General features: G+C 58.8%; 57 protein-coding genes (2 of these 57 cut by a window edge). 46 read left to right on the top strand and 11 right to left on the bottom strand.

Annotated elements, in window-relative coordinates; all coding sequences use genetic code 11:
* The 11 genes from JIF53_RS08365 to flhB all read left to right on the top strand — a co-directional run.
* Window positions 1-621: the 3' portion of a fused response regulator/phosphatase gene (locus JIF53_RS08365; protein ID WP_199452237.1), read on the top strand. Its footprint begins 1104 nt before the window's first position; the window shows 621 of its 1725 coding nt (coding positions 1105-1725); the start codon falls outside the window, past its left edge; its stop codon occupies window positions 619-621.
* Window positions 622-644: 23 nt separating this feature from the next.
* Entirely contained in the window at window positions 645-995 is a 351-nt protein-coding gene (locus tag JIF53_RS08360; protein WP_011785464.1) for an Hpt domain-containing protein, read from the top strand.
* 97 nt (window positions 996-1092) lie between these two features.
* Window positions 1093-2277, top strand: coding sequence for a flagellar hook-length control protein FliK (locus JIF53_RS08355; RefSeq protein ID WP_199452236.1), 1185 nt, complete (start codon window positions 1093-1095; stop codon window positions 2275-2277).
* A 181-nt stretch (window positions 2278-2458) separates the two neighbouring features.
* Window positions 2459-2959, top strand: a complete 501-nt coding sequence (locus JIF53_RS08350) for a flagellar basal body-associated FliL family protein (RefSeq protein WP_199452235.1) — start codon at window positions 2459-2461, stop codon at window positions 2957-2959.
* A gap of 41 nt (window positions 2960-3000) precedes the next feature.
* Complete coding sequence (gene fliM / locus JIF53_RS08345; protein WP_011785461.1) at window positions 3001-3999, top strand: flagellar motor switch protein FliM; 999 nt, start codon at window positions 3001-3003, stop codon at window positions 3997-3999.
* Window positions 3992-4492, top strand: coding sequence for a flagellar motor switch protein FliN (fliN, locus tag JIF53_RS08340; protein WP_023009861.1), 501 nt, complete (start codon window positions 3992-3994; stop codon window positions 4490-4492). The genes fliM and fliN overlap by 8 nt, the downstream gene beginning before the upstream one ends.
* Before the next feature lies 1 nt (window position 4493).
* On the top strand, window positions 4494-4943 hold the full coding sequence (gene fliO / locus JIF53_RS08335; RefSeq protein WP_199452234.1) for a flagellar biosynthetic protein FliO: 450 nt from the start codon (window positions 4494-4496) through the stop codon (window positions 4941-4943).
* 4 nt (window positions 4944-4947) lie between these two features.
* Window positions 4948-5709, top strand: coding sequence for a flagellar type III secretion system pore protein FliP (gene fliP, locus JIF53_RS08330; protein WP_011785458.1), 762 nt, complete (start codon window positions 4948-4950; stop codon window positions 5707-5709).
* An 8-nt stretch (window positions 5710-5717) separates the two neighbouring features.
* Window positions 5718-5987 (top strand): flagellar biosynthesis protein FliQ, encoded by a 270-nt coding sequence (gene fliQ, locus JIF53_RS08325; RefSeq protein ID WP_014421042.1) that lies wholly within the window; start codon window positions 5718-5720, stop codon window positions 5985-5987.
* A 4-nt stretch (window positions 5988-5991) separates the two neighbouring features.
* Window positions 5992-6777, top strand: a complete 786-nt coding sequence (gene fliR, locus JIF53_RS08320) for a flagellar biosynthetic protein FliR (protein ID WP_199452233.1) — start codon at window positions 5992-5994, stop codon at window positions 6775-6777.
* A gap of 2 nt (window positions 6778-6779) precedes the next feature.
* Complete coding sequence (flhB, locus tag JIF53_RS08315; RefSeq protein ID WP_011785455.1) at window positions 6780-7916, top strand: flagellar biosynthesis protein FlhB; 1137 nt, start codon at window positions 6780-6782, stop codon at window positions 7914-7916.
* Between the two features lie 53 nt (window positions 7917-7969).
* On the opposite strand, the gene JIF53_RS08310 is transcribed toward flhB, so the two are convergent.
* Both JIF53_RS08310 and upp read right to left on the bottom strand, forming a co-directional pair.
* Entirely contained in the window at window positions 7970-9226 is a 1257-nt protein-coding gene (locus JIF53_RS08310) for a uracil-xanthine permease family protein (RefSeq protein ID WP_011785454.1), read from the bottom strand.
* A 2-nt stretch (window positions 9227-9228) separates the two neighbouring features.
* On the bottom strand, window positions 9229-9867 hold the full coding sequence (upp, locus tag JIF53_RS08305) for a uracil phosphoribosyltransferase (RefSeq protein WP_011785453.1): 639 nt from the start codon (window positions 9865-9867) through the stop codon (window positions 9229-9231).
* Between the two features lie 223 nt (window positions 9868-10090).
* Between upp and flhA the strand changes: the two genes are divergently transcribed.
* From flhA to JIF53_RS08220, 17 genes are all read left to right on the top strand, one after another.
* Window positions 10091-12265, top strand: coding sequence for a flagellar biosynthesis protein FlhA (flhA, locus tag JIF53_RS08300; protein ID WP_036148968.1), 2175 nt, complete (start codon window positions 10091-10093; stop codon window positions 12263-12265).
* A 55-nt stretch (window positions 12266-12320) separates the two neighbouring features.
* A complete protein-coding gene (flhF, locus tag JIF53_RS08295) occupies window positions 12321-13634 on the top strand; it encodes a flagellar biosynthesis protein FlhF (RefSeq protein WP_153740452.1) in 1314 nt (437 codons plus the stop codon).
* 73 nt (window positions 13635-13707) lie between these two features.
* Window positions 13708-14520 carry a MinD/ParA family protein gene (locus JIF53_RS08290; RefSeq protein WP_011785450.1) on the top strand — a complete coding sequence of 271 codons (813 nt, stop codon included), beginning with the start codon at window positions 13708-13710 and terminating at the stop codon, window positions 14518-14520.
* A 32-nt stretch (window positions 14521-14552) separates the two neighbouring features.
* The gene (locus JIF53_RS08285; RefSeq protein WP_023010591.1) at window positions 14553-15296 is read left to right on the top strand and encodes an RNA polymerase sigma factor FliA; all 744 of its coding nucleotides are present in this window, start codon (window positions 14553-14555) and stop codon (window positions 15294-15296) included.
* 160 nt (window positions 15297-15456) lie between these two features.
* Window positions 15457-15840: a chemotaxis response regulator CheY gene (gene cheY / locus JIF53_RS08280; RefSeq protein WP_011785448.1), complete on the top strand. Its 384-nt coding sequence runs from the start codon at window positions 15457-15459 to the stop codon at window positions 15838-15840.
* Window positions 15841-15861: 21 nt separating this feature from the next.
* Window positions 15862-16647, top strand: coding sequence for a protein phosphatase CheZ (locus JIF53_RS08275; protein WP_011785447.1), 786 nt, complete (start codon window positions 15862-15864; stop codon window positions 16645-16647).
* Window positions 16648-16665: 18 nt separating this feature from the next.
* On the top strand, window positions 16666-18795 hold the full coding sequence (locus JIF53_RS08270) for a chemotaxis protein CheA (RefSeq protein WP_199452232.1): 2130 nt from the start codon (window positions 16666-16668) through the stop codon (window positions 18793-18795).
* Window positions 18796-18828: 33 nt separating this feature from the next.
* Window positions 18829-19974, top strand: a complete 1146-nt coding sequence (locus JIF53_RS08265; RefSeq protein ID WP_153740450.1) for a protein-glutamate methylesterase/protein-glutamine glutaminase — start codon at window positions 18829-18831, stop codon at window positions 19972-19974.
* Window positions 19974-20714 (top strand): flagellar motor protein, encoded by a 741-nt coding sequence (locus tag JIF53_RS08260; protein WP_011785444.1) that lies wholly within the window; start codon window positions 19974-19976, stop codon window positions 20712-20714. Before JIF53_RS08265 ends, JIF53_RS08260 begins: the two co-directional genes overlap by 1 nt.
* Window positions 20715-20733: 19 nt before the next feature.
* A complete protein-coding gene (gene motD / locus JIF53_RS08255) occupies window positions 20734-21516 on the top strand; it encodes a flagellar motor protein MotD (RefSeq protein ID WP_011785443.1) in 783 nt (260 codons plus the stop codon).
* 23 nt (window positions 21517-21539) lie between these two features.
* Entirely contained in the window at window positions 21540-21686 is a 147-nt protein-coding gene (locus tag JIF53_RS08250) for a hypothetical protein (protein ID WP_153740449.1), read from the top strand.
* Between the two features lie 21 nt (window positions 21687-21707).
* Complete coding sequence (locus tag JIF53_RS08245; protein WP_011785442.1) at window positions 21708-22505, top strand: ParA family protein; 798 nt, start codon at window positions 21708-21710, stop codon at window positions 22503-22505.
* A complete protein-coding gene (locus JIF53_RS08240) occupies window positions 22498-23280 on the top strand; it encodes a chemotaxis protein CheW (protein WP_199452231.1) in 783 nt (260 codons plus the stop codon). Before JIF53_RS08245 ends, JIF53_RS08240 begins: the two co-directional genes overlap by 8 nt.
* Before the next feature lie 129 nt (window positions 23281-23409).
* A complete protein-coding gene (locus JIF53_RS08235; RefSeq protein WP_011785440.1) occupies window positions 23410-23898 on the top strand; it encodes a chemotaxis protein CheW in 489 nt (162 codons plus the stop codon).
* A gap of 62 nt (window positions 23899-23960) precedes the next feature.
* The gene (locus tag JIF53_RS08230) at window positions 23961-24353 is read left to right on the top strand and encodes a DUF2802 domain-containing protein (RefSeq protein WP_199452230.1); all 393 of its coding nucleotides are present in this window, start codon (window positions 23961-23963) and stop codon (window positions 24351-24353) included.
* A gap of 26 nt (window positions 24354-24379) precedes the next feature.
* Window positions 24380-26659: an ATPase, T2SS/T4P/T4SS family gene (locus JIF53_RS08225; protein WP_199452229.1), complete on the top strand. Its 2280-nt coding sequence runs from the start codon at window positions 24380-24382 to the stop codon at window positions 26657-26659.
* Window positions 26656-27759, top strand: a complete 1104-nt coding sequence (locus tag JIF53_RS08220) for an ATP-binding protein (protein WP_023009873.1) — start codon at window positions 26656-26658, stop codon at window positions 27757-27759. Before JIF53_RS08225 ends, JIF53_RS08220 begins: the two co-directional genes overlap by 4 nt.
* Here the strand turns inward: JIF53_RS08220 and JIF53_RS08215 are convergent.
* Together JIF53_RS08215 and JIF53_RS08210 are read right to left on the bottom strand one after the other, a co-directional pair.
* On the bottom strand, window positions 27739-28059 hold the full coding sequence (locus tag JIF53_RS08215) for an EscU/YscU/HrcU family type III secretion system export apparatus switch protein (protein ID WP_011785436.1): 321 nt from the start codon (window positions 28057-28059) through the stop codon (window positions 27739-27741). The genes JIF53_RS08220 and JIF53_RS08215 overlap by 21 nt on opposite strands.
* A complete protein-coding gene (locus JIF53_RS08210) occupies window positions 28056-29420 on the bottom strand; it encodes a flagellar hook-length control protein FliK (protein ID WP_199452251.1) in 1365 nt (454 codons plus the stop codon). Before JIF53_RS08210 ends, JIF53_RS08215 begins: the two co-directional genes overlap by 4 nt.
* A 160-nt stretch (window positions 29421-29580) precedes the next feature.
* On the opposite strand from JIF53_RS08210, the gene ccmA reads away from it, so the two are divergent.
* Genes ccmA through ccmI form a run of 9 tightly spaced genes read left to right on the top strand, consistent with a single transcriptional unit; the run spans window position 29581 to window position 36822 of the window.
* The gene (gene ccmA / locus JIF53_RS08205; protein WP_199452228.1) at window positions 29581-30219 is read left to right on the top strand and encodes a cytochrome c biogenesis heme-transporting ATPase CcmA; all 639 of its coding nucleotides are present in this window, start codon (window positions 29581-29583) and stop codon (window positions 30217-30219) included.
* Window positions 30209-30934: a heme exporter protein CcmB gene (gene ccmB, locus JIF53_RS08200; RefSeq protein ID WP_011785433.1), complete on the top strand. Its 726-nt coding sequence runs from the start codon at window positions 30209-30211 to the stop codon at window positions 30932-30934. Before ccmA ends, ccmB begins: the two co-directional genes overlap by 11 nt.
* 58 nt (window positions 30935-30992) lie before the next feature.
* Window positions 30993-31736, top strand: coding sequence for a heme ABC transporter permease (locus JIF53_RS08195; RefSeq protein ID WP_022991601.1), 744 nt, complete (start codon window positions 30993-30995; stop codon window positions 31734-31736).
* Between the two features lie 3 nt (window positions 31737-31739).
* A complete protein-coding gene (gene ccmD / locus JIF53_RS08190; protein ID WP_023009877.1) occupies window positions 31740-31973 on the top strand; it encodes a heme exporter protein CcmD in 234 nt (77 codons plus the stop codon).
* A gap of 14 nt (window positions 31974-31987) precedes the next feature.
* Window positions 31988-32467, top strand: a complete 480-nt coding sequence (ccmE, locus tag JIF53_RS08185; RefSeq protein WP_014421059.1) for a cytochrome c maturation protein CcmE — start codon at window positions 31988-31990, stop codon at window positions 32465-32467.
* Window positions 32468-32501: 34 nt separating this feature from the next.
* Entirely contained in the window at window positions 32502-34499 is a 1998-nt protein-coding gene (locus JIF53_RS08180) for a heme lyase CcmF/NrfE family subunit (protein WP_199452227.1), read from the top strand.
* The gene (locus JIF53_RS08175) at window positions 34496-35032 is read left to right on the top strand and encodes a DsbE family thiol:disulfide interchange protein (protein WP_199452226.1); all 537 of its coding nucleotides are present in this window, start codon (window positions 34496-34498) and stop codon (window positions 35030-35032) included. The genes JIF53_RS08180 and JIF53_RS08175 overlap by 4 nt, the downstream gene beginning before the upstream one ends.
* Window positions 35032-35514 carry a cytochrome c-type biogenesis protein gene (locus JIF53_RS08170; RefSeq protein WP_014421062.1) on the top strand — a complete coding sequence of 161 codons (483 nt, stop codon included), beginning with the start codon at window positions 35032-35034 and terminating at the stop codon, window positions 35512-35514. The genes JIF53_RS08175 and JIF53_RS08170 overlap by 1 nt, the downstream gene beginning before the upstream one ends.
* A 33-nt stretch (window positions 35515-35547) precedes the next feature.
* The gene (gene ccmI / locus JIF53_RS08165) at window positions 35548-36822 is read left to right on the top strand and encodes a c-type cytochrome biogenesis protein CcmI (protein WP_199452225.1); all 1275 of its coding nucleotides are present in this window, start codon (window positions 35548-35550) and stop codon (window positions 36820-36822) included.
* Window positions 36823-36867: 45 nt separating this feature from the next.
* On the opposite strand, the gene JIF53_RS08160 is transcribed toward ccmI, so the two are convergent.
* Genes JIF53_RS08160 through JIF53_RS08135 form a run of 6 tightly spaced genes read right to left on the bottom strand, consistent with a single transcriptional unit; the run spans window position 36868 to window position 43847 of the window.
* Complete coding sequence (locus JIF53_RS08160) at window positions 36868-38616, bottom strand: BatD family protein (protein WP_199452224.1); 1749 nt, start codon at window positions 38614-38616, stop codon at window positions 36868-36870.
* Window positions 38610-40442, bottom strand: a complete 1833-nt coding sequence (locus tag JIF53_RS08155) for a VWA domain-containing protein (RefSeq protein WP_199452223.1) — start codon at window positions 40440-40442, stop codon at window positions 38610-38612. Before JIF53_RS08155 ends, JIF53_RS08160 begins: the two co-directional genes overlap by 7 nt.
* Window positions 40435-41454 carry a vWA domain-containing protein gene (locus tag JIF53_RS08150; protein WP_199452222.1) on the bottom strand — a complete coding sequence of 340 codons (1020 nt, stop codon included), beginning with the start codon at window positions 41452-41454 and terminating at the stop codon, window positions 40435-40437. Before JIF53_RS08150 ends, JIF53_RS08155 begins: the two co-directional genes overlap by 8 nt.
* The gene (locus JIF53_RS08145) at window positions 41451-41918 is read right to left on the bottom strand and encodes a DUF4381 domain-containing protein (RefSeq protein ID WP_199452221.1); all 468 of its coding nucleotides are present in this window, start codon (window positions 41916-41918) and stop codon (window positions 41451-41453) included. The genes JIF53_RS08150 and JIF53_RS08145 overlap by 4 nt, the downstream gene beginning before the upstream one ends.
* Window positions 41915-42853: a DUF58 domain-containing protein gene (locus tag JIF53_RS08140; protein ID WP_199452220.1), complete on the bottom strand. Its 939-nt coding sequence runs from the start codon at window positions 42851-42853 to the stop codon at window positions 41915-41917. Before JIF53_RS08140 ends, JIF53_RS08145 begins: the two co-directional genes overlap by 4 nt.
* Window positions 42854-42884: 31 nt before the next feature.
* Entirely contained in the window at window positions 42885-43847 is a 963-nt protein-coding gene (locus tag JIF53_RS08135; protein ID WP_199452219.1) for an AAA family ATPase, read from the bottom strand.
* A 143-nt stretch (window positions 43848-43990) separates the two neighbouring features.
* On the opposite strand from JIF53_RS08135, the gene JIF53_RS08130 reads away from it, so the two are divergent.
* The 5 genes from JIF53_RS08130 (at window position 43991) to JIF53_RS08110 (ending at window position 52441) form a co-directional block, all read left to right on the top strand.
* Window positions 43991-48871: an NAD-glutamate dehydrogenase gene (locus JIF53_RS08130; protein ID WP_199452218.1), complete on the top strand. Its 4881-nt coding sequence runs from the start codon at window positions 43991-43993 to the stop codon at window positions 48869-48871.
* A gap of 68 nt (window positions 48872-48939) precedes the next feature.
* On the top strand, window positions 48940-49617 hold the full coding sequence (gene can / locus JIF53_RS08125; RefSeq protein WP_011785417.1) for a carbonate dehydratase: 678 nt from the start codon (window positions 48940-48942) through the stop codon (window positions 49615-49617).
* Between the two features lie 126 nt (window positions 49618-49743).
* Window positions 49744-49917 carry a hypothetical protein gene (locus JIF53_RS08120; RefSeq protein ID WP_014421070.1) on the top strand — a complete coding sequence of 58 codons (174 nt, stop codon included), beginning with the start codon at window positions 49744-49746 and terminating at the stop codon, window positions 49915-49917.
* Between the two features lie 133 nt (window positions 49918-50050).
* Window positions 50051-51106, top strand: coding sequence for a class I SAM-dependent methyltransferase (locus JIF53_RS08115; RefSeq protein WP_031210457.1), 1056 nt, complete (start codon window positions 50051-50053; stop codon window positions 51104-51106).
* 195 nt (window positions 51107-51301) lie between these two features.
* Window positions 51302-52441: a class I SAM-dependent methyltransferase gene (locus JIF53_RS08110; protein ID WP_199452217.1), complete on the top strand. Its 1140-nt coding sequence runs from the start codon at window positions 51302-51304 to the stop codon at window positions 52439-52441.
* A gap of 3 nt (window positions 52442-52444) precedes the next feature.
* Here the strand turns inward: JIF53_RS08110 and JIF53_RS08105 are convergent, their stop codons facing one another.
* Window positions 52445-53062, bottom strand: a complete 618-nt coding sequence (locus JIF53_RS08105; protein WP_199452216.1) for a riboflavin synthase subunit alpha — start codon at window positions 53060-53062, stop codon at window positions 52445-52447.
* 157 nt (window positions 53063-53219) lie between these two features.
* Here JIF53_RS08105 and JIF53_RS08100 point away from each other — a divergent pair, with 157 nt between their 5' ends.
* The 4 genes in view from JIF53_RS08100 to JIF53_RS08085 are tightly spaced (at most 60 nt apart) and all read left to right on the top strand, a layout consistent with a single transcriptional unit that may run on beyond the window.
* On the top strand, window positions 53220-54113 hold the full coding sequence (locus JIF53_RS08100; protein WP_199452215.1) for a hypothetical protein: 894 nt from the start codon (window positions 53220-53222) through the stop codon (window positions 54111-54113).
* Between the two features lie 60 nt (window positions 54114-54173).
* Window positions 54174-54851: a TetR/AcrR family transcriptional regulator gene (locus JIF53_RS08095; protein WP_199452214.1), complete on the top strand. Its 678-nt coding sequence runs from the start codon at window positions 54174-54176 to the stop codon at window positions 54849-54851.
* Window positions 54852-54909: 58 nt separating this feature from the next.
* Window positions 54910-55410 carry a L,D-transpeptidase gene (locus JIF53_RS08090; RefSeq protein WP_199452213.1) on the top strand — a complete coding sequence of 167 codons (501 nt, stop codon included), beginning with the start codon at window positions 54910-54912 and terminating at the stop codon, window positions 55408-55410.
* 23 nt (window positions 55411-55433) lie between these two features.
* Window positions 55434-56192: the 5' portion of a mechanosensitive ion channel family protein gene (locus JIF53_RS08085; protein WP_199452212.1), read on the top strand. 483 nt of this gene lie beyond the right edge of the window; only the first 759 of its 1242 coding nucleotides appear in the window; its start codon is at window positions 55434-55436; the stop codon falls past the right edge of the window.

Here is a 56192-nt window from a genome sequence, read left to right as displayed (position 1 = left end):
GACCTGACGCTCTGCTGCCTGCAAATGGTCCGGGCCGAGGCGCCAGAAGCAATGCCCGACAAGATTCCTGAATCGGCGTTGACGGGCCCGGCGGACTGGCGCTGCGTCTATGAGCTGAGGGAACAGACACTGGCAGACTTCAACCCCCTGCCGCTTTTACTGCATATCTGTATGGAGGTGCCCGGACTGAGGAGCCGAAGCGGCGAGGTCTACACCCTGTTGTCGGAACTCTACAACAATGCTCTTGAGCACGGTGTTCTGGCCCTGTCCTCAGAGTGGAAAACGTCACCTGGCGGTTTCAGCCGCTATTACCAGGAGCGAACGCGCAGACTGGGGAACACCGATGGGCATTTCATACGGTTTTCTCTTGAGCATCAGCCCAGGGAGGGTGGAGGTACCCTTACCGTTGTCTGTGAAGACAGTGGTGATGGTTTTGATTTCACTGAATATTCTGACACAGTGATGCAACAGCAGGCGGCTTCAACCGGCCGATACGCGGGCCGGGGACTTGAGATCCTCCGGCGTATGACGCGAAATCTCAAGGTTCACGGCCGGGGCAATCGCGTGGAAATCGTCTATGATTGGTGGTTCCCCGACGCGGCCATAATCAGTGGCGCCTGAGTGCCGACAAACGAGGATAGCGAATGAACGACAAACCCCATCTTGACGTGGAGGCGCTGGCCGAACTGCAGGATGTGATGGAAGACGAGTTTGATGTCCTGATCCAGACCTACCTGGCAGACTCCCGTTCACGCATTGACGGCCTGAAAGAGGCGCTGGCAACGGCCGACCCGGAGCACTTCGCCAAGACCGCGCACAGCTTCAAGGGCAGTTGCATCAATATCGGTGCTCCCAGGCTCGGAGGCCTGTGTTTTGAGGCCGAGCAACTGGGCAAGGACGCCACTCTGGAACAGGCCCCTGCAGTGCTTGAACGGATTGAGGCCGAGTTTTCGGAGGTGGCTCGACGTTTGCAAAACTTTGGCCAGGAGGCCTGAACGTCACCCTGTGTGAAGGTTTGGCACCGCTTTTGCAGCTCTCAGGAAAACGCTCCGAACAGGGGCTACCTGAGATCTAAAGCGGCAAGAGGTTGCCATGCAACAGACCATACTTCCCCAGGCACCGGCGAAAACGAGTCAGCCAGAGGTCGGTGCAGCGAAATCGCAAGGCCGGAAGGACCCGGAGGCCGGTGACAGTCGTTTTGACGAGCTGTCCAGGGCCGAGCAGAAGCGGATGGATGCCAAGCGCGCCGAACGTCGGGATCAGGCTGATGCCGCGCAGGAACGCAAGGCAGCCGACCGGGCCGATGAGAAAGCCGAAGCCTCCGGTACCCGGCCAGAAAGAAATGATACGCCCACTGACCAAAAGCAGGTAGCGGACTCCGATTCAGCGGCCCGTCCTTCCTCGGCCAGTGACACCAGCAATACCGGCGATACTGAGGCAGACGATGCCCTGGTCGTTGCCGAACCGCTGATGCCCCTGACATTCGCCAATCTTCAGTCGCTGTATCCTGCAGCCGCCAACCAATCCGGTACGGGCGGACCTGAGAGCCTGGCATCAAATATGGCGCTCACAGGAACTCAGGCCAACCCCGGACTGATCAAGGGCCTGCCGGGGCAAACATCTGCCGGCGGAGGCAGCACCGCTCTGGCTCCGGGCATGCAGCTAACCGACCTGCTTGCCGGTGCGACAAGCGCTGAGAGCGCCCGTCCCGTTGATCCGACCAGTCTGCTCTCCAATCCCAGATTCCAGAGTGTAATGGATACCGCAGCGCAGCAGGCAGCACAGCCCGGAAAACTGGCTGCGGACGCCAACATTCCGCTCCGGGGCTACACTACCTCGGTGGATGTGCCGGTTGGACAGGCGGAGTGGGGCGACAAGGTCATGGGCAAGCTCAGTTGGCTGACCGCCCGCAATATGTCGGTTGCCGAAATACACCTCACGCCTCCGGATATGGGGCCAATGGAAGTCAAGGTTAAAGTCCACAACGATCAGGCCAGCGTCACCGTGCATGCGGCCAACCCGGTGGTGAGGGAGCAGCTCGAACAGCACTCCCACCGGCTCCGCGACATGCTGGGTGAACAGGGGTTGTCCCTGGGGCAGTTTGATGTCTCTGACCAGGGCGGTCAGCAGGCCGGTGGCGAGAGTGGTGAGGCCGGTGAGGGCGATGGTCGGTCTTCTGGTGGATCATCCCTGGCCAGCCACGATGCTGATGCAGAGTCGTTGAGCACCGGCCAGCTTGATCTGGGCTGGCGGGGTGAAGTGGACGTCTTTGCCTGAGTCCGGATGATTTCTGACCAATTCAGCCTGCTGTCTTCCGACTTCTTTGCCCATCCCCTCCGGCAACGCTAAACTGCGGTTCTGAATACAGGGGATGGGCTGTCTGGCCCGGCCTTTGCATCACATCAGCGAAAGGTTGTTCGGAGCTTTCCGGACGCCAAAAAAGTGACAAGCGAGTGTTATGGCCGAAAATACTGCGACCGAAGCGCCTGCCAAAAAAGGCAAGCTGAAACTGATCATCATGCTGGTGATCATCATTATCCTGGCGGTGGGCCTTTCCGTGGTCGGGACACTCTGGTTCCTGGGCGGAGGATTGCCCGGCGCAGATGACGCCGAAACCACGACTTCGGCAGAGCCCGCGTTTGTCGCCAGCAGTTATACCGAAATTGAGAAAGCCCTGGTGACCACCGTTCAGGCTCAGGGTCGACAGCGCTATGCCCAGGTCTATGTATCATTCGAAGCCAAAGATCCTGCTGCACTGGCCGCCGCTGACGTTCATATGCCGCTTATCCGCAGCCAACTGGTGATGGTGCTGGGCAGCAGCGACTTCTTGCAGTTGCAAACGCCGGAAGGTCGTCAGACGCTGGCCGACAGCATGCTGCAGACTGTGAATCAGGTGCTGGAGCAGGAAGGGGAGCCGGCAATCGACCGGGTATTGTTCCGGAATTTTGTGGTTCAGTAATCATACCGGGCGGATAACCAACATTAGGGGCAGGAACAGGTATGCAGGATTTACTGTCACAGGACGAGATCGATGCCCTCCTCCACGGGGTGGATGATGGTGACATCGATACCTATGAAGAGACCGATGATACCGGCGTAAAGAACTACGACCTCGCCAGCCAGGATCGGATCGTCCGTGGCCGCATGCCAACGCTCGAGATGATCAACGAGCGTTTTGCCCGCTATACCCGTATCAGTCTGTTTAACCTGCTGCGCCGCAATGCCGATGTCTCCACCGGCGGTGTCCAGATCATGAAATTCGGTGAGTACATCCATACCCTGTATGTGCCCACCAGCCTTAACCTGTGCAAGGTTCGCCCGTTACGCGGTACATCCCTGTTCGTGCTGGATGCCAAGCTGGTGTTCAAACTGGTGGACAACTTCTTCGGTGGTGAGGGTCGCCATGCCAAGATCGAGGGCCGGGAATTCACCCCTACCGAAACCCGCATTGTGCAAATGGTGCTGAATCAGGTCTTCCACGACATGAAAGAAGCCTGGCATGCGGTCTTGCAGGTGGAATTCGAATACCTCAGTTCGGAAGTCAACCCGGCCATGGCCAACATCGTCAGCCCGAGCGAAGTGGTGGTGGTCAGTACCTTCCATATTGAACTCGATGGGGGGGGCGGCGAACTTCATTTTGCACTGCCGTACTCGATGATTGAGCCAATCCGCGATGTGCTGGATGCGGGTGTGCAGAGTGATATTGATGATGTCGACGAACGCTGGGTAAACGCCTTGCAGGAGGACATCAAAGAGGTCAATGTGCCCATCAATACCACCGTCTGCCGGCGCCGCATCTCTTTGCGCGACATTGCCCGGATGAAAGCCGGCGATGTGATTCCGGTAGAAATTCCCGAGCACCTGACGGTGACCGCCAATGGTATTCCAATCTACAAGGCAACGCTGGGCACCCGCGACGGTAAGCTGGCGCTGAGGATTCACGACCGGGCCAAGTTGCCCAAGGTAAAGAAACAACTGAAGGTGGGACGCAATGGCTGACGACGACAAGAAAGACGAGCAGGAACTCAGCGAAGACGAAAAGCTGGCGGCCGAGTGGGAAGCGGCAATGGACGAGTCTGGCGATGCAGAGGGCTCCCGGGAAGACGAGTGGGCAGCGGCTATGGCTGAGGCTGAAGGTGGCGACGACCAACCTGAAGCGGAACACCAGGACGTGCGCACCGCTCCCATGGAGGAGTTTGGTGCGGATCAGGGCGCTGGTGGTGGCGAGTCTCCGGACATCGACGTGATCCTGGATATCCCCGTCACCATCTCCATGGAAGTGGGCAACACCCAGATTCCGATACGCAATCTGCTCCAGCTGAACCAGGGCTCGGTGATCGAACTGGATCGGCTGGCGGGCGAGCCACTGGATGTGCTGGTCAATGGCACCCTGATCGCCCACGGTGAGGTGGTCATGGTGAATGAGAAGTTCGGTATCCGGCTGACGGACGTTATCAGCCCGGGTGAGCGAATCAAACGGCTGCAGAAATAATATGGCAAGACTGATTGGCTGGTTGCTGCTTTGGGCACCGTTGCCGCTGTTGGCTGAGGAAGCGGCAAAGGCGGGAGATACCGCTGCCTCTGGCGGGCGTGCCCCGGATACTGTAGCGACGATACTGAGCCTGGGAGCGGGCCTGTTGGCGGTGGTGGCCATCATTTACGGTTGTGCCTGGCTGATCCGTCGGATGGGCGGCATGACCGGTATGAACAACAACGCTATCAAGGTGGTGTCTGTGCTGGCCATCGGTGCCAGGGAACGTATTGCGCTGGTGGAAGTGGGTCAGCAGCAGATTCTGCTTGGCATTACTCCCAGCACGATCAGGACCCTGCATGTATTTGACCAGCCGGTGGTGGATGCCGGCAATGCCGGCTCCAGTGACTTCGCCCGCAAGCTGCAGTCCATGATTGGCAAATCCTGGTCAGCGCCAGAGAGGAAAGACTAACGTCATGGTGGTGGCCATTCTCAAACGCGGTTTTCCCTGGCTTGCGCTGATTGCCGGCCTTTGTCTTCCCGCCCTGGCCCAGGCTGATCTGCCCGGCATTCCGGCATTTACGGTTGAGCCCGGCGAGAACGGCACCGAGGAGTACTCGGTAACCCTGCAGATCCTGGCGTTGATGACCGCGCTGACTTTCCTGCCGGCCATGCTGATGATGATGACCTCGTTTACCCGGATCATCGTGGTCTTTGCGATTCTTCGTCAGGCTCTGGGGCTACAGGCCACACCCTCCAACCAGATCTTGCTGGGGCTGGCGCTGTTTCTGAGCATTTTTATCATGAAGCCGGTGCTGGAAGAGGCGAACCGGGTGGGCCTGCAACCATACCTGCAGGAAGAGGTGACTTCACTGGAGGCGGTGGAACTGGCCAGCCAGCCGTTTCGGAAGTTTATGCTGGAACAGACTCGAGAAGATGACCTGGCGCTGTTCATGAGGATTGCCGATGTTCAGTATGAAACACCGCAGGACGTGTCTTTCTGGATTCTGATGCCAGCGTTTGTCACCAGTGAACTGAAGACGGCGTTCCAGATCGGGTTTATTCTGTTTATACCATTCCTGATCATCGACATGGTGGTGGCCAGTGTTCTGATGGCCATGGGTATGATGATGCTGTCACCCATTATCATCTCGCTGCCGTTTAAAATCATGCTGTTTGTGCTGGTGGATGGCTGGGCCCTGATCATGGGAACCCTGGCCGCCAGTTACGGGATCTAGGAGGTATCATGACTCCGGAAACGGTTATCGACATACTGCGAGAAGCGCTCTGGCTGATTGTTTTGCTGTCTGCCGTCATCATCGGGCCGGGGCTGGCAATTGGTCTTGTGGTCAGTACCTTCCAGGCTGCTACCCAAATCAACGAACAGACCCTCAGTTTCCTGCCTCGCCTCCTGATCACACTGATCGTGATCATTGCCGCCGGGCCCTGGATGCTGACCACCTTGCTGGACCACGCCAACGGGCTGATCTCCCGCATTCCCTATCTGATCGGCTGAGCCCATGCTGCCGGCGGAGTTCAGTGCAGATCTGATCGGCCAGTGGGTGGGGCAGCATATCTGGCCATTGTTCCGGCTGGCCAGTTTTCTCATGGTCATCCCTATTTTCGGTACTCAACTGGTGCCGGCGAGGGTGCGGCTGGGGCTGGCGCTACTGATGACGATCCTGATTGTGCCCATGATCCCTCCCGTTCCCCAGGTGGAAGCGCTTAGTGCCGACGCGGTCGTCATCACGCTGCAGCAGATCCTGATTGGTATCGGCCTGGGCTTCGCGCTGACCGCACTCTGGCAGTTGTTTGTGATCGCCGGGCAGATGATTGCCATGCAGATGGGCCTGGGCTTTGCCTCCATGGTAGACCCCGCCAATGGTGTTAACGTGCCAGTGCTGGCTCAGATCTACACCATCACCATTACTTTGCTGTTTCTGGTGATGAATGGCCATCTGGTGGCCTTCGAGGTGTTCATCGAGAGTTTCTATACCTTGCCTATTGGCCTGGAGGGGCTGGGGCAGGATGGTGTGTGGGCGCTGGCCCATCGCATTTCATGGATGTTTGCCTCTGCTATGTTGCTGGCATTGCCGGCCGTGACTGCGGTCCTGATTGTGAACATCTCTTTCGGTGTAATGACCCGTGCGGCGCCTCAGATGAACATCTTCGCCCTCGGCTTTCCGATTGGCCTGATTTTTGGGTTGTTTGCTATCTGGGTCTTACACGCCAATTTCCTGCCACACTTCGATCAGTCCACGCGGGAAACGTTTGATTTCATGCGCGCTCTGCAAGGGCAACCCTGACCATGGCCGAAGAGAACGACAACAGTCAGGAAAAAACCGAAGAGCCTACCCCCCGACGCCTGGAGAAGGCCAAGGAGGAAGGCCAGACGGCCCGTTCCAAGGAACTCGCCACCATGGCGGTATTGCTGGCCGGTGCTGGCGGGCTTCTGATTTTTGGTACGTCGCTTGGCGCATCTATTGAGTCCATCATGCGCGACTCCTTCGTAATCGAGCGCTCTGCGATTTTTGATACCCGGCATATGAGTGTTCAGCTGATACTGGCAGCCAAAGAGGCGGCCTGGGCACTGTCACCGATACTGGTGATGTTGCTGATTGCCGCCATTGCCGGCTCCATTGGCATCGGCGGTCTGCTGTTCAGTGCCAAGGCCATCGCACCGAAATTCAACCGGATGGATCCGATCAAGGGCCTGGGACGAATGTTCTCCATGCGCTCCCTTATCGAGCTGGTTAAGGCGATTGCCAAGGTGGGCCTGGTGATGGCGGTCGCCATCCTGATTCTGAACCTTCGCACCGAAGACTTGCTTGCGATTGCCGAAGAGCCGACCGTACCTGCCATGGAGCACGTGCTGTGGACGCTGGGCTGGAGCTTCTTCTTCCTGTCCTGCGCCACCATTGCCATTGCCGCCATCGATGTGCCTTTCCAGATCTACGATCACCAGAAAAAGCTCCGTATGACCAAGCAGGAGGTCAAGGACGAGTACAAGGACACCGAGGGCAAGCCGGAGGTCAAAGGCAAGATTCGCCAGCTCCAGCGGGAGATGGCCCAACGCCGGATGATGCAGGATGTTCCCAAGGCCGATGTGGTGATTACCAACCCGACCCACTATGCCGTGGCATTGAAGTACGATCAGAAAACCATGGGCGCGCCAGTGGTGGTGGCCAAGGGGGCAGACGAGGTGGCCTTCAAGATTATGGAAATTGCCAGGGAGAACAAGGTCGAGGTCCTGCGAACACCGCCACTGACACGGGCGGTGTATCACAATACCGATATTGGTGAAGAGATTCCGGACGGCCTGTACATGGCCATTGCTCAGGTGCTGGCCTACGTCTTCCAGCTGCGTCAGTTCCGCAAGGGCCGGGGGCCGAAGCCCGGCATGCCGGACTTCCCGATTCCGCCCGATATGCGGCGTGATATCTGAAGCCCTCTATTCCGGCGAACCGGAATAGAGGCAGGATATTGCTTTCCGCGGGGTCAGCTGGATTCGTGCTCGTGAATCCGCTTGCCCCAGGCTTCCCGTTCGCCCGGCAGGATCAGGTTAAGGATGATGGCAACCACTGCGCACAGGGCGATGCCTTCCAGTTGGCCCAGCGCCATGTTGCCGATACCAAAGACCAGGGTCACGCCTACGATCACCAGATTACGGGACTGGGACAGATCCACCTGATGTCGGATCAGGGTATTCAGGCCCACAACGGCGATTGAACCGAACAGCAGGCAGAGGATGCCGCCCATAACCGGTACCGGAATGGTCTGCAACGCGGCGCCGAACTTGCCGACAAACGCCAGAACAATGGCAACCACCGCCGCCCACCACATAACTTTCGGGTTGAAGTTCTTGGTCAGCATCACCGCACCGGTTACCTCGGAATACGTGGTGTTGGGAGGACCGCCAAGCAGCGAGGCAGCGCTGGTGGCCAGACCATCACCCAGCAGGGTACGGTGCAAGCCCGGTTTTTCCAGATAGTTCTTGCGGGTAACGTTACCGATGGCCAGAACGTCGCCGATGTGTTCAATGGCCGGTGCGATGGCGACCGGAATCATGAACAGGATAGCGCCCCAGCTGAACGCCGGTGCTACGAAGTTTGGCATTGCCAGCCACTCAGCCTGCTGGATCGGCGTTGTGTCAACAATGCCCATGATGGCAGAGAGAAGGTAACCCACGAGGACACCAAACATGATCGGGATCAGTCGGAAAATGCCCTTGGCCCAGACCGACATGATGATGGTCACGGCCAGAGAGATCATGGCAATCCATATGGCAGTGTTGTAGGGCACCAGCTGAGTCTGGCCGTCACCGGTTTTGCCCGTAGCCATAAACACTGCTACCGGAGCCAACCCCAGGCCGATGGTCATGATGACCGGTGCAATCACCACCGGAGGCAGCAGCCGGGTAATGAAGCCGGTGCCACGCAGGCGAATCGCCCCGGACAGAATGATATATAGAATGCCTGCGGCCATCAGGCCACCGAGGGTTTCTTCCAGGCCAAAGCGGCCTTTGGAGGCCAGCACGGGCGCGATGAACGCGAACGATGAAGCCAGGAAAATCGGGATCTGGCCACCGGTCACAATGTGAAAGATAAGAGTGCCCAGGCCGGCAGTGAACAGCGCGACGTTCGGGTCCAGGCCGGTAATCAGTGGCATCAGTACCAGGGCGCCAAAAGCCACCAGCAGCATCTGGGAACCGGCAATAGCCTGTTTCCAGACCGGATCGTTGTTATGGTCCTGCATGCTCAGACGTCCTTCTGCTTGGTGCCGAAGATCTTGTCGCCGGCATCACCCAGGCCCGGCAGAATGTAGCCTTTCTCGTTCAGGCGCTCATCCACCGATGCGGTGTAGATGGACACGTCCGGGTGTTTTTCCAGAACCTTTTCCACGCCCTCCGGCGCAGCCACCAGAACCAGAGCCCGGATTTCGGTGCTACCGGCCTTTTTGAGCAAATCGATGGTGGAAATCATTGAGCCGCCGGTAGCCAGCATCGGATCGATGATCAGGGCCATGCGCTGATCCAGCTCGCCTACCAGTTTTTCCAGGTAGGTTTCCGCTTCAAGGGTGTCTTCGTTGCGGATCTGGCCAACCACGCTCACCCGGGCCACCGGAATCAGGCTCAGGACACCGTCCAGCATGCCCAGACCGGCACGGAGGATGGGCACGATGGTTACCTTCTTGCCGTGGATCTGCTCCACGGAGACCGGGCCTGCCCAGCCCTCAATGGTTTTTTCCTGAAGATTGAAGTCTTTGGTGGCCTCGTAAGTCAGCAGCGCGCCAACTTCCTGTGCCAGCTCTCGGAAGTTTTTGGTACTGATGTCGGCGCGGCGCATGAGGCCGAGCTTGTGGCGGATCAGAGGGTGCTTCACTTCGTGGATCGGCATGGGGTCACCTGTGTGTTCGGGTTTCTGGCTTGAATCGGGATAGTGCAAATGGCGAAAGGATACCGTATCTGGGCCGCTGCGTCAGGCGTTGAACGGTGCTCAGACGTCAAATTTTGCAAGGGCTGGTACGGTTCTTGCGATACCACCCGGAAAGCGACCCCTGGTGTCAGATTTTCGACCCGGAAAATGCCCGCAGGCACATATACGTGGAGACAGACCCGGCATGGACAGAGCTCTAGTCCTTAACAACGTCAAATCCCTGACGCGGGGGAACCTCGGCATCCCCCTGATGCTGATGGGGCTGCTTGGCATGATGATTCTGCCCATGCCGGCGTTCCTGCTGGATGTGTTCTTCACCTTCAACATCACTCTGTCCATCGTCATTCTGCTGGTCTGCGTGTACGCCATGCGGCCGATGGAATTTGCCTCCTTCCCCACGGTATTGCTGGTGGCCACCCTGTTGCGCCTGGGCCTGAACGTGGCGTCCACCCGGATTGTATTGCTGAACGGCCATGAGGGCGGCGATGCTGCCGGTAAGGTCATCGAGTCCTTTGGTGAAGTCCTGATTGGGGGAAACTACGCTGTTGGTCTGGTGGTTTTCGCCATCCTTATGATCATCAACTTTCTGGTTGTCACCAAAGGTGCCGGCCGGGTGTCTGAGGTCAGTGCCCGCTTCACTCTGGATGCCATGCCTGGCAAGCAGATGGCGATTGATGCCGATCTGAATGCCGGGCTGATCAATCAGGACGAGGCCAAGCATCGCCGTTCGGAAATCGCCCAGGAAGCCGATTTTTACGGTTCCATGGACGGTGCCTCGAAGTTCGTGAAAGGCGATGCTGTTGCCGGTTTGCTGATTCTGGCCATCAACATCGTTGGTGGTGTGGCTATCGGCATGATGCAGCACGGGTTGGATTTTGGTCTGGCAATGGAGCGTTATGCTCTGCTGACCATCGGTGATGGTCTGGTGGCCCAGATTCCCTCGCTGTTGCTCTCCACGTCGGCCGCCATCATGGTTACCCGGGTAACGTCCAGCCAGGACATGGGTGGCCAGATCATTCAGCAGATGTTCAGCGCTCCCAAGGCGTTGGGTATTGCGGCGGGTATCCTTATTCTGCTGGGCCTGATTCCGGGCATGCCCCACATCGCGTTTCTCGGCCTTGGTTTGCTGGCCGCCGGCGCAGCCTGGTTTATCTGGAAGAAACAGCAGCAAACGGTTGAAGATGAAGGTGGCTTTGTTGGCCGTGGCGGCATGGCGGGTGGTGCGGCCCGGCAGGGTGCGGAAATTTCTCCGGATCGTCCGGGCGGCGAGGGGCAGGCACTGCCGGCGCCGGGGGAAACCCGCGAGCTCGGATGGGATGACGTGGCCACGGTGGACATTGTCGGGCTGGAAGTGGGCTACCGCCTGATTCCGCTGGTAGACAAATCCCAGGGTGGACAATTGCTCAGTCGGATCAAAGGGGTTCGTAAGAAGCTTTCGCAGGATCTGGGCTTCCTCATGCCCTCGGTGCACATTCGCGACAACCTGGATCTTATGCCGAACGTCTACCGGATTACCCTGATGGGCGTGACCATTGCCGAGGCCGAGATCCATCCGGAGCGGGAGCTGGCCATTGATCCGGGGCAGGTGTTTGGCAAAGTTGAAGGCATTGCCGGCAAGGACCCCGCCTTCGGCCTGGACGCCATCTGGATTGAGTCCGACAGGAAGGATCAGGCCCAGACCCTGGGTTACACCGTGGTGGATGCGAGTACCGTGGTGGCGACACATCTGAATCAGATCCTGCAGAAACACGCTCATGAACTGATTGGCCACGAAGAAGCCCAGAAGTGGCTGGACCAGTTGGAGAAGATTTCGCCCAAGCTGGCGGAGGAACTGGTGCCGACCACGATTTCCATCAGCATCCTGTTGAAAGTTTTGCAGAACCTGTTGAAAGAAGAAGTGCCGGTGCGGGATATGCGCTCCATTGCCGAGGCCATCGTGAACGTGCATCCAAAGAGTCAGGACCCGAAAGTACTGACCACGGTAGCCCGCCAGGCGCTGCGCCGGATGATTGTTCAGAGTATTTGTGGCAACGACGCCGAAATCCCTGTTATCACGTTGGATCCAGACCTGGAACAGTTATTGCTGAAGTCTGTTCAGCAGAGTCAACAATCCGGCGGTCAGGATGACATTGGTCTGGTGCTTGAGCCCAACATGGTGGAAAAGCTGCAACGATCCCTTCAGGACAGCGTGCAGCGCCAGGAAATGCTCGGCAAGCCCGCCATCCTGCTGGTTTCGGGGCCCTTGCGGCCAGTACTGGCGAAGTTTGCCAGCTACGGGGTAGAGCGTTTGCATGTGCTCTCTTACCAGGAAATCCCGGATAACAAACAGATCACGATAGTCGCTTCTGTGGGTCAATAAACCGACGGAGCATCGCGGGGAGCCAGAGTGCTTGCCGGTGGGAGGATGAAACAGCATGAAAGTAAAACGGTTTTTTGCGCAGTCCATGGCTGAGGCCCTGAAGCAGGTAAGCCACGAAATGGGGCCGGATGCCGTTATTCTGTCTAACCGCCGGGTTGATGGTGGTGTTGAGATCGTGACGGCACTCGACTACGACGAAAACATGGCGCGTCAGCGTCTTGGCGATAGGGCGGTTGAAGCCACCAACGGCTCCCGGCTGGCAGAGATGCAGGCCGAGCAGCATCGTCGGCTGGAAGATGAGCTGAACCGGTCCCGCAGTCGCATTCGTGAGGTTCGGGAAAAGCGCGCAGGAAGTGGCGCCTCAGGTGGCGCGGCGTCGTCCTTGTCTTTCGAGGCGGCCGATTTTCCGGCGTCACGTCCCAGTGATGTAACAGTGGCAAAGCCGTTTGCGGGTAGCGAATCCGGCGCCGGTGGCTATGCCGATGAACTGGCCAGTATGCGTGCCGAAATCAGCTCTCTGCGTGATCTGGTCAGTGGTAAGGCTGCAACTGCCACGCCGACCGGCAACAGCGCAGTTCAGCAACGATTGGCCGAGCGCCTGCAGGAGTTCGGTTTGGGCGCGGAGCTGGCCGGCTCTCTGTCCCGTCGGCACCGGGCCGGGCGTCTGGAGGACGGCTGGAAGCAGTCACTGAAAATGCTGGCGACCGGCGTTCGTACCGGTCGCGAAGACTGGCTTGATGCCGGCGGTATCTATGCCCTGGTCGGGCCAACCGGGTCTGGCAAAACCACCACCATTGGCAAGCTGGCGGCCCGCTACGTCCTTGAGCATGGTCCGGATTCGTTGGCCCTGGTGACCACCGACCGCTATCGTGTGGCCGCTCATGAGCAGCTCTTCGTGTTCGGCCGCATCCTGAATGTGCCCGTGCGTGTGGTGGATGAGAGCCATTCCCTGGATGACATTCTTGATGAGTTATCGGATCGACACCTGGTGCTGATTGACACTGCCGGCCTGACCAGTGCCGACCGCGGTTACCAGGAACAACTGGCGGAGTTGGCTCGCAGCGATCACAATATCCGTACACATCTGGTGGTCTCCGCCACCAGTCAGCCTCGTATCATGAAATCCGTGTGGCATTGCTATAAGATGGCAAACCTTGCAGGCTGCATCATGACCAAGATTGATGAGGCCCTGACCCTGGGCGAAGCGCTCGGGTTCGTTATGGAGACCAGCTTACCGGTGGCCTGGTACACCGATGGCCAGAAGATACCGGAAGATCTCCAGAGGGCGGAGGCCATTCCGTTAGTGCGCCTGGGCGTAGAACGGCTTAAGGCCGTGCAGAGCGCACAGACAGTCGCCGAAGGTGCCTGAGCCTCGTTGGCGACCAGAATAAAACACCGGCACGCGTGCCCGTACAAGAACGTAGTAAGAGACTGATAACAGTATGAGCAGACCACATCCGGTTCAGGTGATTGCGGTTTCCGGCGGCAAGGGCGGTGTCGGCAAGAGCAATGTTTCGGTCAATCTCGGTATCGCCCTGGCCCAGAAGGGGCGCCGGGTTGTCTTGCTGGACGCGGATCTCGGGCTCGCCAACATCGATGTGTTGCTCGGCATTACCGCCAATCGAAATCTTCAAGACGTACTCAGCGGCGATTGTGATCTGAAAGACGTGCTGGTGAATGGCCCTGGTGGTATCAAGATTGTACCGGCTTCCTCCGGCACCCAGCGTATGACCCAGCTCAGCGCCATGGAACATGCCGGCCTGATCAACGCTTTCAGTGAGCTGGGCGACCAGATTGACGTTCTGATTGTGGATACCGCCGCAGGTATTTCTGAATCGGTGGTCAGCTTCCTCAGGGCCTCGCAGGAACTTCTGCTGGTGGTCTGCGACGAACCTACTTCCATTACCGATGCGTACGCGTTGATCAAGCTGATGAACCGGGATTATGGCACCAACCGCTTCCGTATCCTGGCAAACCAGGTCCGCAATGAGCAGGAAGGCCGCCATCTGTTTGAAAAACTGACCCGGGTCACCGAGCGTTTTCTGGATGTGGCACTACAATATGTAGGTATCGTGCCTTACGACGAGGCCGTCAAGAAAGCCGTCCAAAGACAGAAAGCGGTATTGGATGCCTATCCGAGGGCGAAAGCCTCGCTGGCTATCCGGGCTCTGGCCGAAAAAGTGGACAGTTGGCCTTTGCCGTCCTCTCCCAGGGGGCATCTCGAATTCTTCGTGGAGCGGCTCGTCGAAGTCTGATCTGAATCCAGTCCTACAAGAAAACCGGATACATGACATTGGCGAAACATCTGGGAATTTACCATCAGGCCGGCGCCAGGAGCCCTTCAGCCCTGATTGAAGAGCATGCGCCGCTGGTCAAGAAAATCGCCCTTCATCTCATGGCCCGGCTGCCGCCATCAGTGCAGCTGGAAGACCTTATGCAGGCCGGTATGATTGGCCTGCTGGAGGCCGCGCAGCGCTATTCTTCCGGCAAAGGTGCCACCTTTGAAACCTACGCAGGGATTCGCATCCGCGGTGCCATGGTGGATGAGATCCGCAAGGGCGACTGGGTGCCCCGCTCAGTGCATCGCAACGCCCGGCGAATCGCCAGTGCTATCAAACAAGTGGAAGATCGTACCGGGCGCGAGGCCCAGGATGCCGAAGTAGCTGAAGAGCTTGGCATTGGTCTGGACGAGTATCATGCCTCACTTGCCGACGCGAACAGCGGTAGACTTTTTAGTCTTGATGAGCTCAATGAATCCGGCGAGCTGCCGATAGAAGAAGCAGAAGCGAGTGATAATCCGCTGGACGGTATTGCTTCAGGCGCTTTCCAGCGCAGTCTAGCAGACGCCATTGAGCAGTTGCCTGAGCGTGAAAAACTGGTATTGAGCCTGTATTACCAGGAGGAGCTCAACCTCAAGGAAATCGGTGCGGTGCTTGGGGTCAGTGAGAGCCGGGTAAGCCAGATTCACAGCCAGGCGGCGTTGAGACTTCGCAGCCGGTTGGCCGAGTGGCGGGATGGTGACAACGACTGATCGGCCAGGTGCTGTGTTTCGCTTTCAGCAAGCTGTGTAGCTTTTGGTAAACGATGCTTTACAACGTGCGCAAACACCACACAATAAGCGCTTAAGGTAGCAGCCTGCTAGACTTCCAAAAGGCTGAATGAATTCCGGGTGTTACTGACTGGAGGTCCCATTGGACAAGAACATGAAAATTCTCATTGTGGATGACTTCTCCACAATGCGACGCATCATCAAAAACCTGCTGCGAGATCTCGGCTTCACCAATACGGATGAAGCGGACGATGGCAACACCGCGTTGCCCATGCTCCGAAGCGGCAAGTATGACTTCCTGGTGACTGACTGGAACATGCCCGGCATGTCGGGCTTTGACCTTCTGAAGGCTGTCCGTGCTGATGAAAACCTGAAGAACCTGCCGGTTCTGATGGTAACGGCAGAGGCCAAGCGGGACCAGATCGTGGCTGCGGCTCAGGCCGGGGTGAACGGGTATGTGGTCAAGCCTTTCACGGCAGCCGTGCTGAAGGAAAAGATCGAGAAAATCTTCGAACGAATCCAGTAACCAGAGGTCGGATGGCTCGCCATGAGTGATACCAAACAGAACCATCAGGGCCTTGATCCGGAGGTGGCGGAGAAGCTTCAAAAACAGGCCTCCGACCTGGCCGAGAATGTAAACGCCGGGAATTATGCCAAGGCGATGACCCTGATCAATGAACTGAGCGAGGTTCGCGATCAGAGTCTGTATCGGGAAGTGGGGCGACTGACCCGCAGCCTCCATGAGGCAATCCGGAACTTCCAGATAGACCCGCGTAATGCCGAGCAGAAAGAAGTGCTGTCGAAGATGAGCGACGCTTCTGACCGTCTGGCCTATGTGGTTCAGATGACCAGCCAGGCAGCGAACCGCACCATGGATCTGGTTGAGGAAAGCATGCCGGTGGCTCACGCCATGCGGGATGAAGCGGTTGCCCTGCGGGATGAGTGGCAGCGTCTGCGCCGTCGTGAAATGGAGCCTGCGGAGTTTCGGGAGCTTTATGGTCGCATCGACAAGTTCTTCGCTGGCCTGACGACGGACTCCGACAGTCTGTACCAGAACCTGTCGGAAATCCTGCTGGCTCAGGACTTCCAGGATCTGACCGGCCAGGTTATCCAGAAGGTCACCGCGTTGGTGAAAGAGGTGGAAGACAACCTTCTGGGTCTGGTGGTGATGGCCAGCCACGTGGATCAGCTGACCGGCACGGTGCACCAGATTGAAGAAAAAGAAGAATCGGCCGAAAAAGGGGTAGGGCCCCAGATTAAGGCTGATGAGCGGGAAGATGTAGTTTCGGGGCAGGACGATGTGGACGATCTGCTGTCCAGTCTCGGATTCTGATAATAAAGAGGGTGACGCATGGCGTTAGATGCTGATGAAGAGATCCTGCAGGACTTCCTGGTAGAAGCCGGCGAGATACTCGAAAAGTTGTCGGAGCAGCTGGTGGATCTGGAGCAGCATCCCGATGACAGCGATCTGCTGAACGCCATTTTCCGTGGCTTCCATACCGTGAAAGGGGGCGCAGGCTTCCTTCAGCTGGAGGCACTGGTTAACTGCTGCCACTCTGCAGAGAACGTGTTCGATATTCTCCGGAATCACAAGCGCAAGGTCACTCCGGAACTGATGGACGTGGTTCTGGAGGCGCTGGACAACGTTAACGCCATGTTCGAAGAAGTTCGCAACCGGGAAGAGCCGACGCCCGCGCCGGACGAACTGATCGAAGCCCTGGACGCACTCGCCAAACCCGAGTCCGAGGATGCACCGGCGGCGGAAGCGCCAACCCCGGCACCGGAGCCGTCGTCTGCGGAGGTCGGGCAGCAAGGGGACCAGGGCGATATCACTGACGAAGAATTCGAGCAGTTGCTGGACGCGTTGGCGGATGAAAAATCCGACGGCCAGAAACCGGCCGGCAACGAGCAGGTGAGCACTCTGGCTGAATCCGCCGGCGGCTCAGACAGTGATGAGATTACCGACGACGAATTTGAGGCTCTGCTGGATCAACTTCACGGCAAGGGCCAGTTTGCCGGCGCGCCTGCGGAAGAGGAAACAGCCAAGGCAGAAACCAGCACCAGCGGTGGCTCAGAAAAATCAGCCGGCGACGCCGATCTGATTTCCGACGACGAATTCGAGAACCTGCTGGACGAACTGCATGGCAAGGGCGCCGGCCCAAGTGCCGGGTCTTCCGACAGCGAGCCCAAACCGGCGCCTGCTCCATCCGGCAAGGCCGAACCGGCCCCGGAACCAAAGAAAGCAGAAGCCAAAGCCGAGAGCAAGGCCGCTGCCAAGCCGGCCTCTGCGCCCGCGCCTGCCCGTGAGGCCGCACCCGCGGGAGAAACCACGGTTCGGGTAGATACCAAGCGCCTGGACGACATCATGAACATGGTGGGCGAACTGGTGCTGGTGCGGAACCGCCTGCAGCGTTTGGGTTCCGAAAGTGAAGACGAACACATGCACAAGGCGGTGGCCAACCTCGACGTAGTGACTACGGATCTTCAGGCTGCCGTCATGCAAACACGGATGCAGCCGATCAAGAAAGTTTTCGGCCGTTTCCCGAGGGTAGTGCGTGATCTGGCCCGGAGTCTGAAAAAAGAAGTGAACCTGGTGATGCACGGTGAGGAAACCGACCTGGATAAAAACCTGGTCGAGGCGCTGGCCGACCCACTTGTGCACCTGGTCCGAAACTCCGTGGATCATGGTGTCGAAGCGCCGGACGTAAGGGAGAAGGCCGGAAAACCCCGAGCCGGAACCGTGACCCTGTCGGCGGAGCAGGAAGGCGACCATATATTGTTGTCCATCGTCGACGACGGTGCGGGTATGGATCCCAATGTCCTGCGTCGCAAGGCGGTAGAAAAGGGCCTGTACGACCAGGATGCGGCAGACCGTCTAACCGATAACGAATGTTTCAATCTCATTTTTGCGGCCGGTTTCTCCACCAAAGACCAGATTTCCGATGTCTCCGGTCGGGGTGTCGGTATGGACGTGGTGAAAACCAAGATCGGCCAGCTCAATGGCCAGATCAATATCATGTCCGAACAGGGCAAGGGCACCAGCATTATCATCAAGGTGCCTCTGACTCTGGCCATTATGCCAACGCTGATGATCATGCTCGGTGACCAGTCTTTCGCGCTGCCGCTGGTGAATGTGGTGGAGATTTTCCACCTGGATCTGACCAAGACCAATATTGTCGACGGCAAAGAATGCATTGTGGTGCGGGACAAAGTGTTCCCGCTGTTTCACATCAAGCGCTGGCTGGTGCACGGGGCGGCAGGACAGGCCGAGCCGGAGAATGCGCACGTGGTGATTGTGGCCATGGGCACCAAGCAGGTCGGCTTCGTGGTTGACCAGTTGATTGGCCAGGAAGAGGTGGTGATCAAGCCTCTGGGCCGGGCCCTGCAGGGGACGCCGGGTATGGCCGGCGCCACCATCACCGGTGATGGCCGTATTGCCCTGATTATTGATGTGCCGAGCCTCCTGCAGCACTACGGCTGAGCAGGAATTTCCGGGATTGTGTAGGAGAAATGGATGACAGTTTCTGTCCTGGTCGTGGATGATTCGGGCTTTTTTCGCAAACGGCTGACGGAAATCCTGACGGCCTCGGGCCAGATTAAAGTGGTAGGCGCCGCCACCAACGGGCGGGAAGGTGTCGAGCTGGCAGAAAAACTGCGCCCCGATGTGATCACGATGGATTACGAGATGCCGGTGATGGACGGCATCTCTGCCGTTCGCGAGATCATGCGCAAGCATCCTACTCCGGTGTTGATGTTCTCGTCCCTGACTTACGAAGGTGCCCGCGTTACCCTGGATGCCCTGGAAGCCGGGGCGGTGGATTTCCTGCCCAAGAATTTCGAGGAAATTGCCCGGGATACCAGTCAGCTTCAGAAAATTCTCATCCAGCGCATTCTGGATGTGGCCGGTAGCCGGCCCGGTGCCCGATCGGCGCCTGCGGCCCCTAGGCCCTCAGCGCCGGCACCGGAACCCGGCCGGGAGCCTGCCGAGCGTTCTGGTTCGCGTCTGACCCGCCCGGCCACGCCGGAACCCCGTAAAGAACCTTCGGCCTCTGAACCAGTTCGTAGACCCGCCAGAAAAACCGGGACCAGGCATTACAGCGTGGTGGCCATCGGCACCTCCACCGGTGGCCCTGTCGCGCTGCAAAAGGTGCTCACGGCGTTACCGGCCTCGTTTCCGGCGCCCATTGTGCTGGTTCAGCATATGCCGGCCAGTTTTACCCCGGCCTTTGCCGAGCGGCTCAACAAGTTGTGTCGCATTGAGGTTCGTCAGGCCGAGGACGGCGACGTGCTTCGTCCGGGGCTGGCCCTGCTGGCGCCCGGTGGCAAGCAGATGATGATTGAAAGTCGCGGCGGGCAGGCGAAAGTGCGGATTCTTCCGGGCGATGACCGCTTGAATTACAAACCCTGTGTGGATGTTACCTTCGGCTCTCTGGCCAGGAGCTTCCCAGGCAAAACCCTGGGTCTGATCCTCACTGGTATGGGTTCCGACGGGAAGGAAGGCTGCAGGATGATGAAGCAGTCCGGTTCCGTGATCTGGTCCCAGGACGAGAAATCCTCCGTCATCTATGGCATGCCGATGGCTGTGGCCAAAGCCGGACTGAGCGACGAAATTCTGGCGCTGGAAGATATTGGCGCGCGGCTGGTTGAAGGTGTGAGCTGATGGATATTCTGAGCCTGCTCGGAATCATCCTGGCGTTCGTGGCCATCCTGGGTGGCAATCTGCTGGAAGGTGGTGCTGTCAGTTCACTGTTTAACGGCCCGGCCGGGTTGATCGTGGTGGGCGGCACTCTGGCGGCAACCATCCTACAAACCTCCTGGCCGATGCTCAAACGTGCCTTCGGTCAGGTTCGCTGGGTGTTTATTCCGCCCTACATTTCGCTGGAAGATGGCATTGGCAAGGTCATCGACTGGAGCGTCAAGGCCCGCAAACAGGGCCTGCTGGGCCTGGAAGGGCTTGCGGAGAGAGAGCCCGAGCCGTTCGCCCGGAAAGGGCTGCAGTTGCTGGTTGATGGTGCCGAGCCCGAGTCCATTCGCAGTATCATGGAAGTGGACCTGGAAACCCGGGAGCAGCGCGATCTGGAGTCGGCCAGGGTCTATGAGGCCATGGGTGGGTATTCCCCCACGATCGGTATTATTGGCGCGGTGATGGGCCTGATTCAGGTCATGACCAATCTGGAAGATCCCCAATCACTGGGTGGCGGCATCGCCACGGCCTTTGTGGCGACCATCTACGGCGTTGCCCTGGCCAACCTGTTGTTCTTTCCGGTGGCCAATAAATTGCGGGGCATCATCAAGGAACGCACCCGTTATGAGGACATGATGATCGATGGCATTATCGCCATTGCCGAGGGCGAAAACCCGAAATCCATCGAATTGAGACTGCGGGGCTTCCTGCAGTAATTCCGGGCCAGGGCTTCCTATGCGCCGTCGCAGACCACCCCAGGATGATCTCCACAACAAGGAACGCTGGCTGATTTCCTATGCGGATTTCATCACGCTTCTGTTTGCCTTTTTCGTGGTGATGTACTCGGTATCCTCGGTGAATGAGGGCAAGTACAAGGTGCTGTCGGAAACCTTCACCGGTGTCTTTAACGCCCCCCAGCGCTCATTGCAACCGGTCACCGTGGGCGGCCAGCCGGTCCGGGCGCCGCAACAACAGCATGAAGATGTTATTCCGCCGCCGGTTACCGAGGCGCCCCGTAATCCGGAACTGGATGCCGAGGGTCGCACCGAGGCTTTGCGAACCATGGCCAACCAGCTTGCCATGGAATTCGACGAACTGATCAATCAGGGGGTGGTGAGTCTGGAAACCAGCAGCGAGTGGATTGAACTCAATCTGCCGAACAGCATGCTCTTTGGCAGTGGTGATGCTGAGCCCCATTACGACTCTTTTGAAGTCATCGAAAAGATCGCCAGTGTACTGCGCAACCGCGACAATGCGGTCAAGGTGGAAGGCTTTACCGATAACCAACCCATTCGTACCAGCCGCTTTCCGTCCAACTGGGAACTCTCGACCGCCCGTGCAGCGGCTGTCGCCCGGATGTTGATGATGGAGGGCATCGAGCCAGAGCGCCTGGCAGCGGTGGGTTATGGTCAATACCAGCCCGTGGCCCGCAACGATACCGAGGAGGGGCGGCGGCGTAACCGCCGGGTGGTTCTGCTGATCTCCCGGGATGCCAGCATCCGGGGGGCGGTGCGCTGATCACCTGCCGGTGGCAGATGCGTATGGCTGAGCTGGCACACTTCCTGTATTACCTGTTGTTCATCGTCCGAATCGGCAAGGGGTTGCCGCAAAACCATCGATTCGGCTTTCAAGTTACCCGTATCCTTGCCGATAAGTTGAACATAGGCCGGCGCATGACGCCAGGCTGAGCCGTTACCGGAGAACAAAACGTGCGTATCTGGGCTGTAGCCAATCAAAAAGGTGGAGTGGGGAAGACAACCTCTGTGGTCGCTCTGGGCGGACTGCTGGCCCAACGTGGCAAGCGTGTGCTGGTGGTTGATCTGGATCCGCACGGGTCGCTGACCAGCTGGTTTGGTTATGACCCGGATACTATTGCCCACAGCGTGTTTGACCTGTTTCAGCATCAGGGCAAGGTCCCTGAAGGCCTGCCGGCGCAACTGATCACCGATACCGGTTGCCCCGGGCTGTCGCTGCTGCCTGCCAGTACTGCACTGGCCACCCTGGAGCGTCGGATGATTGGCGTTGAGGGTATGGGGCTGATTGTCTCCCGTGCCCTGGCCCAGTTGTGGGATGATTTTGACTACGTGATTCTCGACAACACGCCGTCGCTGGGTGTGCTCATGGTGAATGCACTGGCCGCTGCCCAGTACCTGGTGATTCCGGTACAGACCGAGTTTCTGGCCATCAAGGGCCTGGAACGAATGCTGCACACCCTGCAAATGATCATGCGCTCCCAGAAGAACGAATTACCGTACATGATTGTTCCCACACTCTATGATCGCCGGACCCAGGCTTCGGTCAAGAGCCTTAATCTGTTGCGCAAGACCTATCAGGATACCCTCTGGCGGTTCGCCGTACCGGTTGATACCAAATTCAGGGATGCCAGCCAGGCTGGGGTTATTCCCTCGCAACTGGATGCGGAAACCCACGGTGTCCGGGCCTATGATCATCTATTGGACGACCTCCTGAAGCGAACCGGTTCCGTGAAGGAGCGTCAGCATGGCTGACAGAAAAATGACGCAACTGGCTGCGCCGGAAGCAGCCATTGCCAGTTATCTGGATGAGTTGCTGCACACCGCCACCAGCACTGCGTTGCAGGAAGAGCAGGTACAGCCTGAGCCTGAGCCGTTAGAGGCGCATCCGGAACCGGAGCCGGAGCCGCCGAAACCGGTAAAAACCGAAGCAAAGCCTGTCACCAGAGCCCGTCCTCGCCCGATCATTCAGGCACCTGTTGTGGAACAGAAAGCGCCGGAACCGGTTCAGACGGAGGCGCCGGTAACGGCCCCGGGCAACGATGGCGAGGTGCCGCCGGCGCGCCCGGACTGGTCGGAAGAGCCGTTTGAGTGCCTGATTTTTACGGTGGCAGGGTTGCAGCTGGCGGTGCCACTGGTTCTGTTGGGCGCCATCCATCGTATTGAAGAAGAGATCCGGCCAATTCCTGGCAGTCCCCGGTGGTACATGGGGATACGGCCTGATCGGGACCACAACCTGCGGGTTGTGGACACCGCCGAGTGGATTATGGCTGGCCGGGTACCGGCTGGTGCCCGGGACAATTATCGGTTTGTGATCCGGCTGGATGACAGTGAGTGGGGGCTGGCCTGTGACGATGTGGCCCAGTCTTTCACGCTGCGGCCGGATGAAGTGCGCTGGCGCACAGCGCGCAGCAAGCGCCCCTGGCTGGCGGGAACCGTGGTTGACCACATGTGTGCGTTGATCGATGTGCGCACCATGGCGCATCTGCTGGTGCGGGCAGAGCGTGAACACCATCTGGATCTGAGTTAAACAGGTCCGTTACTCAATGAAACCGTGTGAGGCTGGCACGGTTTGTGCCCTTAACTATAGTATTGGGCACTGATGATGAATTTTTGACGATCAGGTTGCCCGCCGGGCAGCCGAGAAGGAGAGAGTGCTATGGCATCCCCGAGCGGACAGCAAAATCAGGCCCAGGACGATCAGGTACTGCAGTACGTGACTTTCCGCCTGGATGACGAAACCTATGGCATCAACGTGATGCAGATCCAGGAAGTGCTGCGTTACACGGAAATCGCGCCGGTTCCCGGAGCCCCGGATTATGTGCTGGGGATCATTAACCTGCGGGGTAACGTGGTTACGGTCATCGATACCCGTCGCCGGTTCGGGTTGGCGGACGCGGAAGTGACCGATGCCACCCGGATTGTGGTCATGGAGTCGTCCAGCCAGGTGATGGGCATTCTGGTGGATTCTGTGGCAGAGGTGGTCTATCTCAAGGCCAGTGAAATTGAAACTGCACCGAACGTGGGGAACGAGGAAAGTGCCAAGTTCATCCAGGGCGTGTGCAACAAGAACGGCGAGCTGATCATTCTCGTCGAATTCGACAAGATGCTGTCAGACCACGAGTGGGCTGAAATCGCGTCGCTGTAACCGGCTTTTCACAGCGCAGTGATGGACGTCTCCCGGGGTCACCAACAACGGAGACGTCCATTATGAGTTTCACCATTCCCTCCTGGCTCCCCTGGGGCCTGACCGCTGCAGCCATCACTCTGGTTCTGGTTCAGGGTGTTATCCATGGCCGGCGTATCCGGGCCTTACAGGCTTCTGTCAAGCAGCGTTGCGATACCCTTGGCCGTGAACTGCATGCCACTACCAGTGGCAGCCTCGGCGTGGGGCAGCGCCTGGTAGCCTGTGAGCGGCAGATTCATGAGCTCAAGAACACTCTGGAAGAAATGCGGCAGAATGATCCGTTGCGAATTTCCTACGACGAAGCCGCGCGACTGGTTGATCTTGGCGCGGATATCGACGATCTTATGAATACTTGCGGAATTTCCCGTCCGGAGGCCGAACTGGTATCTGCCCTGAAGCGGCGACATGCGGCCTGATCCGGCGTTTTATCGGATGCTGCTGAATGAAGAAGCTCTATCAGAGGGCCGTTGAGGCCCTCGCTGTTGTTTCCCGCCCTGATTTTGTTTCTGGTGCCGATCTCGTCCCCTCCATCACCGGCCACTCAATACCCAGAGAAGAAACGGTTCGCCACCTGCTGAGCCTGATGCCAGAGATCGAGCCTGACCAGGTCGTCATGCACGTTGGGGGCGGCTCAGGTTATGTGACCGCCGTGCTGGCGGATCTGGCTCACCGGGTGGTTTATGTTGACCGCAACCCGGCACTGGTGGAAAAAGCCCGCGAGCGCTTTTTCAAGCACGGCGTCCATAATGTGGATGTCGTTGAGGCCTCGGCAGATACCGGGCTGGAACTGGACGCGCCCTGTGACCTGATTCTGTGTACGACCTTCATCCAGGATCCCAAGGCGCTTCTGCCGAACCTGCGCGAGGGCGGGAACCTGGTGTGCCTGGAGGGTCGGGCGGGGCCGGTGCCCAGTGTCGCCATGTTCCAGCGCAGGGGCGACAAGCTGGAGCGGGTCAGAACCCTGGGCTGGGTGGATTTCAACCGTAACTCTGAACAGATTCTGATTGATCTTGGCGTGGTCTCCGAAGCGGCACTGGCGGATGCCCGCACCGAGGCGGCGACCAAAAACGAACGGGTACTGGATGTCCTGCGTCGCCGGTTGAATCTGGAAGAGATTGATCTCTACCGGTCTCTTGCCCAGCAGCGGGGCATGACGTTTACCGATGGTGATGACGTACTCAGTCATCTGAGTACGGACCTGTTCCGGCGTTTTTCCCGAACCTTTCTGGATCTCTCCCGCGTGATCCCGGTGTCGGAAGAGGACAGCACGTTGACCGTGGTCACCGACGACCCGGATGCACGTACCGATCAGATGGAACGGCTGACACCCAAGCATCGAATTGTCTGTCTGCTGGTGACACCGACGGACTTCCGGCGGATCTGGTCGGCGCTGGATCTGACTGTCAAAGGCAGCCGCTTTGTGGCGGAGCATGGCGTGTCGGTGGGCAGCACCGAAAAACCGGATACATCGGGCAAGGATCTGCTCGGCAAGGACAGCAACAAACACATCAGCCCGTATCTGGTGTCTGTGTATGAGGCTATTCTGCTGGATGCCGTCAGCGAGAAGGCCAGCGATATTCATATCGAACAGTATGAGAACCGGGTGCGCATTCGCTTGCGGGTGGATGGCGATCTGCACGATTTACCGCAATACCAGTTGTCTGCCCGGGAAATTCGCGGCGTTATCAACGTCATCAAGCTCCGGGCGGAGTTGAATATCGCTGAGCACCGGTTGCCCCAGGGTGGGCGTTCCAGGCTGCAGCTCGGAGACACTTCCTACGATTTGCGGATCCAGACCCAGCCCTCACTGCACGGTGAGAATGCGATTATCCGTCTGTTGCCGCAAACCGGTCGGGCAATGACCATCGCTGAGTTGGGGATGTCATCGGCCATTGGTTCCCGTTATCAGCGCCTGCTGGATAACCCGGCGGGTCTGGTGCTGGTGGTCGGGCCGACCGGGTCTGGTAAATCCACCACACTCTATGCGGGCCTGCAGACCCTGGCTGATGATGGTCGCCGTAAGGTGATTACCGTGGAGGATCCCATCGAGTACTCCATCGACAACATCCAGCAAACCCGCGTACGTTCTGAAATCGGATTCAGTTTTGCCGATGCCATGCGGGCGTTTGTTCGGGAAGACCCGGATGTCATCCTTGTCGGTGAAATCCGGGATCAGGAGACCGCGCTGGAAGCCATTCGCGCCTCTCAGACCGGTCACGTGGTGCTCTCCACGCTGCACTGTAATGACGCCGTGGATTCCCTGCAGAGACTTTACGACCTGGGCGTTCATCCCAACTCCATCGCCGGCGAATTGTTGGCAGTGATTGCGCAACGGTTGGCGAAGCGAATCTGCAAGCATTGCCGCAAGCCGGCCAGGCCCGATCCCGCCATTATGGCGGAGGTTTTCCCGGACGGTGCGCCGGCGGATTTCCGGTGTTTTGAAGGGGAGGGTTGCGACAAGTGTAACGGCCGGGGGACCCAGGGTCGGGTTGCGATTGTGGAGTACATGGAGGTGGACTCGGATATCCGTAATGCCATCTCCAGTCAGCCTCCCATCGGGGAGCTACGATGGCGAGCGCTGGATGCCGGCCTTGTGACCATGCGGGATAGTGCCCTGGATCATGTCATTGAGGGCATCATTCCGCTGGCTGAGTTGCCCCGCATTCTGCCCAGGGAGCGCATGGCTCCGGAAGTTCGTGGTGGTCGCAGGAGTATCGGATGAAAAATACCAGATCCAACAACAAGGCAGCCCAGCGCGAGCCGGCAGAGGTAACCTATCGCGAGGAACTGGACAAACTGATGTCCATGGATCCGGGCCCGATGCCTCCTGGCTGGCTGATGTCGCCCCGGGGCGTCGAGAAGTTTCTGCTGGGCGATGAAAAACTGGGTATAGAGCGTAAGTTTGTCGCCGACCGGGCTATGGTGGTCCGGATCATCATTTCCCTGTGTACGTCCCGGGGGTGCTTGCTGGTCGGGGAGCCGGGTACGGCCAAATCCTGGCTGTCGGAGCTGCTCGCTGCGGCGATTTCGGGTAATTCCACGCTGACCTTGCAGGGCGGCGCCATCAGCCAGGTCAGCCAGTTGCTCTATAGCTGGAACGAAGCTCTGCTTCGTACCGAGGGCCCCAGCCGAAAGGCGCTGGTGCCAACCCCGCTGTTGCGGGGCATGATGGAGGGGCAGCTGGTCCGGTTTGAAGAAATCGCCCGCTGCCCGCAGGCGCTGCAGGATGCCATGCTGTCTGTACTTTCCGACAGGGTCGTGGTGATCCCGGAATTGCCGGGGGAAGACGGCGTTATTCTGGCACGGGAAGGCTTTAACCTGGTGGCCACCTCAAACAGTGTTGATGAGGGTGTTCACAGCATGAGTGCGGCCCTGAAACGACGGATGGACTTTGAGGAAATCCGGCCGATACGGCACCTGAACGATGAGATCGATGTGGTTCTTCGGGAAGTGGCCAGAGCCAACCGGCGTGCCGGAATCGATGTGGCGCTGGAGCAGTCGGTGGTGGAAGTGCTGGTGACCATCTTCCACGAATTGCGTAACGGGCAGACTCTGGACGGGCGAAGCACCGACCGGCTGGCAGGGGCGGCCCTGTCCACCGCCGAGGCGGTATCCGTGGCCCACGCCGCCAGCCTGAATGCGTGGTATTACGGTGGCGGCGCCATGACCGTTGAACACATGATGCACCACGTTATAGGCTCGGCCCTGAAGGATCAGCCGGAGGACCGCCGACGCCTGAAGCATTACTTCGATACCACTGTGGCGCCACGCAAAGGTGAGCATTGGCAACAGGCCTGGGCGTTACGTTCCCTGATCCACTGACGGGTTATCTTCTTCTGGCCGGGCATCTCCGGGTGTCCGGCCCCGGATGTGGAAAGCAAACGCCAGAATCTCCGCGATCACCCGGTACAACTCTTCCGGAATCTCTTCATTCAGCGACAGACGCGCCAGAATGCCGGCAAGCTCGGCATTCTCGTACAACGGAACATTGTTGTCGCGGGCAATCCGGATGATTTCCTCGGCCAGTTCCCACGTGCCGGTTGCCGAGATAACCGGTGCCCGTTCACCGTCGTACTTGAGGGCAACAGCGGCCGGGATATTGTTCTGTGCGTTTTCGGTCATGCCTTGGTATCCACCAGTCGGTGCTCCAGCCGGGTTTGCATCTGCTGAGGGCTGCCCCTGCGACAATCCAGGTCAGCAACTTCCAGCCCGAGGTCGTTCAGGCTCTGGCGCAGCAGCGGCAGCTCGCGATGCACGGTTCTCAGGGTGGTCTGGTTTTCAGCCCAGACCATAGCGCTCACGGACGGCGGCCGGAAGGTGACATCGAAATGCAGCGGGCCCGCATCGTCCAGATCCATAGACAGGGACAATCGCCACTCACTGGCGCTGGTCCGTTCCGGTCGTTTGTTGCCGTCTTTCTCCCGTGAGTACTGTTCCAGTCGCAATTGTGCCGTTCGGGGTTCCTGTTGCGGCGTTAACCATGGCAGTTCAATCAGCAGAGTGTTCACGGGCACGCCAGGTTCGCCGCCGGCCCTGGCATTCAAGGTCTGGCTGTGCAACTGGTTTACCGTAATCCGGTTCAACATGCCTGCAAGCAGTCGCAGGGTCTGCCCGACCGTGGCAGGTTCCCCGGTGTTCTTAGAGGCCGCGGGCGCTGGTGCCCTGGGAAACTGTAATGGGGCCTGTAGCAAATCCTGGCTGGCCAGGGGGGTCAGCCGGTTGAATTGCTCCGGCCCCTGGTTCTGGCTGGTGAGCAAAGCCGACACCACCTTTGCGAGTACCAGTTTAAGATCCGGTTGGCTGGCGGCGGAAGGGCCGGTCTGTAGCAATCGAGCCTCGGAAAACAGGCCGCTTTCAGACAACCACTGCCGCACCTGAGTGGCCATGGATTCGGTCTTGCCGGCGCCTGGCGCCAGGGCGTCAGCCTTGGGTAACTGGTTGATCAGCTTTTGCAAGGCCTGCTGTGCGGGCACTGGCAGAGGCTGTGCGCTGGTGGTAGATGGCAATTGCCCGGGTGGGGGTGGCAGTTTCAGGCCCTGGCTCATGGCACTGAACAGTTGTGTCAGGCCAGCCTGAAGGCTCTGTTGCCAGGGTAGTCGCTGGGCCAGGGCCCGGGCAACGGCACTCTCCTGGCCCGGCGCCAGCTTGCCTATCAGCTGCAATTCGTTACCGGCCCGCATGACCTTGATCAGATCGCCCACGGACAGATCCGGTGGCTGGTTGCCGGCAGCGACTTTCAGGGATTGTCCGCGCAGTTCCAGCAACAGCTCATGGCCCCCGCCTTTCTGCCTCAGGATCTCAGCCACTTTGGCCAACGCTGTCTCCCGATCAGCCAGCTGTAACTGGGCCAGTTGTTGTCTGGCCGAAAGCGCAGCCCCGGGCGCCGTGCTGGTGCCGGGAGTAACCGCGGCCGGACTCCGGGGGGGCTGGTCCGGCGCGGGCTGTTTCGGGGGTAAGGGTGGTGGTCCGCCGTTCAGTTTCATTGGTGTCGATTTGATGTCGGGCAAGAGTAATATGCTGGCGCTTTCGTTATAATACGCCGCGCTGGCAGTGAATGCCCTGATTTCATGTTGGCACCCGTGTGTCCTTCATTACATGCACCTGATGCCTGCTGCGCATCCATCGCTCTGAAACGGAGCCCTGATGTCCGAGCCGTTACTACAGGCGATAGATCTTGAGTGTGAACGGGACGAGCGCCTGTTGTTCCAGAATCTGTCCTTTTCCATACTGCCCGGTACGGTTACCCGTGTCGAGGGCCCCAACGGTACCGGTAAGACAACATTGCTGCGAATCCTTGCTGGCCTGAACGACGCCTGGTCGGGTCAATTGCTGTGGTGCGGCGAGCCCAGGGCCCGGCAACGCGAGTCTTTTCTTCGAAACACCCTTTACATTGGCCATCGGCCCGGCATCAAACCATTGCTTACCCCGGTCGAGAACCTGAAAGCGCTGATGGCCGGTCGTCGGGAGGTGAGCGACGAGGTGCTGGTTCAGGCACTGGCAGGTACCGGGCTGACAGGATTTGAAAACGTACCATGCCGGAATCTGTCTGCCGGGCAGCAACGCCGTGTGGCATTGGCCAGGTTGCTGATTGCCGACGAGCCACTCTGGCTGTTGGACGAAGTCTTTACTGCGATTGATGCAGACGGTGTCCGAGCGATTGAGTCGCTGCTACAGCAACGTGCCGAGGAAGGGGGGGCGGTGCTGGTGACGACCCACCATGAACTCCAGTTGCCAGGTATGAAACGCATCACCCTGGGTGCCGGAGGTGTACATGAATGCTGATCGGCGGCCGGCACTGAAGCCGGTGTCTGAATCGGTTGGCCCGATAGCCGCCATGGCGGCAGTTTTTGCCCGGGACGTCCGGGTGGCTTTCCGGCAGCGGCAGGATCTGCTGAACCCGTTGCTGTTTTTCATCATGGTAGTAACCCTTTTTCCCCTGGGAGTCAGCCCGGAAGTGGCATTTCTGAAACAGTCCGGAGCCGGTATCCTTTGGGTAGCGGCTTTGCTGTCGGTGTTGCTGTCGCTGGACCATCTGTTTCGTCACGATTTTGACGATGGGACCCTGGAGCAGCTGGTACTGCAGCCTCAGCCTCTGTTCCTGCTGGTGCTGGCCAAAACAGCCGCACACTGGGTGTTGACGGGCCTGCCACTGGTGCTGTTAGCGCCGGTTTTAGGCGTTATGGTGCACCTGGACGGGAACTCTATTGCAATTCTGTGTCTAACGCTCCTGATCGGCACCCCGGTACTGAGCATGATCGGAGCTATTGGCGCAGCTTTGACCCTGGGATTGCGCTCGGCAGGCGTGCTCTTGTCACTGCTGATCATTCCGCTGTACATTCCCGTGCTGATTTTTGGTACCGGCACGGTAGCGGCGGCAGCTGAAGGCGCGCCGGTTGGCGGATACCTGGCTCTGATGGGCGCGTTTCTGGTTCTGGCGGTAACCCTGTCGCCTTTCGCCTCGGCAGCGGCCCTGAGAATCAGTCTTTCGAACAGCTGATCGGTTCTTTGGGGCCGGCAACCAACCAAACGATAACAGTGAAGATGGTGACCAACTGATGTGGCAATTCTTTCACAAACTGGGTTCTCCCAAATGGTTCTTCGGGATTGCAACCCGGTTTATGCCGTGGTTGCTGGCGATCGGTATCATTCTGCTCCTTGCCGGCCTGGTCTGGGGGCTGGCGTTTGCTCCCAAAGACTATCTGCAGGGCAACAGCTATCGCATCATTTTTATCCACGTTCCCACTGCCTTTCTCGCCCAATCCATTTACATCATGATGGCGTCCGCCGCCATCGTTACGTTGGTCTGGCGCATGAAACTGGCGGATGTCTTCGTGAAAGCCGTGGCGCCGGTTGGCCTGGTTTTTACCTTCCTATCGCTATTCACCGGCGCCGTCTGGGGTAAGCCTACCTGGGGGACCTGGTGGGTGTGGGACGCCCGGCTGACTTCCATGCTTATTCTGCTTTTCCTCTATGGCGGTGCTATCGCCCTCGATCGGGCCATCAATGACGAAAAATCCGCTGCCAGGGCGGTAGCGGTGCTGGTGCTGGTGGGGGTGGTAAATATCCCGATTATCAAATACTCCGTGGAGTGGTGGAATACACTGCACCAGCCGGCCACGTTCAAACTCACCGAAAAGCCCTCTATGCCCGTTGAGATGTGGGTTCCGCTGCTGCTTTCGGTGCTCGGTTTATACCTGTTGTTTGGCTGGCTGGCGTGTCTGCGCATGAAAACCGAAATTGTCATGCGGGAGCAAAAAACCCGCTGGGTGAGAGAGCTGGTGATGGCGGGGAGAGGCTGACCGATGGCGTTTGATTCTTTTTCAGCATTTATCGCAATGGAAGGCCATGGTCCCTATGTCTGGGCCTGTTATGCCGTGTTCGCCGTTCTGCTGGTGGGCCTGATGATCTGGTCGTCCCGGCATCATCAGGCGGTTATGGCCAGCTGCAAACGCCGTTACCAGCAGCAGGATAGCAGCACCAGTGCCCGGCCAAAACAGGCCGCTACGTTCGCCCGTGTCGAAGTTTCCCAGGAATAAACAGCAGGTAATCCATGCATCCGATCCGAAAAAAACGACTGACCATTGTGCTCTTTCTGGTGGCCGGTATTGCCATTGCGGTAGGCCTGACCACCTATGCCCTCCGACAGAATATCAACCTGTTTTACGATCCTACGGAAATTGCTGCGGGTAACGCGCCGGTTGATGTCCGGATCCGGGCCGGTGGCATGGTTGAAGAGGGCAGTGTGGCAAGGGATACCGACAGCCTGAAGGTGAACTTCCGGGTGACCGACTATGCCGCGTCGGTGCCGGTACAGTACGAGGGCATACTGCCTGATCTGTTCGCCGAGGGGCAGGGCGTGGTTGCCATGGGGCGGCTGAATGAACAGGGCGTGTTCGTGGCCGATCAGGTTCTGGCCAAACACGATGAGAACTATATGCCACCGGAAGTGGCCGAGGCGCTGGAGCGCTCTTCCAAGGGGCAGCACAAGTCTGCTGATGTGGAAAAAGCCGCGGAAACCACGGCGTACTGAGCGCCCAATTCATTTCTGACGTTGGAGAAACCCGATGTATCCGGAACTCGGACAGCTTGCACTGATTCTCTCGTTGCTGCTGGCAGTACTTCTCTCCGTGGTGCCGCTTGCGGGCGCTCTGACCGGGCGTGACAGCCTGCAGGCATTTGCCCGGCCACTGGCGTCCGGCATGTTTGTGTTCACCGCCCTGGCGTTTGCGATCCTGACCCACGCCTTTCTGGTGGATGACTTCTCGGTGGCCTATGTGGCCAATAACAGCAACAGCATGTTGCCCTGGTACTACAAGTTCAGCGCGGTCTGGGGCGGCCATGAGGGCTCGTTGCTCTTGTGGATACTGATGCTCATAGGCTGGACGCTGGCCGTTGCCATCTTCAGCCGTAAACTGCCTTCGGTGATGGTATCCCAGGTGTTGTCGGTTCTGGGCATGGTCTCCGTTGGCTTCCTTCTGTTTATCATTCTGACCTCCAACCCGTTTGACCGTCTGCTGCCGAACGTACCGGCAGATGGGCAGGATCTGAATCCGCTGTTGCAGGACATCGGCCTGATCATGCACCCGCCCATGCTCTATATGGGTTATGTTGGTTTTTCGGTGGCCTTTGCGTTTGCCATTGCGGCATTGATCAACGGCCGACTGGATGCGGCCTGGGCTCGCTGGTCGCGCCCCTGGACCACGGTTGCCTGGTCCTTCCTGACGGTGGGCATCGCCCTGGGCAGCTGGTGGGCCTATTACGAGCTTGGCTGGGGCGGCTGGTGGTTCTGGGACCCGGTTGAAAATGCCTCACTATTGCCCTGGCTCTCGGGTACCGCCTTGATGCACTCGCTGGCAGTCACGGAAAAACGCGGGGTCTTCAAGAGCTGGACCGTGTTGCTGGCTATTGTCACTTTCGCACTGAGCCTGCTGGGTACCTTCCTAGTTCGTTCCGGTGTGCTCACCTCCGTTCACGCCTTCGCGTCGGATCCGGAGCGAGGCAGTTTTCTGCTGGCGCTGCTGGGCATTACCATTCTGGCCAGCCTGACCCTCTATGCCTTCCGGGCGCCGGTAGTGCATGTCCGCTCCCGTTATGGCTCTCTGTCCCGGGAAATCTTCCTGCTCCTGAACAATGTCTTGCTGGTATCTGCCACGATGCTTGTGGCCATCGGCACGCTTTACCCGCTGGTGCTGGATTATCTGGATCTGGGCAAGCTGTCTATTGGTGAACCGTTCTTCAATACCACCTTCAGTCCTCTGGCGGTGGCAACTGGCCTGCTGCTGGGCGCAGGCATTTTCTCGCGTTGGAAGAAAACCGACGGCGGCTGGCTGGCCCGCAAGCTGCTGTGGCCGCTGGCCGTCAGCCTGATTGCCAGCGCGGGGGTGATGATCGGCTACGGAGGGTTTGCACCCTGGGCCTTCCTGGGTGTGTTTGCGGCCATGTGGGTAGCGGTGGCCACCGCCTGGGACCTTTGGGATAAATCCGCCTCCCGCAAAGGGCGCTGGCATGGCCTGAAGCGCCAGTCCCGCAGTTACTGGGGCATGGTTCTCGGGCATCTGGGGCTTGCCATGGTGATGGCCGGTGCGACGGTGGTTTCCAACTACGGGATTGAGCGTGATGTGCGCATGCAGCCGGGTGACCGCGCTATGGTGGGGGATTATGAGATTGTATTCACCGACATTGGTGAGCGTCGTGGCCCCAACTTTACCGCTCAGTACGGCAGCTTCAATGTTTACCTGGATGGGGAGATCGTGACTGACCTGCATCCGGAAAAGCGACAGTATCCGGTTGGCATGAGTGTGATGACCGAAGCGGACATTGATGCCGGCCTGTTCCGGGATATATTTGTAGCCATTGGTGAGCGTATCAGTGACGATGCCTGGGCTATCCGGCTGCAGTATAAACCGTTAGTGCGATGGCTTTGGCTCGGATCCCTGGTGATGGCCATTGGTGGATTCCTGGCGATTGCCGACAAGCGATACCGTATTCGTGTGCGCGATGAGGAAGCCGTGAAAAGCGGCGAGCCGGCAGCGCCGGGTAAAGTGGCGGAGGCGTCCTCATGAAGCGGATATTGCTGTTCCTGCCGCTGGTGATTGCCGTCGGCGTGGGGATATTCCTGTTTGCCGGCCTGGGCAAGGACCCCACCAAACTGGAATCCGTGCTGATCGGCAAGCCCGTTCCCGAATTCAGCCTGGAGTCTCTGGACAATCCGGAGGTTCAGTTGGATCCCTCAGTTTTCCAGGGCGAAGTGTCCTTGTTGAATGTATGGGCCGAGTGGTGCCCCTCATGCTGGGATGAGCATGAATACCTGATGTATCTGGCCCGGGAACAGGGAGTTCGTATTGTGGGCTTGAACTACAAGGATCAGCGGGAAAGTGCCTTCCGGTTCCTGAACCGGCTGGGCAATCCCTACGAGACCATTATCTTCGATCCGAAGGGAACGCTGGGTTTTGACCTGGGCGTGTATGGCGCGCCGGAAACCTTTGTTATCGACGCTGAGGGAGTGGTGCGCTATCGCCACGTAGGTGTTGTGAACCAGAAAGTCTGGGATGAAGTGCTCTTGCCGGTTATCGCTCAGGCCCGGGGGAACAGCTGATGCGTTTGTTGCCTGCTTTCTTTGCCGTATTGATGATGCTCTCGGGGCCGGCAATTGCCGAGGTGTCTGAAGTCTATGACTTCGATACCCGGGCTGAAGAACAGCGTTATCAGCAATTGATCTCAGAATTGCGCTGTCCCAAGTGTCAGAACCAGAACATCGCCGATTCCAATGCGCCGATCTCCAAGGATATGCGAGACGAGGTCTACCGCATGATGCAGGATGGGGCCTCCAATGAACAGATCGTGGGTGCTCTGGTCGACCGTTTCGGCGAGTTCGTTCAGTACAAACCGCCGGTGGATAACCGCACCATTCTACTCTGGGCCTTTCCGGCGATTGCCACCATTGGCGGTTTTCTGATTGTGGCCGGTGTGGTGTGGCGTGCCCGCAGGCGTGAAGACGAACCGCCCCTGAGTGCGGAAGACCGGGCCCGGGCAGAGCAGATTCTGGCCAGTCAAAGTGACAAGGCTGACCGCCGATAACTCCCATTCATTTCGAGACGTGACGATATTTCCATGACCGATACCTTCTGGATTGCCGGGACCGTACTCATTCTGGTGGCCCTGGCCTTTGTGCTTTATCCAGTCTTTTTCCATAAACCCCGGGCCCGCCTGGAGGCGGATCTGCGTAATCAGAACCTGCTGGCCTATCGCACCCGGCTCAAAGAGCTGGAGGATGAGCATGAGGGCGGCATACTGGATGAAGAGAGCTACAAACAGCTGAAGGAAGAGCTGGCCGGTGCCATGCTTGATGATGTACCGGAAGAGCCGATTACTCAACGGCGGGTCCCTGGGCGCCGTAGTGCCATGGTTGTTGCCTTGGTGGCGATCCTGGTATTGCCGGTGGGCACCTATTTGGGTTACCAGGAATGGGGCGCCATGGATCAGGTGGAGCAGTTCCTTGCCATGCAGGAAATGGACGCCACTCAGGGCGACCAGACGGCCCGCATGGCGGAACTGGCGGACCAGCTGCGCCAGCGGCTTGAGGAAAGTCCGGACAACGCCGATGGCTGGGCAATGCTGGGGCAGACCTACATGCGTCTTGAGCGCTATGAGCAAGCGGCTGAGGCCTATCGTCGTCTGGCCGATGTGGTGTCTGAAGATCGGAACGCCAGCGCCGTAGCTTTGGGGTTAGCAGCTCAGGCCAACTATTTTGCCAGTGAAGGCGAGATGACCCCGGCGGTGATCGATGCCATTGCGGCTGCCCGGGCCCTGAACCCGGACGAAGTCAATGCACTGGGGCTGATGGGCATCAATGCCTTCGGCCAGCAAAACTACCGGGAAGCCATTGAATACTGGCAGCGTATTACCGAGGTGGCACCGGACCATCCGCAGCTTGGGGCCATCCGTGGCGGTATCGAGGAGGCCTACCGACGCCTGGGTGAAACCCCGCCGGGCCAGGTTGCATCCGAGCCTCAGCAGGCTGCTGGTCCGGGTGTATCTTTACGGGTATCGCTGGACGAAGCTTTGCGAGAGCAAGTGGCTGACAATACCGTGTTGTTCATCTTTGCCCGGCCGGCGTCTGCGGCGGGCGGTGCACCGGTTGCCGTTGCCAGAATGACAGCCGGCGATCTGCCTGCCGAAATCCGGCTGGATGATCGTTATGCCATGTCCCCTGAATCTGCGATTTCTGGCCAGGACGATGTGGTGGTGGTCGCCCGCTTGAGTCGTTCCGGAAGTGTTAATCCGCAGCCCGGTGACTGGGAGGGCCGGGTTGAGGCAGAGGTGCTGCCCCCGGCGGAAGCGGAACCACCTGTCGAGTTGGTGATTAATCAGGAACTGACCAACTGAATGTGAAAAGCCCGTCACCTCGACGGGCTTTTTTCTGGATCGGAATCAGCGCGAGAGAGACGAGGGATACAGCGGTGGCAGGTCTGGCGATGACGCTTCTTTGCCCTGACCGGTGTTCCGGCGCATGCTTTCCAGCTCCCGTTGCAGTTGCTGTCTCGCATTTTCACCGTGGGTACGGTGCTGGCCCGAATACAGTCCCGCCTGAAAACGATCAAAGGCGGTTTTCAGCGAGCTGTCCTCCGTCAGCTTGAACAGATCTGAAACGGAATCAAACGAGTGCTGTGGGAAACGTAGCCGGGCCCAGCGCAGCAACAGCGTTGACGTCTCCCCGGAGCCTCGTCTGACAGCCGCCAGTAGTGCTTCAAACGCCTGACGTTCGTTCTTGATGCTGTCATCTTCCGGCTCATTGTGGCCGGACGCTGGGGTTTGGCGAGCCCGCCACCAGAGCGCAAGGGTCAGCAGCCAAAGCACCGCAAACACAACCGTACCCCAGAGCCAAAGGGGGTTGCCGGAGGCGTCTGAACCAGAGGCTGTATCCGGGCTTGTCGTAACCGGCAGTTCGGTGGGCGCCGCAGAATCGTCTGGTGTCTGCGCGGGCGGGGCGGCGGTGGCATGGTCGCCGGTTATCCGTAAACGGCGCTCCGGCAACACGGCTTCCTCAAGCTGGTTGGTCTCGGTGTTCCACCAGGGTATACGGATCGCGGGCAGGGTGGTTTCACCCGCCTGGACGGGCACCAGGGCGGTCGCCTGTTGCAGCGTGGCGCGAAGCCCCTCCGGAGTGGTTTCGGTATTGCGCAGGGGCTGTTCCGGGTAGCTGCGGATGGCATCCGGTACCTCCTGGGCGATCGGCGGCAAGGCCTCAGCGGGCAATCCCCGCGCCTGCAGGGTCACTTTCCGGCTGAGATTGCTGCCGACGGCGAGTTCCTGGGTAGAGGGCAGGCCTTCGTCGCTCAGGGTCAGACTTCGTGCTGGTAACCAGGGCTGATTGTCCGGATATCCGGCAGGTACGGGTTTGACCGGAACGTCATAGAGTTGCTGCCGGTCACGAAGGAAGCGCAACTGGCCCGAGGCATCCCTGGCCTGGCCCTCAAACCGGATAGGCTCCAGGCTGAGAGTGCCTGGTGTTTGGGGAAAGATGGCGTAACGCCGCTCAACCACCCGATACCGGATACCATCGCGATAGCGGGTAAACTCACGCTGTTTGCCAAGTGATTCGATGATGGCGTCCGGGTGCTCAGGCTCCGACAGCTCTCCCCGGATCAGGTTGCCGGAGAAGAACAACTGTATGGTCAGTACCAGCTGTTCCTGAACATACACTTCCGCCTTGTCTGCGGACAGCTCGATAAAGCTGTCACGGCTGGCCGCCGGTTGATCCGGCGGGGTGCCGGAAATAACCTCGATGTCGACCGGGTCGGAAACGGAATCCTTGAACGTCAGTTCGGGAATCGTCAGTGTCCCGGTGCGTGCAGGGGCGAGCTGATAGGTCCAGGTAATCTCGCCTACCATCTCGTTGTTGACGGTTTGCACGCTGTAGCGCTGGTTGCGGGCCAGAATCTCGAAATCCGGCTCGACCTTTTCGATATCGGGCGACGGTAGCTGTGACAGATCGAAACTGAATAAATTGCTCAGATTGATGTCGATTTTCATGGAGCCCTTGACGGTCAGTGTCAGTACCTCACCTTCGTAGAGCTGGGTTCGATCCGGTTCCACCACCAGTCTGTCGGCAGCATGACTGACGGCTGACAGGAGCAGTAGCAGGAATGTCGCGGCAAGGGAGAGAACGCGCGTTACCATGGTGTGTCGCCCTCATCGGGTGTTGTCTGTCGTTGTTGGTACTGTTGCAGGAACTTGCGCTGCAACAACCCGCCGGGGTTGTCCGGTATGCGGCGCAGCCACTGTTCCTGGCCCTGGCTCAGGGGTTGTTCTGATATTTCGGCCGGCGCACTGGCAGGATTCTGCCTCTCGCCGGAAGGCTCATCCGGGCTTGCCTGGGCATTCGCCTGTTGCTCTTGTGCGCCATTCTCCGGATGTGGCTCTCCGGCGTTTTCCTGTGAATTTTCGCCGTTCTCGGAGGGCTGCTGTTGCTCGCCAGGGCGGGGATTCTGATTCTCGCCATTGTTGTTTGCGGAATCCTGTCCGGCGCTGTCCTGGTTGTCATTGCCCTGGCCGCCGGAGGCGTTCTGCTGTCCGGGATTCTGATCGTTGTTTTCCTGGTTGTTGTCGCCTTCTCCCTCGCCCTGGGATTTCTGTTGCTGGTTCAGGAGCTGCTTTACCAGTTGCTGATTGAAGTGCGCATCTTCGAAATCCGGCTGCTGTTCCAGTGCCTGCTGATAGGCGTCTATGGCTTCTTCCAGTTGGCCGGCCCGGGCCAGGGCGTTGCCCCGGTTGTAGTCACCAACGGCACCGGGTTGATTGGCAAAGGCTTCCGCGGCGTCGCTGTACTGGCCATCACGATAGAGTGCTGAGCCGCGCCAACCCGGCTGCTCCAGAACGGTGGCCGCCCTGGCCGGATCCTGCTGAATGAGGTCCGGGCCACGCTGGTCTTCGCGCTGCCACAGGCTGCCCCAGTCCAGGGCCTGAACCGGGCGCGGCGCGCCTGCCAGCGGAATCAGCGCAAAGGCGAGAATGGCAAAGGCTCCCCGGCGCCAGCCCAGAATCAGTAACGGCAGGGCCAGCCAGAGCAGCCAGTAACCGTCGTCCTGCCAGCGATTAACGGTCATGCCGTCCTGTTCGTTCTGCCATTCATCGGTGTGGGATGGCTCCAGCGCCAGGGCGCGAATGTCCTGGTCATCCAGGGTCAGTTCGTGGCTGGTTCCGCCATTGATGTTGGCCAGTTGCGCCAGGGTGTCTGGTTCGGCCTGGCTGATGACAATCCTGCCGTTGTCCCGAATGAATCCACGCTTTGCCAGGGGGATGGGGCCGCCTTCACGGGTGCCCACCACCAAAGTGTTCAGAGGGTAGGAGGTATCTGCCAGCTGCTGGCGGATTGCACTGTGTTGACGTTCCGGCACCGCCTCGGAGATCAGCAGGATGCGACCCTGGCCCGGTGCGCCCTGGTCCAGCAGGTCGACCGCCTGCCGCACGGCCAGATCGGCGCGGTTGCCCTGGGCAGGCATGATGGTGGGGTCCAGCACGCTAAGCATGGCCTCAATGGTGCGGGTGTCGCCGGTAAGTGGCGTTACCGTGTGGGCGTCGCCGGAATAGACTACCAGGGCAGTCAAACCGCCTTTGCGCTGGTTGAGGATGTCGCGGACCTTGCGCTTGGCCAGGGTCAGCCTGTCCGGTTCTACGTCGGTGGCCAGCATCGACAGAGACAGATCCAGCAGAATGACCAGGCTGTCCTGGGTCTGTTTCAGGGGTGTCGGCGCCTGTCGCCAGCTTGGCCCGGCGAGGGCGACCGCCAGCAAAACCAACGCCAGACTCAAGGGCAACAGGGGAGAGCGGGTGGTGCCAGTGCTCTCGTTGGCCCGGGAACGAATCAAGGGCTGTAACAGGTGAGCGGGGATGTATCGGGCCCATCCGGTCTCACCCTGGCGAAGTTGATGTCGGGCCAGAAACAGGATCGGAACCGCCAGTAACAAAATTAACCACAAGGGTCGCAGAAAATGGAAGTCAGCCATGGCCAGCCTCCGTGGCAGTGTTTTGCTGATAACGGTTGGATGCCAGTCGCAGGGCAATCAGTAGCAGCCAAAGCCCGGCGGCCATGCCGGCGGGCCAGGCGTAGAGTTCTGTCACCGGCCGATAGAACTGGCCATCCTGTTCTATCGGCTCGAGCTGATTGATGCTGTCGTAGATCATTTCCAGTTCGGGCAGGCTTCGGGCCCGGAAATACCGGCCACCGGTCTGTTCTGCCATTCGCGTGAGTAGTTCTTCATCGAGATCCCGTGAGGGATTGACCCGCCTTGATCCCAGCAGCCCGCGCTGGATCATGGTATCGGCGCCGATGCCGATGGTGTAAAGCCGCACGCCAGCGGCCTGGGCGATTTCTGTGGCCTTGTCCGGGCTGACCTGGCCGGCGGTATTTGCCCCGTCTGTCAGCAGGATCACCACTCGCTGTTCCTGGGGGCGTTCGCGCAGACGTTTCACCGATAACCCGATAGCGTCCCCGATGGCGGTGGCCCGGCCTGCCATACCCAGGCCCGCCTCGAACAGCAGGGTCCGTACCGTTTCCCGATCGAAGGTCAGTGGCGCCTGAACGTAGGGTTCTGTGCCGAACAGAATGAGCCCCAGCCGATCACCTTCGCGCTGGTCAATGAAGTCATCCAGCACGCGTTTGACCGCCTGCAAGCGGTTGATGCTGCGGCCCTGAAGTACCATGTCCTGTTCGTCCATGCTGGGAGAAATGTCGACCACCAGCATCAGATCCCGGCCCGTTACGGGCATCTGGATCTCCTCCCCCACATGCTGGGGGCGGGCCAGGGCCACCACCAGGCACAGCCAGCCCAGCAATAACAACAGCTGGCGCCAGAGCGGCGTTGATCGCCCCCGGGAGCTTACGCCCGGCATTCCGGACAACCAGTGCCCGACCGGAATGACGGGGGCATCCACCGGTTCGCTCTGCTGCTTGCGGTTACCAAGCAGCAGCGGCAGCAATGCCAGTAACAGCGCCCACGGGTAAGCCAGACTGATCACGACTGGGCCTCCAGCCAGGTTCTGGCGAACGCCAGTGCCTGTTCAGTCTGCGCGAGGGGCCGGGGTTGCCAGGTGCTTGTAACCATGGCCTCGACCAAGGGCCGGGAGGCGATGCGGTCTTTCGGCGCGGTTTCCAGGAGGAAGTTGATCCATTGCTGCCCGGTCATGGCCTCGGGATGCTTTTCCGGATGGCTCTGTCGTGCCGCACGTTTGAGCAGGGCATTGAGCGCTGCGAACCATTCCGGCGTCGGCCGGGCCTTGCTTTCAAGCTGTTGCAGTTCGGTCCGGGCGCTGCGTTTCCAGCGGTGCTTCTGACGCTGACGGTGCCACAGCCAGGCAAGTGCCAGTGCGCCGACAATAACCAGTATCGCCAGCAGCCACCAGCCTGGAGCCGGCGGCCACCAACCACCGGTAGCTGGCAACTGGATATCACGAAGTTGTGCCAGGGGATCCTGAGGGTTCATCCGATGCGACCTCCCGGGCCCAGCAGCAGGCGCAGGGCCGTGGCCGGATCCTCTCCGGTCGACAGAGTTGCGGAAAACACGCCGGATGCCCGAAAACAGTCTGCCAGACGTTGCTCATGAGCGTCGATTTTGTCTTGCCAAGCCTGCTGGAAGCGAGGATTTGAAGCATCAAACCAGATCGGGCCGTCCGGGCCAGCAACGGCAAACCGGCCGGATGAAGGCAGGGCCTTTTCCAGCGGATCCTGAATCCGTATGGCGCTGACCGAGTTGTGCCGGCTCATGGCGCCCAGCAGGGTGGTGGTCTGCTCGGTGATATTCATGAAGTCACTGATGATAAACACGCGGGAGCCAGTGTGTGTGACCCGGCGGGCTTCTGCCAGTGCCGTATCCAGCCCATGGCTGGCGTTCGTTGCGGGGGTTGGCGGTGTTTTGCCCTGGTGCTGGTGGTTGGCCAGATGATCCAGCAGGCGCAGGACGGACTTTCGGCGCCGGGCGGGCCGCAGCACGGCCAGACCCCGGTCATTGAACACCAGACCGCCCACCTGGTCACCCGCCCAGAGTGCCAGCCAGGCCAGCAGAGCCGCAACCTGGGCACTTCGGACTTGTTTGTAGGCGCCGGCACTGGCAAAGAACAGGGTCGGCCCGAGATCCACAATCAACAATACAGGCCGCTCCCGCTCTTCCTCATACAGCTTGGTGTGCGGTGCCTGGCGCCTGGCTGTTACCCGCCAGTCTATGCTGCGAATGTCGTCACCGGGCTGGTACTGTCGCACCTCAGAAAACGTCATCCCGCGGCCTTTCTGCCGGGACTGGCGTAGCCCGGCCTGGCGGGACCGGACCGGTTTTACCGACGGCAGCTTCAGAGCTCGTGCATCTGCCTGCAGGCGCACCAGCTCCGGCAGGGTAATGAACGTGGCTGGGCTGGAATCTGCCATGACGCTGTTATGGTCTCCTGTCAGCACCACCTCAGGCGGCAACCGGAACCCGGTCGATCAGCCGTTGCAGCACGGAATCGGCGGTCATGCCTTCGGCCTCGGCCTCAAAGGTCAACAGAATCCGGTGGCGCAGCACATCGTAAGCCATGGTCTGGACGTCGTCCGGTGTCACGTAGTCCCGGCCATCGAGCCACGCCAGCGCCCGGGCGCAACGGTCCAGGGCGATAGTGCCGCGGGGGCTGGCGCCGAAGGCGGTCCAGCGCGCCAGTTCAGGGTCCAGCGCTGCGGCATCGCGGGTGGCCAGAATCAACGCCAGCAGGTACTGCTCCACAGGTTCCGCCATATAGATATCCGACACCGCCTGCCGGGCGGCCATCACCTGTTCCTGGGTTAGACGAATGTCTACGTTCGGGATTCCCTGACGGTAGTCACTGCGCGCAAGGTGCAGAATCTCACGCTCGGCATCGGCAGAGGGATAGTCGATCACCACATGCATGAGGAAGCGATCAAGCTGCGCTTCGGGCAGCGGGTAGGTGCCTTCCTGTTCAATCGGGTTCTGGGTGGCCATCACCATGAACAGTTTGGGCAGGGGAAAGGTTCTCATACCAACGCTGATCTGGCGTTCGCCCATGGCTTCGAGCAGGGCCGACTGGACTTTCGCCGGTGCGCGGTTGATTTCATCGGCCAGCACCAGGTTATGGAATATGGGGCCGCGCTGGAATTCAAAAGTGCCGGTTTCAGCGCGGTAGATTTCGCTGCCGGTGACATCGGACGGCAGCAGATCCGGAGTGAACTGAATGCGATGAAAGTCGCCCTCCAGATGGTCGGCAAGTGCTTTCACCGCGGTGGTTTTGGCCAGCCCCGGCGCGCCCTCAACCAGAAGATGGCCATCGGCCAGAAGGGCAATCAGTAGCCGGTCGACGAGTTTGTCCTGGCCAATAATGCGCTTGGCCAGTTGTTCTCTGAGATCACCGAACGTTTGCTGTAACGACATGAAATTGACTGCTCTTGGTTTTTGAAATCCTGCGTAGGTAGTTGCCGCAGTTTTGGCGTCTGGCCGGCAAAAATCAAGGGTTTGACTATGCTTATGTGACGATACCCTGATTACGTTTCTTTCACACAAACCAGAGGTTGGATATGAATGCGCTGACAATCGCCAGCAAGGATCAGTTTTTTGAGCAGTTGGCCGATGCGTTCTCAGAAAAGATTGCAAAAACCGAGGCGAAGAAGATCGCCGATTTTGCGCGACAGCATTACGCCCATATTCCTCTGGAGGAGCTGGTCAGTCGCCGCTTCTCGGATACCTACGGCGCCGTTCTGGCAGCCTGGCAGTTCCTGCAAAAGCGCAGTGCCGATGAAACCCCTGTTTCAGTGTTCAACCCGGATCTGGAAAGCGACGGCTGGCAGTCCACTCACAGCGTTATTTTTATTCTCCATCCCAATATTCCGTTTCTGATTGATTCCCTGCGCATGGCCATCAATCAGCGGGAAATCGGCACCCATTCCATTCAGCACTCCATCCTGCGAGTGGAGCGGGACGACAGTGGCAAGCTGAAGAAGCTGCACACCACCAAAAAGGCATCGAAGGACGCAAGCTACGAAGCATTCATCGTGCTTGAAATCGACCGACACAGTGCGCCGGAAGATCTTCGCGACCTGGAACAGACACTGCAGAAAGTGCTGCACGAAGTACGCATTGCGGTGGGAGATTTCCCGATCGTGAAAGAGAAAGTCAGCGAGATCGTCAAGGAGCTGGATGCCACCACGGCGGGAATCAGTGAAGAAGGCAAGGACGAAGCCCGGGCTTTTCTGACCTGGCTGGTGGATGACCACTTCACGTTTCTGGGGTACGACGAATACGACTTTGCCAAGGACAAGCAGGGCATGGTGGTGCGCCGGGTGGAAAACTCGGAGCTGGGTATTCTTAGAGTCAACAACGAACGCCCTGATCGGGTCCGGCTGAATGAGCTGCCGCAGCGTACCCGCCATGAAATGACCCGTTCCGATGACATCTTCATCTTCGCCAAATCGGCGCAGCGGTCTCGCGTGCACCGGCCGGCCTATCCGGACTACATCGCGGTCAAGAAATTCAACAGCAAGGGTGAAGTGGTGGGCGAACGCCGCTTCCTCGGTCTATACACCGCTCGGGTCTACAACGAGCGGCCCGATGAGATTCCGCTGTTGCGGCGCAAGTTCCAGAGCGTGATGAAGCGGTCCGGTTTCCTGACCGACGATTACGCCGGCAAGGAGCTGGAACAGATCCTGACGCTCTACCCGCGGGACGAGCTGTTCCAGATCGAAACCGATGAGTTGCTGCGCGTTGCCAAGAGCATTCTCTACATCCAGGAGCGTCGCCGCATCGAGCTGTTCATGCGGGAGGACGTATACGGCCAGTTTGTGACCTGCCTGGCCTTCTTCCCCAGGGATATCTACAACACCGAGTTACGCCTGAAGGTGGAACAGGTGTTGCTGGACCGCCTGGAGGCTGAGGACATTGAGTTTGTTACGCACTTTTCCGAATCGGTGCTGGCCCGGGTGCAGTTCACCATCCGGGTGCCGCAGGTGGAAAACCGCCAGTTGCCGCTGGCGGAAATCCGCGACAAGGTCATTGAGCTTGCCCAGTCCTGGCGTGATGGCCTCTACGAGGCTCTGAGCGAGGCTTACGGCGAAGAGCAGGGCAACGAGCTTTATCGTGTCTGGGCGGGCGGTTTCCCGGCCAGCTACACCGATATGTTCTCGCCCCGCCGGGCCGCTATCGACCTGGAGCACATCACCGCCTCTGCCCGTGATGATGATCTGGCCATGAGCTTCTACCGGGCTCTGGAAGAAGACGAGAACACGCTGCATTTTAAGCTGTTCTATCCGGATGAGCCGCTGCCACTGTCGGATGTGATGCCGATTTTCGACAATCTCGGTTTCCGGGTGATTGGCGAGCACCCGTTTGAGGTGATTGACCGAACGGGTAAAACGGTTTGGATTCATGACTTTACCCTGCAGTCCCACACTGGGAACGTGGTGGATATTCACCGTATTCGCCCGATTTTCGAAGAGTTGTTCCGCCGGGTCTGGCACGGTGAAGCCGAAAACGACGCCTTTAACCGCCTGTTGTTGTCCTCCTACATGAGCTGGCGTGAGATCGCGTTGCTGCGTACTTACGCCCGCTACATGCGCCAGATCCGGTTCTCCAACAGTCAGACGTTCATTTCCAACACGTTGGTCAACCACGTCAACCTGACACGGATCCTGCTGGAGTACTTTGAGGTTCGATTCAACCCTGAGCGTTTCAAGAGTAAGGGCAAAAGCGAGGCGGCCCAGCAGAAACTGGAAATCGAATTCAACGCCGGCCTGGATGAAGTGGAGAACCTCAGTGAGGATCGCGTGCTACGGCTGTATCTGGAGCTGATGCAGGCGACGTTGCGCACCAACTACTACCAGCTGGATGGCGAGGGCCAGCCCAAGCCCTACATCAGTGTGAAATTTGACCCGTCGCAGATTCCGGACATGCCGCTGCCATTACCCATGTTCGAGATCTTTGTGTATTCCCCTCGTGTGGAGGGGGTTCACCTGCGTGGTGGCAAAGTGGCCCGTGGTGGTTTGCGCTGGTCGGATCGGTTCGAGGACTACCGCACAGAAATTCTGGGCCTGGTAAAAGCGCAGCAAGTGAAAAATGCCGTCATTGTGCCGGTGGGCGCGAAGGGTGGCTTTGTGGCCAAGCGCCTGCCCGATCCGTCTGACCGGGAGGCATTCCAGGCAGAGGGTATTGCGGCCTACAAAACATTCATCCGGGGCTTGCTGGATATCACAGATAACCTGGTGGATTCCGGCATCCAGCCGCCGGAGCGGGTCATCCGCCATGACGAGGACGATCACTACCTCGTGGTGGCGGCTGACAAAGGCACCGCCACTTTCTCCGACATCGCTAATGGCCTGGCCGCGGAATATGGCTTCTGGATGGGAGATGCCTTCGCCTCCGGTGGCAGTAACGGTTATGACCACAAGAAAATGGGCATTACTGCCCGGGGCGCCTGGGTTTCGGTGGAACGGCACTTCCGTGAGATGGGTATTAACCCGGCTGTGGATGAGTTCACCGCCATCGGTATCGGTGATATGGGTGGGGACGTGTTCGGCAATGGCCTGCTGTGCTCGGAAAAAACCCGGCTGGTGGCCGCCTTCAACCATATCCACATCTTCATTGACCCGACCCCGGACACCGAACGCAGCTACAAGGAGCGTAAGCGCCTGTTTGAACTGCCGCGTTCCGCCTGGACCGATTACGACAGCAAGTTGATTTCGAAGGGCGGCGGCGTTTTCAGCCGCAATGCCAAGTCCATTCCGGTCAGCCCAGAAATGAAAAAGCTGCTGGGCATCAAGGCGGACCGCGTTCCGCCCAATATGCTGATCAGTCACATCCTCAAGGCCGAAGTGGACCTGCTCTGGATTGGTGGTATTGGCACTTACGTGAAGGGCAGCGGTGAAAGCCACTCCGATGTGGGCGACAAGGCCAATGATGGCCTGCGGATCAATGGTGCCGAGCTGCGCTGCAAGGTTGTAGGTGAGGGCGGAAATCTCGGCTTCACCCAGATGGGGCGGATTGAATACGCCCTGAAGGGTGGTCGCCTGAATACTGACTTCATCGACAACTCGGGCGGCGTGGACTGCTCTGACCATGAAGTGAACATGAAGATCCTGCTCAACCGGGCGGTGGCCATGGGCGATCTGACTGGCAAGCAGCGCAACATCATGCTGGAGGAAATGACTGATGATGTTGCCTCGCTGGTGCTGAAGAACAACTACCGTCAGACCCAGGCCATCAGTATCGCCAGCGAGGATGCCGCCACCCGGCTGGAGGAGTATCGTCGGCTGATGAATACCTTCGAGAGCGAAGGCAAGCTCAACCGGGCACTGGAGTTCCTGCCGGATGACGAAACCCTGTCAGAGCGCAAGCTGGCCAAGAAAGGGCTGACGCGGCCGGAACTGTCGGTGCTGATTTCCTACGTCAAAGGGGATCTGAAGCAGGTGCTGATCGACAGTAATCTGCCGGACAATCCTCTGCTGGCGGGTGAGATGTACAAGGTCTTCCCGCGGGATCTGACCAAGCGTTTCTCGAAAGAGCTGGGTGAACACCAACTGCGACGGGAGATCATCGCAACCCAGATCGCCAACGACATGGTTAACCACATGGGCATTACCTTTGTGGAGCGCCTGAACCAGTCTACCGGGGCGGACGCAGCATCCATTGCCCTGGCCTGGATTATTGCCCGGGATGTGTTCCGCATCGACAGCTGGTGGGACAAGATTGAAGCGCTGGATTTCCACGTTTCCGCGGATCTGCAGATGGAGTTGATGCAGGATCTGATGCGTCTGATGCGTCGGGCTGTGCGCTGGTTGCTTCGTAATCGCCGGGCAGAACTCAATATCCAGAGTCACATGGAGCGGTTTGCCGACAGCGTCTGGGCCATTACCTCGGGTCTGCCGGAATACCTTGGCGACCAGGCTCGTGCCAATTGGGAAAAACGCAATGATCAGCTGATGGCTGCGGGTTTGCCGAAGGAACTGGCGTCGGTGCTGGCAGGAACCGGCTATCTGTATTCCTCTCTTGGTATTATCGAGGCACAGGAAGCCACAGGCATGCCGCTGAAAACGGTGGCCAACCTGTACTACGATCTGGGTGACCGTCTCGACCTGACCTGGTTCGCTAATGCCATCGCAGCGTTGACGCCAAGTTCCCATTGGCAGGCCCTGGCGCGGGAAAGCTTCCGGGAGGATCTGGACTGGCAGCAACGGGCTCTGACCACCGGTGTGCTGAAAACCGCTGAAAGCCCGGAGAAAGTCACCGATAGTGTGAACGCCTGGGAGCAGCGCAACCAGCACATGATTGATCGCTGGAACGCGATGCTGGCGGAACTCAAAGGTGTAAGGGAACCGGAATACGCCATGTTCTCGGTCGCACTGCGGGAGCTGCTGGACCTGGCGCAAAGCACCATGCACCAGAGCCCGGAAGACGTAACGACCAACTGACTATTGCGTTATGTCGTTGATTCCCGTTCAATCCCGCAGCGGGAATCAATGGCAGGAGCAACAAGATAATGGCACCACTGAAACATCTACTGGACAAGAACCGGGCCTGGGCCAATGGCATCAAGTCGGTGGACCCGAAGTTCTTTGACCGGCTCTCGAACCAGCAGGCACCGGAGTACCTGTGGATCGGCTGTGCCGACAGTCGGGTACCTGCGAACCAGATTGTGGACTTGCTCCCCGGTGAACTTTTCGTGCACAGAAACGTGGCCAACGTGGTTGTACATACAGATTTCAACTGCCTGTCGGTGCTCCAGTTCGCCATCGAAGTGTTGAAGGTCAAACACGTATTGGTGGTGGGGCATTACGGTTGTGGTGGCGTGCGCGCGGCATTGCTGAACGAAGGCTTTGGCCTGATTTCAAATTGGCTCCGCCATGTTCAGGACGTGCGTGACCGTCACCAGTCCGTACTGGACGCCATTCCCAATGTGCAGGACCGGGTAGACCGCCTGTGTGAGCTGAACGTGGTAGAGCAGGTAGGGCATGTGTGCCAGAACAACATCGTTCAGGAAGCCTGGCGTCGCGGCCAGCCATTGACTGTGCACGGTTTCGTTTACGACGTGGCCGACGGTCTGTTGAGGGATATGGGGCTCTCGATCGCCAGTGAGGCAGACCGGGAAACGATTCGTCAGTCCAGTCTGGATGAGCTGATCGAACGACCGGTTCGCTCCGGGCGCCAAAAAATATAATGCGAAGAATGTCAAAAACTGTCAAAAAATCGTGATGCTCGTCACTTCCTGACCCGTGGCGTCATCACAGTAGTGACCTTCTGCGTCTGTTACAGTAGCAACTGTAAGCAGTAAGGGAGGTAAACCATGAAAGAACTGATGCAGAAAGCCCTGCAGGCACTGGGAACCCGCAGAAACGAAAGTTCTGCCATGGATAGCGCAAGGGCTGAGGCCAAGCGCACCGAAGCACGCACCCCGGAAGATTGGGGAATGTCACCTGAAGACGCCCTGCGTGTGGGTACGGTTGCACGTTACAAATAATATCTGGCTCTTCCCGGGCGGCCCCAGAGGCCGACCCCGATAGCGATAGCCCCGACTGATGCCACAGGGCAGACTCGGGGCTTTTTTCCGGTTAGCATACGCGGCTCATGATTCTGGCAATGGTCCGCTACCCATGTCTGCACTGCCCAATACCCACGAAGTTCTGCTCCGCAATGCGCATCTGTTGAATGGACGCCCAGCGCTGTTAGGCGTCTCGGATGCATCGCTTTTGCCCCGATGCCCGGTTCCCGGTATCGCGATGACCGAGCACGCCGGTCTTTGGCAAATCCTGTCCCATGACACTGACTGGGCTGGCTGTTTTGGTTACGAGCCAGATCGGCAGCAGCAGGGCTCTTGCGATACCGTGGTGGTATTTTTGCCTAAAGCCCGGGCTGAGTGTGAGCTCCGCCTGGCTTTGGCTCGTTACCTCGGCAAACCAGGTGCGGCACTGGTGGTTATTGGCGAGAAGAAGGAAGGCATTGCCGGTGCCATAAAGCAGTTTTCCGTCGTCGCCGGGGAGGTTGTAAAGGTCGACAGCGCCCGCCATTGCCAGGTCTGGTGCGGCAGAAATACCCAACCCCTGACCGAATTCCGGTTGACTGACTGGCTCAGCTGGACGGAGCTTTCCTGCGCTGGCGTGGCGCTCTCTGTTGCCGGCTTGCCAGGCGTTTTCAGTCTGGGTCGACTGGACGATGGCACCCGGATGTTGTTGGAAACCCTGGCTGAGTCACCCCTGGGTGTCGATCGGGTGCTCGATTTCGCTTGCGGTGCAGGTGTTATCGGGTCCTGGCTGCATGGTTTTCATCAGTTGGCGGGGAAGAAGCCAATTCGAGTAGATGGGACCGATGTTCAGGCGCAGGCCGTGTTCTGTGCCCGGGAAAGTTACCGTAAGGCAGGGGTAAACGGTGAGATTTTTGCCGCTGATGGCCTGGCTGCCGTTCAAGGCAACTGGCCGGCCGTGATCAGCAACCCGCCTTTCCACACCGGTGTAAAAACCGATACATCCATGACCGAGCAGTTCCTGGCCCAGGTGGCCGCTCATCTCGCGCACGGCGGCGAGCTGAGGCTGGTGGCCAACAGTTTTCTGCCGTATGAAGCCCTGATTCGACAACACATCGGCCCGGTTGAGAAACTCGCGCAGGATCGGCGATTTACCGTTTACCGGGCATTTCGGAAAAAGTCGGGCTGAAAAACAGACAGAAAAAAGCCCCTGGGGTAAGGGGCAAAAGATCTTGTCCGGAAAAATGCGGCCGGCCAGCCGGGTCAGGGCTGGGGCATGACCGGAAAGGGTGTTCGGCGTGAACACCCCTAACTTAGGTTTAATTTCTAGAATAAACAGCCTAAAAGTGTTTATTTTCCCGAAAGCTGCCAACGGAAGCCCAAAATGACAACTGCCAGACTCCAGACACCTGCCGGTGAACTCCGCCTGATCCGGCCAGGCGGAACGGCTGGGCTGCGCGCCTGGGACGCTGCCGACGAGTTGTTGTTGTCGGCTGCGGAGCCTTATCTGGCAGACGGTTTGCGCGTGCTGGTGGTGGACGACCAGTTTGGTGCTCTGACCCTCGGGCTTGCCTGCTATCAGCCGCAGACAGTTGCCGACAGCGCGACGCTCGCACACTCCGTGTTGACGAACGCTTCGCTCAATCCGGGGTTACCCGACTGCCCGACGGTTTTGAACTGGCGCCGGCCACCCTCAGGGCCCTTTGATCTGGTGCTGCTCCGTATTCCCCGTCAGGCCGGTTATCTGGCCTGGTTGTTACGGTGGCTCAACAGCGTGCTGGCGGAAGACGGACAAATACTGGCGGGCGGTATGATCAAGCATCTGCCCGATCGTAGTGTTGATGTGTTCGCCAGTGCGGTGGTCACCGAACAGGTGTTGCCTGCCCGTAAAAAGGCGCGGGTAGTGGTGTGTCGTGGTGGCTCGGCCACATTGACGGAATGGCAGGAGCAATGGCGTGGCTACCCGGTGGCAGGATTGCCCGGGCCGGTCGAGGCGCTGCCCGCAGTATTTGCCAGAGATAAGCTGGATATTGGCACGCGGGAGTTGTTACCGCTGATTCCTCAGGCGGTTAGTCGAGTGCCCCCGGCCGGGCGGATTCTGGATCTGGCGTGTGGAAATGGCGTGCTCGGGTTGTCTGCGCTTGCCGGCAGGCCGGGCGCCGAAGTGCATTTCAGTGACGTATCCAGCCAGGCCATTGCCAGTGTTGAGCATAACCTGAGCCGGTATGAGGGCGGCGATTGCGTGCACTTATGGCATCAGGACGGCATCGCAGATGATTTGCCTGACTACCAGCTTATTCTATTGAACCCACCCTTCCATGAAGGTGGGGTGGTGGGCGATCACATCGCACTGAGACTGTTCAGGGATGCCGCCCGGCATCTGGCGCCGGGCGGTCGCGTATTGATGGTGGGCAATCGCCACCTGGGGTATCACCGTTCCCTGAAACAGTACTTCAGCAGCGTTGAACAGAGAGCTGCAAGCCCGAAATTCGTGGTGTTCGAAGCCCGGAATGGCGCGGTGTGAGTCTCAGACCGTCGCCGGGCGATCGTAGCCGAGGCGCGCGAGGGTATCCACGATGGTCTGGGTTTGACTATCAATCTCGATGTTGACCTTTTGCCCCTTGGTGGCCTTCCCGAACGTGGTGGCACGCAGGGTCTCCGGGATAAGGTGGACGTTGAAGCGGTTACCTTCCACCTCGCCAATGGTCAGGCTGGCGCCATTGACGGCAATGTAGCCTTTGGGGAAGATGTACTTCGCCCAGGTTTCCGGTAGTTCGAACCAGAGGGTCACGTTGTTTTCCGGCCGCAGAATATCGACGATGGTTGCGGTAGTGTGGATATGGCCACTGAGCAGATGGCCGCCGATTTCATCGCCGATTCGGGCGGCGCGCTCGAAGTTGATTTCGTCGCCGGGTTTCAGGTCGCCGAGGGTGGTCAGGCGCAGGGTTTCCTGCATGGCGTCGAAGTACAGCCGTTGGCCTTCCTGGCGGGTAACCGTCAGGCAGGTGCCGTTGATGGCAACCGAGGCACCGATGGTTACGCCCTGAACCCGATCTTCCGGGAAATCGATCAAAAAGGTACTCAGGCCCGGCGCCGCGATCACGTTTTCGACCCGTGCAATGCCCTGAACGATACCGGTAAACATACATAATCTCCTGAAACCCGTTGATTGGCGCAAGCATACCGGTGCCTGCCGGTATTGCCAAGAAACCCGCAAACCGGGTATGCCGGCAAAGCCGACATTCAAGAATTGTTCGTAAAGGTCGATACTTGGCTAAAGAACCCGAAGAACAGTGACCTCAATGGCGGAAAATACAGCAGTAGACAAGACCGATTCGGCCAATGCTTCCGGCGCGGTGCTTCGCCCCGGCCGGGCCGCTGATCCGGTGCCGGCGACACCGGAATCTGCCCTCAATGCCGCGCAAAGAACCGCTGCTCTGCAGGCTGACGATGACCAGGGCCCGAACGCTGAATCTGGCAGCGAGCAGCCCGGGGCGCAGGAATCGCAGGATCGGACTGCCGAGACCGGGCCGGAGACCCCGGACATCGAGCAGGCGCTGGCGGAGTCGCGACAGCGCAAGCTGCGTCTTATGCTAAGGCAGTGTGACCGGGTTCTGCTGATGGACTTCAACTTGCTGGCTATGTCGGACTGGCCGGATAACTATCAGATGGCAGCTGCGCGGCGTAGCCGGGACCTGTGGATCTTCAGTGCCCTTTTGGCTGCGACGTTTTTCCTCAGTGGTTTGACCGGTTTTGTGCCGGCCTGGGTGGCCGGTGGCGGCTTTGGTGCCTTCGTGATTATTCTGTTGCTTGGTGTGCCGTTCATCCGTCGGATCTACACGTCCAGGCCCTCCTATATGGATTTGATCATACGGCGGCAGCGCATGCTCCGGGATGCCCGCAAACATGCGGCTCACCTCGAGGGCAAGGAAGGGCTGATCTGGCAGTGCGCGCGGATGGCAGAGTACAACCCGGCACTGCGCCATACCCGTTTCAGCGAATTGCTCAGACTGTCTGAGCAACGGGTGTTGCCGCGCTATCTTACCCGGCGGGAACATGTTCGGCTGTATCTTATCTATCTGCTGGAAGCTGAGAAAGCTTATGGCAAAGTCCAGCAAGCGTTTTTCGACGGCAATCAGGACGCGATAGACCGGGGTTGGCAGGCAGTGGCGGCGGTTCCTGAAGACCGAGCTTGACATGACAGGCCTTCAAACGTATGTTTCAAACAGACGTTTGCTAGAGGCTCTGACAACAAAATGGCGCAGTCTGATACCGTTGACCGCATTCTTGACGCTGCCGAAGAGCTGTTTGCCGAGCGTGGGTTCTCGGAAACATCGCTTCGAATGATTACCAGTAAGGCTAAGGTAAATCTGGCCGCTGTCAATTATCACTTTGGGTCTAAGAATGCCCTGATCCACGCCGTGTTCGCTCGGTTCCTGACGCCGTTTTCGGCCACCCTGGAAACCGCCTTTGATGAACTCGAAGAGCGTTGTGATGGCCAGCCGCCCACGCTGAACCAGACCCTCTGGGCGCTCACTGAAAGCGCCGTGCGTATGCCTCAACGCAATGAGAAAGGCATATCCATCTTCATGCGCTTGCTCGGTCTTGCCTATACCCAGTCTCAGGGCCACCTGCGTAAATTCCTCGAACAGGAATACAGTGAGCCATTTGGTCGTTTCATGCGCTTGCTCAAAGAGGCCACGCCCGAGTTGTCCTCGGTCGATCGCTACTGGCGCATCCAGTTCATGTTGGGGGCGACGGCCTTCACCATGTCCAGCAGTGATGCCCTGATTGATATTCTGGAAAACAAGCTGGGCGTTGAAACCACGGTGCAGGAAATTGCCGCGCGCCTGGTGCCGTTCCTGGCCGCAGGCATGAAGGCTCCAGACAAAATGCTGGTGCCGCCTACCAATTCAGGCGTTTCGGTTGCCTGAACTCCCCCGCCTCGGGTAGTCTTCCCTCTGGTTTGCAGCCGGAGGGAAGTCGTTACCAATGCCCGATAACAAGCCCCCCGGGGTTACCCTGTCCATTGATATCGCCAATCAGTTCCTGACACTGGCTACTCAATCGGGTGATATCATTGCCCGCTACCCGGTATCCACCGGCCTGAATGGCCCCGGCCAGGCCGACGGCAGTGGCTGTACCCCTGTTGGCGAGCATTTTGTCCGCGCCCGAATCGGGGCGGGGCAGCCATTAAATACGGTGTATCGTGGGCGCCGCCCCACTGGCGAGATATACAGCCAGAGTCTGGCGGCAGCGAACCCGGGGCGCGACTGGATTCTTACCCGTATACTCTGGCTTTGTGGCTGTGAATGGGGGCGAAACCGTGGGCCGGGGGTAGACACTTTTCGTCGTTTTATCTATATCCACGGTACGCCGGACAGTGAACCTATGGGAGTTGCCAGATCCCATGGCTGCATCCGGATGCGCAATACCGATATTGTTGAGCTTTTTGACCGGGTTCCAGCGGGGACTCCGGTCAGTATCTATTAATCCGTATAATTCAGAGGGACAGGATGATTGGCGAAGTTTTAGGTGTACTGAATGGCTGGATAGAGCAGTTCGGGTTGCTGTCTGAGGGTTGGCGGGCCGGTGTGCTGATTTTCCTGCTGGTGCTGGGCACGGCGGCGGTTGCCTATATTGCCAGTCATGTGATTTCTGCGCTGGAGCGCAAATTCGCCAGCACTCATAACCTTTGGGATGATGCTATTCTGCACGCGGTCCGTCGCCCTGTCGTGGCTTTCGTGTGGCTCCAGGGGGTGTATTGGGCTGCCGAAGTGGCTCACCATTTTTCCGAGGCTGAGGTCTTCAAGGCTAACGGAACGTTGCTTCAGATCGGTTTTGTCTGGGTGGTGGTCTGGTTTTTTATTCGGCTGATCAAACAGTTCGAGAATATCCTCACCTCTCCGATCAAGATGCGCAAGCCGATGGATTACACCACGGTCAATGCCATCAGCAAGCTGTCGCGAGCGGTCGTGATTATTACCGCAGCGCTGACCGCCCTGCAAACATTGGGGTTCAGTATTTCCGGGGTGCTGGCCTTTGGTGGTGTGGGTGGTATCGCCGTTGGTTTTGCTGCCAAAGACCTGCTGGCAAACTTCTTTGGCGGCTTCATTATTCACCTGGACCGCCCTTTCAAAGTGGGTGACTGGGTGCGTTCCCCGGATCGCAACATAGAAGGCACGGTAGAGCACATCGGATGGCGACTGACCACCATTCGCACGTTCGACAAGCGCCCGCTTTATGTCCCCAACGCGGCGTTTACCACCATCGCG

It is taken from the genome of Marinobacter sp. bablab_jr008, from assembly GCF_016464145.1.
Classification (GTDB): Bacteria; Pseudomonadota; Gammaproteobacteria; order Pseudomonadales; family Oleiphilaceae; genus Marinobacter; species Marinobacter nauticus.
Note: the sequence above shows the minus strand (reverse complement) of the source record. Positions and strands in the feature narration are given on the sequence as shown.

Excerpts from the sequence above, each read along its gene's own strand:
- JIF53_RS08360 (WP_011785464.1), top strand. The coding sequence starts at position 645 with ATGAACGACAAACCCCATCTTGACGTGGAGGCGCTGGCCGAACTGCAG.
- JIF53_RS08355 (WP_199452236.1), top strand. The coding sequence starts at position 1,093 with ATGCAACAGACCATACTTCCCCAGGCACCGGCGAAAACGAGTCAGCCA.
- JIF53_RS08350 (WP_199452235.1), top strand. The coding sequence starts at position 2,459 with ATGGCCGAAAATACTGCGACCGAAGCGCCTGCCAAAAAAGGCAAGCTG.
- fliM (WP_011785461.1), top strand. The coding sequence starts at position 3,001 with ATGCAGGATTTACTGTCACAGGACGAGATCGATGCCCTCCTCCACGGG.
- fliN (WP_023009861.1), top strand. The coding sequence starts at position 3,992 with ATGGCTGACGACGACAAGAAAGACGAGCAGGAACTCAGCGAAGACGAA.
- fliO (WP_199452234.1), top strand. The coding sequence starts at position 4,494 with ATGGCAAGACTGATTGGCTGGTTGCTGCTTTGGGCACCGTTGCCGCTG.
- fliP (WP_011785458.1), top strand. The coding sequence starts at position 4,948 with ATGGTGGTGGCCATTCTCAAACGCGGTTTTCCCTGGCTTGCGCTGATT.
- fliQ (WP_014421042.1), top strand. The coding sequence starts at position 5,718 with ATGACTCCGGAAACGGTTATCGACATACTGCGAGAAGCGCTCTGGCTG.
- fliR (WP_199452233.1), top strand. The coding sequence starts at position 5,992 with ATGCTGCCGGCGGAGTTCAGTGCAGATCTGATCGGCCAGTGGGTGGGG.
- flhB (WP_011785455.1), top strand. The coding sequence starts at position 6,780 with ATGGCCGAAGAGAACGACAACAGTCAGGAAAAAACCGAAGAGCCTACC.
- JIF53_RS08310 (WP_011785454.1), bottom strand. The coding sequence starts at position 9,226 with ATGCAGGACCATAACAACGATCCGGTCTGGAAACAGGCTATTGCCGGT.
- upp (WP_011785453.1), bottom strand. The coding sequence starts at position 9,867 with ATGCCGATCCACGAAGTGAAGCACCCTCTGATCCGCCACAAGCTCGGC.
- flhA (WP_036148968.1), top strand. The coding sequence starts at position 10,091 with ATGGACAGAGCTCTAGTCCTTAACAACGTCAAATCCCTGACGCGGGGG.
- flhF (WP_153740452.1), top strand. The coding sequence starts at position 12,321 with ATGAAAGTAAAACGGTTTTTTGCGCAGTCCATGGCTGAGGCCCTGAAG.
- JIF53_RS08290 (WP_011785450.1), top strand. The coding sequence starts at position 13,708 with ATGAGCAGACCACATCCGGTTCAGGTGATTGCGGTTTCCGGCGGCAAG.
- JIF53_RS08285 (WP_023010591.1), top strand. The coding sequence starts at position 14,553 with ATGACATTGGCGAAACATCTGGGAATTTACCATCAGGCCGGCGCCAGG.
- JIF53_RS08275 (WP_011785447.1), top strand. The coding sequence starts at position 15,862 with ATGAGTGATACCAAACAGAACCATCAGGGCCTTGATCCGGAGGTGGCG.
- JIF53_RS08270 (WP_199452232.1), top strand. The coding sequence starts at position 16,666 with ATGGCGTTAGATGCTGATGAAGAGATCCTGCAGGACTTCCTGGTAGAA.
- JIF53_RS08265 (WP_153740450.1), top strand. The coding sequence starts at position 18,829 with ATGACAGTTTCTGTCCTGGTCGTGGATGATTCGGGCTTTTTTCGCAAA.
- JIF53_RS08260 (WP_011785444.1), top strand. The coding sequence starts at position 19,974 with ATGGATATTCTGAGCCTGCTCGGAATCATCCTGGCGTTCGTGGCCATC.
- motD (WP_011785443.1), top strand. The coding sequence starts at position 20,734 with ATGCGCCGTCGCAGACCACCCCAGGATGATCTCCACAACAAGGAACGC.
- JIF53_RS08250 (WP_153740449.1), top strand. The coding sequence starts at position 21,540 with ATGGCTGAGCTGGCACACTTCCTGTATTACCTGTTGTTCATCGTCCGA.
- JIF53_RS08240 (WP_199452231.1), top strand. The coding sequence starts at position 22,498 with ATGGCTGACAGAAAAATGACGCAACTGGCTGCGCCGGAAGCAGCCATT.
- JIF53_RS08235 (WP_011785440.1), top strand. The coding sequence starts at position 23,410 with ATGGCATCCCCGAGCGGACAGCAAAATCAGGCCCAGGACGATCAGGTA.
- JIF53_RS08230 (WP_199452230.1), top strand. The coding sequence starts at position 23,961 with ATGAGTTTCACCATTCCCTCCTGGCTCCCCTGGGGCCTGACCGCTGCA.
- JIF53_RS08225 (WP_199452229.1), top strand. The coding sequence starts at position 24,380 with ATGAAGAAGCTCTATCAGAGGGCCGTTGAGGCCCTCGCTGTTGTTTCC.
- JIF53_RS08220 (WP_023009873.1), top strand. The coding sequence starts at position 26,656 with ATGAAAAATACCAGATCCAACAACAAGGCAGCCCAGCGCGAGCCGGCA.
- JIF53_RS08215 (WP_011785436.1), bottom strand. The coding sequence starts at position 28,059 with ATGACCGAAAACGCACAGAACAATATCCCGGCCGCTGTTGCCCTCAAG.
- JIF53_RS08210 (WP_199452251.1), bottom strand. The coding sequence starts at position 29,420 with ATGAAACTGAACGGCGGACCACCACCCTTACCCCCGAAACAGCCCGCG.
- ccmA (WP_199452228.1), top strand. The coding sequence starts at position 29,581 with ATGTCCGAGCCGTTACTACAGGCGATAGATCTTGAGTGTGAACGGGAC.
- ccmB (WP_011785433.1), top strand. The coding sequence starts at position 30,209 with ATGAATGCTGATCGGCGGCCGGCACTGAAGCCGGTGTCTGAATCGGTT.
- JIF53_RS08195 (WP_022991601.1), top strand. The coding sequence starts at position 30,993 with ATGTGGCAATTCTTTCACAAACTGGGTTCTCCCAAATGGTTCTTCGGG.
- ccmD (WP_023009877.1), top strand. The coding sequence starts at position 31,740 with ATGGCGTTTGATTCTTTTTCAGCATTTATCGCAATGGAAGGCCATGGT.
- ccmE (WP_014421059.1), top strand. The coding sequence starts at position 31,988 with ATGCATCCGATCCGAAAAAAACGACTGACCATTGTGCTCTTTCTGGTG.
- JIF53_RS08180 (WP_199452227.1), top strand. The coding sequence starts at position 32,502 with ATGTATCCGGAACTCGGACAGCTTGCACTGATTCTCTCGTTGCTGCTG.
- JIF53_RS08175 (WP_199452226.1), top strand. The coding sequence starts at position 34,496 with ATGAAGCGGATATTGCTGTTCCTGCCGCTGGTGATTGCCGTCGGCGTG.
- JIF53_RS08170 (WP_014421062.1), top strand. The coding sequence starts at position 35,032 with ATGCGTTTGTTGCCTGCTTTCTTTGCCGTATTGATGATGCTCTCGGGG.
- ccmI (WP_199452225.1), top strand. The coding sequence starts at position 35,548 with ATGACCGATACCTTCTGGATTGCCGGGACCGTACTCATTCTGGTGGCC.
- JIF53_RS08160 (WP_199452224.1), bottom strand. The coding sequence starts at position 38,616 with ATGGTAACGCGCGTTCTCTCCCTTGCCGCGACATTCCTGCTACTGCTC.
- JIF53_RS08155 (WP_199452223.1), bottom strand. The coding sequence starts at position 40,442 with ATGGCTGACTTCCATTTTCTGCGACCCTTGTGGTTAATTTTGTTACTG.
- JIF53_RS08145 (WP_199452221.1), bottom strand. The coding sequence starts at position 41,918 with ATGAACCCTCAGGATCCCCTGGCACAACTTCGTGATATCCAGTTGCCA.
- JIF53_RS08140 (WP_199452220.1), bottom strand. The coding sequence starts at position 42,853 with ATGGCAGATTCCAGCCCAGCCACGTTCATTACCCTGCCGGAGCTGGTG.
- JIF53_RS08135 (WP_199452219.1), bottom strand. The coding sequence starts at position 43,847 with ATGTCGTTACAGCAAACGTTCGGTGATCTCAGAGAACAACTGGCCAAG.
- JIF53_RS08130 (WP_199452218.1), top strand. The coding sequence starts at position 43,991 with ATGAATGCGCTGACAATCGCCAGCAAGGATCAGTTTTTTGAGCAGTTG.
- can (WP_011785417.1), top strand. The coding sequence starts at position 48,940 with ATGGCACCACTGAAACATCTACTGGACAAGAACCGGGCCTGGGCCAAT.
- JIF53_RS08120 (WP_014421070.1), top strand. The coding sequence starts at position 49,744 with ATGAAAGAACTGATGCAGAAAGCCCTGCAGGCACTGGGAACCCGCAGA.
- JIF53_RS08115 (WP_031210457.1), top strand. The coding sequence starts at position 50,051 with ATGTCTGCACTGCCCAATACCCACGAAGTTCTGCTCCGCAATGCGCAT.
- JIF53_RS08110 (WP_199452217.1), top strand. The coding sequence starts at position 51,302 with ATGACAACTGCCAGACTCCAGACACCTGCCGGTGAACTCCGCCTGATC.
- JIF53_RS08105 (WP_199452216.1), bottom strand. The coding sequence starts at position 53,062 with ATGTTTACCGGTATCGTTCAGGGCATTGCACGGGTCGAAAACGTGATC.
- JIF53_RS08100 (WP_199452215.1), top strand. The coding sequence starts at position 53,220 with ATGGCGGAAAATACAGCAGTAGACAAGACCGATTCGGCCAATGCTTCC.
- JIF53_RS08095 (WP_199452214.1), top strand. The coding sequence starts at position 54,174 with ATGGCGCAGTCTGATACCGTTGACCGCATTCTTGACGCTGCCGAAGAG.
- JIF53_RS08090 (WP_199452213.1), top strand. The coding sequence starts at position 54,910 with ATGCCCGATAACAAGCCCCCCGGGGTTACCCTGTCCATTGATATCGCC.